Source organism: Streptomyces sp. NPDC006624 (assembly GCF_040611555.1).
Classification (GTDB): domain Bacteria; phylum Actinomycetota; class Actinomycetes; order Streptomycetales; family Streptomycetaceae; genus Streptomyces.
The window spans coordinates 113728-169908 of the sequence record NZ_JBEXOM010000017.1 but is presented as its reverse complement, the minus strand read 5'-3'; the positions used below and the strand labels follow the sequence as shown (position 1 = coordinate 169908).

Sequence of the window (56181 nt, the reverse complement as noted above, 5' to 3'; positions counted from 1 at the left end):
GGTGACGAACACGAGGATGCGCCGGAAGGCGTGCTTGTGGTCGAGGTTGACGGTGAGGTTCTCACCGCTCGCCACGGCCCCGGTGCGGTCGTCGCCGTCGAGGAGGATGAACGGCGGCTGGTGCAGCGAGCCGAAGGCGTTGCCGAGGGCCTGGACGACGCCTTTGCTGCCGTCGGTGAGTTCGTACAGCGCGCACAGGTCGAGGTCGAGGTCGGAGTGCATCGCGGCCGGGCGGCCGAACTTGCTGCTCCAGCCCGAGAACTGCTTGTGCACCTGCCAGTTGAGGTTCACGTGCAGGGCGCCGGAGGCGCCCCCCTGCTTGGTCAGGGAGACGGAGGGCGCCGCCTTGGTGAGCGTGACCTTGGTCAGGCGGACCGGCGCGGGCGCGGCGGGCGGGGGCGGCGGGGCCGCGGGTTGTGCCGCCGGCGGGGGCGGGTACGCCGCGGGTGCGACCGGAGACGGCGGGTACGCCGCGGGTGCGGCCGTGGGCGGTGCGGGCGCGGCGGGTGCGGGCGCCGGGGCGGCCGGGGTCGGCGCCGCCTGCTGCGGTTCGTCCACCGTGATGCCGTAGTCCGTGGCGAGTCCTTCGAGACCGCTGCTGTAGCCCTGCCCGACGGCGCGGAACTTCCAAGCCCCCTGGCGGCGGTAGAACTCGCCGAGGACGAAAGCGGTTTCGGTGGTGGCGCCCGGGTTGTCGAAGCGGGCGACGGGGGTGTCGCGGGCGGTGTCCCGGACCTCGATGTAGAGGTCGGGCACCCGTCCGAACGGGCCGCCGTCGGCGGAGGCGGCGAGGACGATCGTGTCGATCGCGGGCTCCACGCGCGCGAGGTCGGCCAGGAGGGTGTCGGTCACCCGGTCCCCGGCGGTGCGCTTGCCCTCGTGCCGCAGGGCGCCGGAGGAGTGCGCGGGCTGGTTGTAGAAGACGAAGTCCGCGTCGGAACGCACCTTGCCGCTCACCAGCAGCAGGGCGGAGGCGTCGGCGTCGGGCACGCCGGGTCCGGTGCGCCAGCCGACCTCCACCCGCAGCGCCGTGGTGGGCACCGGAGTGTTCGAACCCTTCAGCATCTGCATGTCGCCCCCATCGCCTGTCGCCGTCCGGGAAGGTCCCGGCCGTGCGCCGAGTCCGTCCGCACAACCTACTTCCGTCCACGGCGGACTCCCACGCAGCGTGCACGGCCGCGCCGAAGACCGGTGGCCAACCGCCGGTAACCCGCTCGGAACTCGGCCTTTACACGATCAGAACCCTGTCTAGTGCCCCTTTTTGCCGAGTTCGCTCGCATTGGGGATACCGGGTCACTGCGGACACGGAAAACAACCCTCTTATCGGTCTCCCCAACCAGCACATCGTGGGCTTAACTTATGTGCCATGACCTCCCCCCGCTCCACCTATGGCGGCGGCTACTACTCCGCCTCCTTCCCGGACACCCCGATCTACGACAGGCTCGTCGCCGAGCGGGGCACCCCGCAGATCGCCCCGATCCGGGTCCCCGCGCAGTACGACATGCCGGGCGGCAATCTGCCCGCCCTCCCGTCCGCGCTGCCCGCGCTTCCGGCGGCCCCCTCCCAGCCCGCCTACGGCTACCCGCAGGCGCAGCATCCCGCGCCGCTGCAGCAGGCGCCCGCGGCGTACATCCCGCAGCAGGCGAGCGCGCCGCGCGGCTACCCCGGCCCGCAGCCGCAGCAGCCGCGCCCGGTGGCGCCCGCGGGTTACGAGGCGATGCGCCCGGCGGCCCCCCGCCCGGCCCCGGCCCCGTACCAGGACCCGTACAACAACCAGCAGTACCGCGGATACTGAGCCGCCCTCCAGGGCTGTCGGCGCCGGCTGGCACGATGGCCCCATGGGGAACGCTCACCTGCACTCGATCCACGTCCACCCGGTCAAGGCGGTCAAGGGCCTCGCGCCCCGGGAGGCCGCCGTGGAGCCCTGGGGGCTGGCCGGGGACCGGCGCTGGGCGCTGATCGACGACGGGGGAAGGGTCCTCACTCAGCGACAGCGGCCACGCCTCGCCCTCGCCGCCGCCGAGCCTCTGCCCGGCGGCGGCGTCCGGCTGTCCGCGCCCGGCATGGAGCCGCTGGCCGTGCCCGTGCCCCGGCCGGAGGTCCGGGTGCCGGTGCGGATCTTCGGCGACGACGTGACGGCGGTCCCGGCCGGTGAGGACGCGGCGCACGCCTGGTGCAGCGCCTACCTGGGCATCGGCGCCCGTCTCGTGCACCTGGACGATCCGGCCACGCGCCGTCCCGTCGACCCCGAGTACGCGCGGCCCGGCGAGACCGTCTCCCTCGCCGACGGCTTCCCCCTGCTGCTCACCACGACGGCCTCGCTCGACGCCCTCAACGCCCTGATAGCAGAGGGCGAGCACGCGGCCGAGGGGCCGCTGCCCATGAACCGCTTCCGGCCGAACGTCGTCGTGGCCGGCACCCCCGCCTGGGCCGAGGACGGCTGGTCGCGCCTGACCATCGGAGAGGTCGGCTTCCGGGTCGCCAAGACCTGCGGACGCTGCGTGGTGACCACCACCGACCAGGACACCGCCGAGCGCGGCCGTGAGCCCTTGCACAGCCTGGGCAGGCACCGCCGGCTCGACGGGAAGCTGGTCTTCGGGCAGAACCTGGTGCCGCTGTCCCGGGGGACGATCCGGGTCGGCGACCCGGTCACGATCCTGCGCTGAGGCGGGCGTGGAGTTTCCCCGCCGGGGCGGGAACCGCGCCGCGCGGCCGCGCGTTGGCGTGGATGAGAAGTCCATGAGAGGACCACGGAGAGGTGATGTCGCTCCCTCTTCGGCGGGTCCCCGCGTGGACGGCTCGGCCGTGGGCCGTCACGGAGCGGGAAGGGGGGTGCGGGCGGTGCGAGCGATCGGCGGACTCTGGCGCTGGCGGCGCAATCCGCTCTGCCGCGCGACCGATCTGGCCGAGGCCTGGGTGGCCCTCGCGGCCCTGGTCCTGATCCTCCTGGCCGCCCCGGTCACCGGATTCCTCGTCGGCGCCACCGCCGAGGAGGCCCTGCAGCGCTCCGTCCGCGCGCAGCACGAGACCCGGCACCCGGTCACGGCGAGGGTGGTCCGCCCCCTGGCCGGCTCGCCGCTGGACACCGACCCGGAGACGTCCACGGGCAGGGAGCTGCGCACCCGGGTCCTCGCCGACTGGACCGCGCCGGACGGCACTTCACACCGAGGCTCGGTCCTGGCGGCTCTGAGGGACCCGCGGCAGGGCGACGAGTTCCGGATATGGACCGACCGGCACGGCCGGATGGTCGCCCGCCCCCTCGACTCCGCGACCGCGTCGACACACGCGGTCCTGGCCGGCTTCGGCGCGGCCCTGGCGGCGGGCGGACTGATAGAGGGCGGCAGACGGCTGATCGTCTGGCGCATGGTGCGCCGCCGGTACGCCCGTTGGGACCGGGCATGGGACAAGGCGGGGCCGGACTGGGGCAGGACGGGCACCGGCAGCTGACAGCCTCACGGCTCTGGTCAACCCACCACCCGTGCGCACGCTACGGTGGTCCGGCCGAACCCGTTCGGCACAACCCGCGCGCGAGCGAGCAGGAGGGGCGCGCCGGTGTCGACGCCGCGTGCGCGCCCAGGCCTCCGGGCCGGGCACGGCCGCGGTCCCGGCAGCGGCAGCGTCCCGAGGGCGAACGAGCCATCAGTACGACCGAGGTGGGGGCACAGCTACACCATGGCACAGGGCACGGTCCAGGTGATGCACACCGGCACGTCGCGGTGGCGGCGCCGCACGGGTGAGTACACATCGCTCGCCGCCGCCCTGGAGGCCGCGGCCGACGGCGACGTCCTCACCGTCGCGCCCGGCACCTACCGGGAGAACCTCGTCGTGCAGCGGGCCGTGACCCTGCGGGGTCCGGAGAACTCCCCCGGCTCGGTGCGGATCGCGCCCGTGGACGGGGTGCCGCTGACGGTGCGCGCCTCGGCCGTGGTGCAGGACCTGCTCGTCGAGGGCCAGGACGCGGCCGCCCCGGCGGTGCTCGTGGAGGAGGGCACGCCCGAGCTGCGGGACGTGCGGGTGGTGACGCGGTCGGCGGCCGGGATCGAGGTGCGCGGCAGCGCCCGGCCCACCGTCCGGCGCTGCGCGGTCGACAACCCCGCGGGCATCGGCATCGCCGTCCTCGACGGCGCGGGCGGGGTGTTCGAGGAGTGCGAGGTCGTCGCGGCCGGCCAGGCGGGCGTGGCCGTGCGCGGGGGCGCCCACCCCCGCCTGGAGCGCTGCCGCATCCACCACACCTCGGGCTCCGGCCTGTCGGCGACCGGGGAGAACTCCGCGCTGGAGGCGGTGGGCTGCGAGGTCTACGAAGTGCGGGGCAGCGGGGTGCAGGTCACCGGCCGGGCCACCGCGCACCTCACGGACTGCGACGTGCACCGCACGACGGCCGACGGGGTCACGCTCGACACGGACGCGGTGCTGACGCTCGCCGACTGCCGTATCCACGACATCCCGGAGAACGCGGTCGACCTGCGCTCCCGCTCCGTGCTCACGCTGACCCGCACGACGGTGCGGCAGTTCGGGCGCAACGGCCTGTCGGTGTGGGACCCGGGCACCCGCGTGGACGCCAACCAGTGCGAGATCTTCGACAGCACCGGCGACTACCCGGCGGTGTGGGTCAGCGACGGCGCCACGGCCGTGCTGGACTCCTGCCGGGTGCACGACGTGCCGGACGCGCTGTTCGTGCTCGACCGCGGTTCGCGCGCGGACGTCGTCGACAGCGACCTGTCGCAGGTGCGCAACACGGCCGTGTCGGTGAGCGACGGCGCGACCGCGCAACTCGACGACTGCCGGATCCGGGACGCGGCGACGGGCGCCTGGTTCCGCGACCACGGCAGCGGCGGCACGCTCAGCAACTGCACGCTGGACGGCACCCAGACCGGCGTGATCGTCACCAAGGGCGCCGACCCCACGGTGGAGCGCTGCACGGTCGACTCCCCGGCGGAGGCGGGCGTCTACGTCTCGGCCGGCGGCCGCGGCAGCTTCCTCAACTGCCGGGTGACGGGCAGCGGCGGCTACGGCTTCCACGTCATCGACGGCAGCCGGACGACGCTCAGGAAGTGCCGCACGGAGCGCTGTGCGCGCGGCGGTTACGAGTTCGCGGACAGCGGTGCCGACGGGGCGTCCACGGCGGGTCCCGTCGTCGAGGACTGCACGAGCGACGAGAGCGGGGGCCCGCGGACGCCCGCCGCACGCGAGACGGCCGTGCAGACGGCGGCCCGCACCCCGGGCCTGCTGGGCCCGGTCCCGGCGCAGCGCACCGAGCCCGAGCCCTCGGCGCCGGCCCCGGTCGCGGAACCCGTGCAGCAGGCCCGCAGCTCCAAGGACGTCCTCGGTGAACTCGACGCGCTGGTGGGCCTGGAGAGCGTCAAGCGCGAGGTGCGCGCCCTCACCGACATGATCGAGGTCGGGCGGCGCCGGCAGCAGGCGGGCCTGAAGGCGGCCTCGGTCAAGCGGCACCTGGTCTTCACCGGCTCCCCCGGCACGGGCAAGACGACGGTGGCGCGGCTGTACGGCGAGATCCTCGCCTCCCTCGGGGTGCTGGAGAAGGGCCACCTGGTCGAGGTGTCCCGGGTCGACCTGGTCGGCGAGCACATCGGCTCGACGGCGATCCGCACCCAGGAGGCCTTCGACAAGGCCCGCGGCGGCGTGCTGTTCATCGACGAGGCGTATGCGTTGTCCCCCGAGGACGCGGGCCGCGACTTCGGCAAGGAGGCCATCGACACGCTCGTGAAGCTGATGGAGGACCACCGGGACGCGGTCGTGGTGATCGTGGCGGGCTACACGGCCGAGATGGAGCGCTTCCTGTCGGTCAACCCCGGGGTGGCGTCCCGTTTCTCACGGACCATCACCTTCAGCGACTACGGCCCCGAGGACCTGCTGCGGATCGTGGAGCAGCAGGCGGAGGAGCACGAGTACCGGCTGGCGCCGGGCGCGAAGGAGGCCCTGGAGAAGTACTTCACGGAGCTTCCGAAGGGCCCGGCGTTCGGCAACGGCCGTACCGCGCGGCAGACGTTCGAGGCGATGGTGGAGCGGCACGCGAGCCGGGTCGCCCAGCTCGAGGAGCCGAGCACGGACGACCTGACGCTGCTGTACGCGGAGGACCTGCCCGAGCTGGTCTGAGGAGCCGCCCGGACCGCGGGCGGCTCCCGTCCGGGCCTGGTGTGCCTCAGGCCGCGGGGGGTTCCGGCTCGTCGCGCGGTGCCGGCAGGCCGGGCCGCAGTCGGGCCAGGAGCATGCGGCGTTCCTCGGCGAACACCGGGTCCGCCTGGTAGTCGGAGTGGCCGAGGATCGGCGCGGGCAGCGGCAGCAGGTCGGTGCGCCCGTGGGCGAGGGGGTCCTTCAGGGGCGGGTGGTCGACCTGCGGGCCCCGGTCGCCGGGCAGGCCCACCGGGCCGCCGATGGGGTCGGTGAGCCGGTACAGGTTGCGCCAGCAGTCGACCTCCCGGTGCAGGGAGCTGAGCGCGGCGGGCCCGAAGTGCGCCGGGAACCAGCGGCCGTAGAGGCGCTCCAGGGGCGAGCCGTAGGTGAGCAGGGCGACGCGTTTGCGGGCGGACGGGGCGAGTTGCCAGGCCGCGGCGGCGGCGAGGACGCTGCCCTGGGAGTGCCCGGAGATGACCAGCCGGCCGCCGGTGACCCGGGTCCAGGTCGCCATCCGCCAGGTCAGGTCGGGTACCGCGCGCTCGGCGTAGCAGGGCGGGGCGAAGGGGTGGGCGGCGCGCGGCCAGAAGGTGCCGACGTCCCAGAGGATACCGATGGTGCGGCGGGCGGCGGCGTCCTTGTAGGCGCGGCGGCCCCAGGTGACGAACAGTATGAAACCGAGTCCGATCAGCCAGGAGCCGAGGGCCTGGGAGGTCTCCGCGGCGCCGTGCACGATCGGGTAGGTGCCCTGTGCGGCCTCCCCGGGGGTCCGGTCGGTGGTCAGGGCGCCGACGAGGGCAGCGGCGCCGAGCAGCAGGGTGACGCCGGAGGTGACGGCGACGATGCGGGGGCCCCGGTCGGTGAGCGAGGCCATGGCGCGGGTGTAGACGATACGGCGGGTGCGGGCCCGGTCCCGGGCCTCGTCCGGGTAGTCGCGGGCCACGGCCTCGCGTTCGGCGCGGGCGAGCCGCCAGGCGCGGTGGGCCAGCCAGGCGACCAGCCCCAGCACCACCACGAGCAGCGGCGGGATCACGGACGCCTGCCAGGTCAGCAGGACCGGCGGGCCCTCGATCGAGGTGCCGGTGCCGTCAAGCCAGTCGGACACGCGCTGGGAGACGCCGCCGGACATCACCCCGCCGAGGGCGCAGGCCAGCATGGCGACGGCGGGTCCGCCGAGGCCCCGCAGCACGGCACGGCGGCCGGGGTCGGTGCGGTGCAGCACGTGGGCGACGACGGCGAGGACGATCACGAGCAGTCCCTGGACCAGGGCGATGGCGCCGAAGGTCGCGTCCCCCGGCAGCCGGCCGGCCGACTCCCATCCGGGGCGGTCCCAGCCGGCGTACACCAGGGTGAGGGCGAGCAGGAGGAGGGCGGCGAGCGGCAGGCGATGTACAAAACGCTCGTCGAGTTCCCGGTCGACGCGCCGCTCGCTGCGGCCCCGGCGGCACACCACCCACACCACGGCCACCGCGCAGGCCGCCAGGGCCGCTTCGAGGAGCAGGCCGAGGGTGTGCAGGACGGCGGGGCCGCCCGGCGCGCGGTCGTGGCGGGCGGCGGCGCTGCCGACGGCGGCGGCGACCGTGATCAGTCCGGCGGCGGTGTGCGCGGCGCGCAGCCGGGCCACCAGCCGCCGTCCGTACCAGAAGCCGGGCCGTCCGAGCGCGGTCGGGCCGGGGTCCTCGTCGGGCTGCGGGTCGCGGGCGAGGGGCTGCTGGGACTCGTAGTCGCTCCAGGTGCGCCGGGACAGGTACCACAGCAGGCCGGTCAGGGCGGCCGGGACGAAGGAGGCGAGGGCGAGCCGGCGTCCGGGGCTGCTCCACCAGCCGCCGTCCGAGACGGTGGGCGACAGGAAGCCCAGCCAGGAGTGGCGGTCGGCGCACGTGCGCGTGCCCGCGCACTGCCAGGCCGCCAGGTCGAGGGCCACCTCGCAGGCGGCCGCGACGAGCAGGACCGTCAGGGTGAGCCCGGCGAGGCGCACCAGGAGGCCGTACAGGCGCACGGTGCGGCGGCGGCCGGGGGCGCTGGGGCGCATCCAGTGGGCGAGGTTGACGACCATGAACGGCAGCAGCAGCAGCCACAGGGCGCGGGTGCCGCTGCCGGAGGTGAGGTTGCACCACACATAGGCCTCGGGCACCGGTCCGTCGCGGCGCCGGTCGTCGGGTCTGTGTTCGGCGTCTACGTCGTCGGCGCGGCGGAAGATCGCCGCCGTGCCGTCGCCGGTGATCCGCTCGACCCGCGGGTCGTTGAGCATCTCCTGCGGCGTGGTGCCCCCCACGCCGTGCACCAGGAGTTCCAGGGCGGCCCCGGTCTCGCCGGGCCGCCGGGCGGGACCGGCCGGTCCGCCGGTCGTGGCTTGTTCCCGCGCACGTTCCACTGATTCGCACTTCCCCCGTGACACGCCGTCGGCTCCGTCCGTGCGGGCACAAGGATCTCCACTTCCGCGGTCGCCCACACCTGATGTCACGGAATCTCCCCGATCCGTGATATGAGGAGGGCGGCGGTTCGGCCGTCGGCGGCCTGCGCGCGACGCGCGGTCGGTGGCGCCGCCGGCCGCCCGACGTGCAAGGATGGGACGTCCGCGCACCGGAGACGGGGATTATGTCCTAGTCGGGGAGGGTGTGCGGGGCGTGTCGGACGGCATTGAGGCGAAAGGACCGGAGCGTACGTGAGCGAGAATCAGAACCTCCTCGCGGAGCAGCGGCGATCCCTGATCCTCGACGAGGTCCGCCGCCGGGGCGGTGTCCGGGTCAACGAGCTGACCCGCAAGCTCGGCGTGTCGGACATGACGGTCCGCCGCGACCTCGACGCGCTCGCACGCCAGGGCGTGCTGGAGAAGGTGCACGGCGGCGCGGTCCCGGTGGTCGAGGCGAGTACGCACGAGCCGGGTTTTGAAGCCAAGTCCGGTCTGGAGCTGTCCGCCAAGGAGGACATCGCCCGGGCCGCGGCCAAGCTGGTCGCGCCGGGCGCGGCCATCGCGCTGTCGGGCGGTACGACGACGTTCGCGCTCGCGCAGCAGCTGCTGGACGTACCGGACCTCACGGTGGTCACCAACTCGGTGCGGGTCGCGGACGTCTTCCACGCCGCGCAGCGCACCTCCGGTCCCCGTCAGGGCGCGGCCACGGTGGTGCTGACCGGCGGGGTGCGCACGCCCTCCGACTCGCTGGTGGGGCCGGTGGCCGATCAGGCGATCGCGGCGCTCCACTTCGACCTGCTGTTCCTCGGCGTGCACGGCATATCGGTGGAGGCCGGTCTGTCGACGCCGAACCTCGCGGAGGCCGAGACGAACCGGCGGCTGGTGCAGTCGGCGCGGCGGGTGGTGGTCGTCGCCGACCACACCAAGTGGGGCAAGGTGGGGCTGAGTTCGTTCGCCTCGCTGGAGCGCATCGACACGCTCGTGACGGACGCCGGCCTGCCGGACGAGGCGCGCGGGGTGGTGGCGGAGCATCTGCGACGGCTGGTGGTGGCCGGGGAGCCGGAGCCCGAGGACGAGGCGGACATCTGACGGTGCGCCGGCCGAGGTGACGCTTCCGGTCGTCGCCCGCTGCCGCCGAGGAGGGCTCCGTCCATGCCCCACCGTCCGCGCCCGGCAGTACTCGACCATCTCGCCGCCGCTCCGCTCCGGCTCGTCGCCGCGCGGGGCGTCTCCGCCCCGGCGGACGCGGTCCACCGCGCCCCGGAGGACGTGTCGGGCCGAACCGACTGGTTTCCCCGGATGACGTCGGCCCGGCCGGTCGACGGGGGTGCGGGGCGCGACGTCACACTCGCCGGGGCGCACGGTTCCGGGAGCCGGTCCTCGCGGCGAAGGAACCCGAGGTGTACGCCTACCGGGCCGACGTCACGAAGGTGCCGGGGTGCGGGCGATCGTCGAGGAGTGGCGGCTCACGCCGGCCGACGGCGGCACCGGGTGCGGTGGACCTTCGCCACGGACGGCGCGGCGGCGTACCGGTGCGCCCCGCGGGTGTTCCGGGCGGGGCGGGAGCGGGCGTTCCGGGACGCCGTGACCGCGCCGGACCGCCGCCTCACCGCGCGGTGTCCCCGTTGCCCGGCCAGACGCCCGTCGCGAGCAGCGAGTCGATCGCGTCGGTGTACGGCTCGATGTCCAGCCCCTGGGACGCGAGCCAGGTGTCCGAGTAGTACTTGTCGAGATACCGGTCCCCCGGGTCGCACAGCAGGGTCACGACGCTGCCCTGTCGCCCCTCGGACACCATCTCCGCGACGATCTTCAGCGCGCTCCACAGGCCGGTGCCGGTGGAGCCGCCCGCCTTGCGGCCGATGGCGCGCTCCAGTGCCCGGACGGCGGCGACACTGGCCGCGTCCGGCACCTTCATCATCCGGTCGATCGCGCCGGGCACGAAGCTGGGTTCCATCCGGGGGCGCCCGATGCCCTCGATGCGGGAGCCGCAGTCACAGGTGACGTCCGGATCGCCGGTGGTCCAGCCGTCGAAGAAGCACGAGTTCTCCGGGTCGGCCACGCAGACGCGGGTGTCGTACTGCATGTAGTGCACGTAGCGCGCGAGGGTCGCGGAGGTGCCGCCGGTGCCCGCCGTCGCGACGATCCACGCCGGCTCGGGGAACCGCTCCCTGCGCAGCTGGCGGAAGATGGATTCGGCGATGTTGTTGTTCCCGCGCCAGTCCGTGGCCCGTTCGGCGTAGGTGAACTGGTCCATGTAGTGGCCGCCGGTCTCGGCCGCGAGCCGGGCGGACTCCTCGTACATCGTGCGGGGGTCGTCCACGAAGTGGCACCGGCCGTCGTGGAACTCGATGAGGCGGATCTTCTCCGGGCTCGTCGTACGGGGCATGACGGCGACGAAGGGCACGCCGATCAGCTTCGCGAAGTACGCCTCGGAGACGGCCGTCGAGCCGCTGGAGGCCTCGATGACGGGCCGATCCGGACGGATCCAGCCATTGCACAGGCCGTAGAGGAAGAGGGAACGGGCGAGGCGGTGCTTGAGGCTGCCGGTGGGGTGGGTCGACTCGTCCTTCAGATAGAGGTCGATGCCCCAGTGGCCGGGCAGGGGGAACTGGAGCAGGTGGGTGTCGGCCGAGCGGTTGGCGTCCGCCTGGACCCTGCGGACGGCTTCTTTGAGCCACGCGCGGTACGCGGCGTCACTGTGGTCGACGTCGAGGGTCACGCCGGTCCGGGTCTGCTGAGGGGTGCTCACGAGAGGGCTCCTAACGCTGCGCGCCGACGACGGGTCGCGCGGCCGGCACACCGCATCATAGGCACCTTCAGTACGCTTCTCACCTGCATAAACGCATCTTTGAGCCCCCCAAAGCGCCCCCAGGGGCAGAGGCCGGTGCAAGGGGGCGCGCGGTCCCGGGGGCGCATTCGGGAGCGTGCTGCGGGCGCCCCCCGCGGAGGGGGTCGCGGGCACTGGTGCTCGACGCCGGGCGGGGGCAGACTGCATCGCGGGACCAGGCCCCCAGGGGCGTCCGCAGGTACGACGCGCCGCCCGGGCGGGCTGTCCGGGAGCGGGGCGGACACCGGTGGAGCAACGCTCCGGCCGGGGCGGGGACAGTGCCGGACGAGGATCCGGCGGGGACACGTACGCGCCTTCGACCGAGGCCGGCGCACGGCCCGGAGCCCCGCCCGCGGACGGGGCACACTGGACCAGGGACACGAACCCGTACCGAGCCGGGTACGGGCGGGGACACCGACGCGCAAAGGGGGCGGGTGACATGGGAGAGCCGGAGTTCCGGGCCGCGGGCGTACGGATCGGGAAACGGCTGCGCTCGCTCACCCGGGCCGGACAGGTCCGGATCAGCGACGGCCGGCTCGAGCTGCTGACCAGCTACGGCAGCGAGATCGACAGCGCGCCGGTGCAGGCGGTGCGCGCCTCCAAGCCCTGGTTCGGGCCCGAGGACCGCGCCACGGCGGACCTCAACGGCAAGCGGTACCTGCTCACCCTGGGCGATCACGACCCCGCCCCGGGCGAGCCGGGCCCGCCGGCCGCGCGGCGCTTCATCGAGGCCGTGCGCCGGGCGTCGGGACGTGACGACTGAGATGTCCGCGACTTGCGGTACCTCACCCCCTGCGTCACTCTGGTCTCACGTCACTCTGGGTTTACCGGCGATAACGCTGCGAACCAGCCCGCCGGCCACGACAGCGGGCGGCAGTGTCACGAAGGCGCCCTGCTGGATCCGAACTCCGTGTTCTTCCGGACCTCACGTCGGGGAGTCGCAGCCGTGATCAGCTACCCAAGCAGGCACTGCACGGTGGAGCTCCAAGCCCTGCCGTCGCGGATCGGCCAGGTCCGCAGAATCGTATCTGCGCAATTGCGCTACTGGCATCTCGATGCTCTGATCGACCGGGCCTCGCTCGGCGTGACGGAGCTGCTGTCCAACGTCCACCGGCACGCCCAGCCCGACAAGACGTGCACCGTCGAGATGGAGCTGCTGCTCGACCGGCTCACCGTCTCGGTGCGCGACGCCGATCCGCGGATGCCCGTGGTCGACGACGCCGAACCGCTGGCGACCTGCGGGCGAGGGCTCGCGATGGTGGCCGCCATGAGCGAGAGCTGGGGCGTCCGGCCGGACGGCGAGTCCGGCAAGGTCGTGTGGTTCACCCTGCCGACGACCGCCCCCGCGGTGGCCGCGCCGGCGCGCCGCGCGCGGCGTGCCGTGCCGGAGAAGGCCGCGCACCGGTTCGCCGAACTCGGGCCCGCCACCGAAGGGCTGCGGCCCGACCATGCTCCCGCCCGGTCCGCCGTTGCCGGTTGACCGGGCGGTGACCACCGTCCCCTCGGGCATCCCGGCGACGTACGCCGCCGGGTGCCCTCCCGGGGCGCACGTCGATCCCTGGCGCCGGTGCGCGGAACATCCGGGCGTGCCGCGCGCCGGGCCCAACGCGCATCCCTGAGCACACCGGCCGTGAGCCCCGACGAGGGCTCGGCCGGGAGTCGCGCGGCCGGTATCGCGCAGGCGAAGCGCTGGACGCGCCCTCGATCAACCGGGCCTGCACAGCGGCCGTGTTCGGACCCGCCGGAAGGGTGCTCACGAGCGCGCACCGGCCGCGAGCCCCGCCAGGGCACGGGAGCGAGCCGCGCGGCCGGTATCGCGCACTCGGCCTCGAGCAACAGCGCCCGACCTTGGGCGTGTTCGGGCCCGCCGGGGGAACTCACCACCGGGAGCCGCCCGGGCGAAGCGCTCCACGCGCCCTCGATCAACACGGCCTGCCCTTACGGCCGTTCCGACCTGCCGGGGAAGGTCGCGGTCGCGCGCACCGGCGCCTTCCTCTTCCCGGCCGCCCGGATCCGGATACCGCACCGGCAAGCGCGAGCGTCCGGTCGGCGCGGCGCGTGGCGGTCGTCGGGGTCACACCGCTCCTCCCCCGCGCCCGAACTCCTCGTTCAGCACGGACAGGCGGCGCCAGTACTCGTCCTCGTCGATCTCGCCGGAGGCGAAGCGGCGGCCCAGCACCGCGATGGGCGAGTCGCTCCCGGCCGGGGGCTGCCGCCAGGGCCCGCCGCGGCGGTCTCGCCACACCGTGCGGCGCAGCAGCACGATGCCGCCGCCGATCACCAGGGCCCAGAGCAGTGGGAAGAACAGGATCCACGGGCCGGGCCCGCCGTCGCCGAAGTGCGCCAGAGTCTGCATGTCGTCCAACTCCTCGGTCGCCGTGCCGGTGTCTCCGGCTCGCTTCCGAGCCTCGCCCCGGCCGGGGGTCCCGGTCGTCGTACGGACGGCGGCACCTCGTCTACCGCGCGGGGAGTATCCGCCGGGCGGACACCGGCGGTGACGTTCGTCCGGCCTCAGTGTCTGTAACTACTGGTATGTACAGTGGAGGCATGAACACCTCGGAACGACTGATCGAGTCCACCCGCGAGCTGCTGTGGGAGCGCGGCTACGTGGGCACCAGCCCCAAGGCGATCCTGGAGCGCTCGGGCGCCGGGCAGGGCAGCATGTACCACCACTTCAAGGGCAAGCCCGATCTCGCGCTGGCGGCGATCCGGCGGACCGCCCAGGAGATGCGCGCCACCGCCGCGGGGGTGCTGGACGGCCCGGGGACGCCGTACGAGCGCGTCGAGGCGTATCTGCGGCGTGAGCGGGACGTGCTGCGGGGCTGCCCGGTGGGCCGGCTGACCATGGACCCGGACGTGGTGGCCGATCCCGAACTGCGCGCGCCCGTCGACGAGACGCTCGACTGGCTCCGCGGGCGGATCGCCGCGATCGTCGACGAGGGCAAGGAGCAGGGGCAGTTCGCGCCCGGGCTGGACGGCGGGGAGATCGCCGCGGCGGTCGTCGCGACCGTCCAGGGCGGGTACGTGCTGGCCCGCGCCTCCGGATCCCCCGCCGCGTTCGACGCGGGCGTACGCGGACTGCTCTCCCTGCTGGCGCCCCGGACCCCCTGAGGAGACCTCGATGCACGCCATGCAGTACGAGATCACCCTGCCCGCCGACTACGACATGGGGATCATCCGCAGCCGGGTGGCCCGCGTCGGGCATCTGCTGGACGACTGGGAGGGTCTCGGCGTCAAGGCCTACCTGGCGCGCGAGCGCGGCCTGCGCGGCTCGCCGGTCAACCAGTACGCGCCCTTCTACCTCTGGAACACCGTCCCCGGCATGAACTCCTTCCTGTGGAGCGACGGCTTCCAGCGCCTGAGCGACGACTTCGGACGGCCGTCGGTGCGGCAGTGGACGGGGCTCGCGTACGAGGAAGGGGACGGCTCACGGCCGCGGTTCGCCGTACGGCGGCGGCAGCCTCTGCCCGACGGGGACCCGTTGACGGACGCGGTGGCGGACGCGGTGCGCGAGGCCGGGCGGCTGGCGGCACAGGACGGCGCGCTGCTCGCCACGGCCGCCGTCGACACGAGCCGGTGGGAGCAGGTGCACTTCTCGCTCTGGGAGCACGACTCGCCCAAGGCCGAGGGCGACGTCTTCGAGGTGCTGCACCTGTCGGCGCCGGGCCGGGACGGGCTGCCCCGGGGGCGTCTGTGGTGAGTGCGGCGGACCGGCGTCCACCCCGGGGGGGGGGATGGCTGCCCGCCGGTCCGCCGCGGGCTCAGCCGCCGGCCTGGTCGCTGTCCTTCATCGCGCCCCAGCCGTGCCAGCGGTCGACCTCGATCCAGGCGCTGACGCGGGGGCGCTCGCGGTCCGGGTAGGGCTGGCCGGTGTAGCGCCGGGCGAGGAGGTCGATGTCGGCCAGGTCCTCGTCGTCGTGGATCTCGGTGACCCTGCCGATGAGGGTGACGTGGGTGTACCAGTCGTCGGCGGCGAGGACGGTCAGGGTCACGCGCGGATCGCGGCGCAGGTGCTTGAGGCGGACGCGGCCCGCGTCCAGGTTGATCAGGACACGGCCGTCCTTCCAGGCGTACCAGGTGGCGGTGGAGACCGGTGCGCCGTCGGAGCGCAACGTGGCCATCACGCACGGGTTGGGCCGGCCGAGCAGGGCGTCGGCCTCGGGGGGCAGCGGCGGCTTGGACATACGGGGATACCTCCGGATCGGGGTCAGGCGGACGGCTCGTCGTCGAAGCTGGCGAAGTAGGCGGCGACCATGTCCTCGCCGGCGTGGCCCCGCCCGGCGGCCCGTTCCATGCGGGCGGCGGCCGCTTCGGCCACGTCCAGGCGCACGCCGTGGGCCCGGCCGGCCTCCACGATCAGCCGGGCGTCCTTGGCCGCGGTGCCCACCGCGAACTGGGGCGGCGTGAGCCGGCCGTCGAGGACCAGGCCCGTCTTGGCGCGCAGATAACCCATGTCGAGCGGACCGCCCGCCACGAGGTCGAGGAAGGCCCGCGGGTCGACGCCGAGGGCCTCGGACAGGGCGAGGGCCTCACCGGCGGCGGCCGTGACGGCGAGGACCCAGCTGTTGGCGACCAGTTTCAGCCGGGTGGCGCCGGCCTCGGCCCCGTCCTCGCCGGCCCACACGGTGCGGGCGCCCACGGCGTCGAAGACCGGGGTGACCTTCGCCCGGCCCTCGGTGGGACCGGCGGCCAGGACGGTCAGCTTCCCCTCCTCGGCGGGCTGCCGGGTGCCCAGCACAGGGGCGTCGTAGAAGACCAGGCCGTGCTCGCGGGCGAAGGCGGCCAGTTGGGCGACGCCCTCGACGCCGGCGGTGGTGGACTGCACCCAGGCCGTGCCGGGGCGCAGCGCCGGGGCGGCCTCGCGCATGGTGTCGAGGGTGGCGGGGCCGTCGTGGAGCATGGTCAGGACGACGTCGCTGTCCTGGACGGCCTCGGCGGGCGTGCCGGCGAGGTGCGCGCCCTCGGCGGCGAGCGGCTCGGCCTTGGCGCGGGTGCGGTTCCAGGCGCGGACCGTGTGTCCGGCGCGGGCGAGGTTGCGGGCCATCGCGGCGCCCATGATGCCGGTGCCCAGGACGCTCACGGTGAGCTGGTCGGTCATTGCGTCATCTTCCTCGTCGGTGCGGTGCGGGTGTGCTGCCTCCGCCCAGCCTGCCCGCCGGCAGGTCGCCTTCCCGGAAGCGGCGCGGGCACGCATCGCACCACCGCTCCGTCTCCCGGTCACCCCCCTGCCCGCCGGGGGGCGCGGTCGCGCCTCGGCGGTGGTCTAGGTGAGTGCCCCGAGCGGGTCGTCGAGTACCGGCTGCCAGGCCAGTTCCGCCGCGCCCACCAGGCTGTTGTGGTCGAGCGTGCACGCCAGGATCGGGACGCCGCCGCTCTGCCCCCACAGGCTGCGGTCGGCGACGACCGCGCGCAGCCGCTCGGGGTCGGCGTCCAGGAGGGTGCGGTGCAGGCCGCCGAGGATGATGCGGTCCGGGTTGAGGATGTTGACCAGTCCGGCGAGTCCGAGGCCGAGCCGGTCGATGAGGGCTTCGGCCGCGGAGCGGACGGCCGGGTCGTCGTAGTGGTGGCGGAGCAGGTCGATGGACTGCTGGAGCAGGGACACCTCGGGGCCCGGCTCGCGTCCCGCCTCCGTGAGGAAGGCCAGCGGGTCGGTCTCCACGTCGAGGCAGCCGCGGCTGCCGCAGTGGCAGGGACGGCCCTCGGGGTGCACGGTGAGGTGCCCGACCTCCAGCGCGAGACCCGAACTGCCGCGGTGCAGGCGGCCGTCGAGGACGAGCGCCCCGCCGACGCCGCGGTGGCCGGTGGCCACGCACAGCAGGTCTCGGGCGCCGCGTCCGGCACCGTGCCGGTGCTCGGCGAGGGCGGCGAGGTTGACGTCGTTCGCGGCGAACGCGGGTCCGTCGAGGCCGGCCGCGCGCACCTGCTCGGCGAAGATGTCGCGCACGGGCGCGCCCGCGGGCCAGGCCAGGTGCAGCGGGTTGAGCGCGAGACCCTCGGGTTCGGCCACGGCGGACGGTACGGCGAGCCCCGCGCCCACGCACCGCCGCCCGGTCTCGCGCAGCAGTTCGGCACCGGCCGTGACCACGGAGGCGAGGACCTTCGCCGGGTCGGCGTCGACGACCTCGCAGCCCGGCGCCGTGGCCACGATCCGGCCGCCCAGCCCGACCAGGGCCGCCCGGAAGCCGTCGGCGTGCACCTGTGCGGCGAGTGCGACGGGGCCGTCCTCGGCGACGGACAGCCTGTGCGAGGGCCTGCCCTGCGAGCCCGCGGCCGCGCCGGGGCGGGCGTCGACGCGGATCAGCCCGAGCGCCTCCAGCTCGGCGGCGACCGCACCGGCCGTCGCCCGGGTCACCCCCAGCTCGGCGGTGAGGACGGCCCGGGTCGGCGCGCGTCCGGTGTGCACGAGCTCCAGCGCGGGTCCCAGCGCCGAGCGCCCCCGGTCCAGCCGCGTCCTCGAGGTGCTCCCATCCCCCGGCTGCCGGGGGTCCGCCTTCCCGCTCATGAGGGCGAGTCTCCCATGATCCGCCGGACGGACGGGCCGGGCCCTCCGGGCCGTTGCGTCATGATCCGCAGAGCACTCGTCATCGGCGTCCGGGCGCATGGCGGGGCTTGTGCGCTCTTGGCGTCGTGGGGCTGCGGGCCTACGGGCCTGTGGGGCTGCGGGCCTACGGGCCTGTGGGGCTGCGGGCCTGTGGGCTTCGGGCCTGTGGGCTTCGGGCCCGCGGGTCTAAAGGTCTGCGGGTCTGCGGGTCTGCGGGCCTGGCGCCTGGACGCCCACGGGCATGCGGGCCGCAGGCCGCGCGGGGCCGCGCTCCCGTCCGTACTTCGGCCCTCCCCCTCACAGGCCGCTGACCCGCAAGGTGACGTTGAGCCGTCCCGTCAGGCCCAGGCCGGGCGGGGACGTGCCCGGGAGGACGCGGGGGACGCCGTGGTAGGCGAGCCGGGAAGGGCCGCCGAAGACGAACAGGTCGCCGCTGCGCAGCTCGACGTCCGTGTACGGGCGGGTGCGGGTCTCGGTGTTGCCGAAGCGGAAGACGCAGGTGTCGCCGAGGCTCAGCGACACCACCGGCGCGCGGGACTTCTCGTCGCTGTCGCGGTGCATGCCCATGCGGGCGTCGGCGTCGTAGAAGTTGATCAGCGCGATGTCGTAGGCCGGTGCCGGGCCGCCGAGGGTGTCGGCGACCGCCCTGCGGCCCAGCTCGCCGAGCCAGTGGGGGAACGGCTTCACCGGGGCGTCGTCGCCGTCGACGACCGTGCGGGCGTAGGCGTACGGGTACCAGTGCCAGCCCAGGCACACCTGCCGGGCGGTCATGGTGCCGCCGCCGGGGGTGCGGACCGTGCGCAGTCCGGCGGGCGGCCGGGCCCAGTCGCGGCAGGCGTCGAGCAGCGCGCGCTGGGCCGGCGCGTCCAGCCAGTCCGGGACGTGCACGGCGCCGGGTGCCACCTCCGCGCGGTCCCTGGGGAACAGCTCGGCGTCCATGCCCTCCATCCTGCCCGACCGGGGGTGAACTGCGGCTCGGCTAGCCTGGTCGCACGATGGACGACCGTATGACGACACCGTGGGGCGAGCCCGCGCTCACCCGTTTCCCCGAGGACCCGCGCGACCGGCTGCGTGCCTGGGACGCCTCCGACGAGTACCTGCTGCGGCATCTGGCCGAGGAGCGGGTCCTGCCGGGGGGCACGGTCGTGGTGGTCGGTGACCGCTGGGGCGCGCTGGTCACGGCGCTGGCGCAGCACCGGCCGACGCAGATCACCGACTCCTTCCTGACGCAGGAGGCGACGCGCGCCAATCTCGCCCGGGCCGGTGTCGAGCCCGGGGCGGTGCGGCTGCTGACCACGCGGGATCCGGCGCCGGAGCGGATCGACGTGCTGCTGGTGCGGGTGCCGAAGAGCCTGGCGCTGCTGGAGGACCAGCTGCTGCGGCTGGCCCCGGCCGTGCACGCGGGGACGGTGGTCGTCGGGACGGGCATGGTCAAGGAGATCCACACCTCCACGCTCCGGCTGTTCGAGCGGATCCTCGGGCCGACCCGTACCTCGCTCGCCGAGAAGAAGGCCCGCCTGATCTTCTGCACCCCGGATCCCGGGCTCGAGCGGCCCGCCAGTCCGTGGCCGTACGCGTACACCCTGCCGGACGGCATCGGGGCCGTCTCGGGGCGGACCGTCGTCAACCACGCCGGGGTCTTCTGCGCGGACCGGCTGGACATCGGCACCCGGTTCTTCCTGGGTCATCTGCCGCAGGGCCGGGGCGGGCGGGTCGTCGACCTCGGGTGCGGCAACGGCGTGGTCGGGACGGCGGTGGCGCTGGCCGACCCGGGCGCCGACGTGCTGTTCGTGGACGAGTCGTTCCAGGCGGTGGCCTCGGCGCAGGCGACGTACGAGGCGAACGGTGCGCCGGGGCGCGCCGAGTTCCGGGTCGGGGACGGGCTGGAGGGTGTGCCGTCCGGGAGTGTCGACCTGGTCCTCAGCAACCCGCCGTTCCACTCCCACCAGGCCACGACGGACAGCACGGCCCGGCGGATGTTCACCGGGGCGCGGCGCGCGCTGCGGCCGGGCGGCGAGCTGTGGGTGATCGGCAACCGGCATCTGGGCTACCACGTCAAGGTGCGGCAGGTGTTCGGCAACAGCCGGCTCGTGGCGAGCGACCCGAAGTTCGTGGTGCTGAAGGCCGTCAAGCGGTAGGTCCGGCGAGGGTGCCGAGGGTCTTCGCCACCACCTGCGCCATCGCCTCCCGGGCGATGGCCAGGTAGCCGCGCGGGTCCACGGCCTCGGGCCGGCCGGCGAGGAAGTCCCGGATCGCGCCGGTCAGCGCGACGTTGAGGGCCGTGCCGATGTTGACCTTGGCGATGCCGCCCGCGACCGCCGCCGTCAGTTCGCCGTCCGGGACGCCGGAGGAGCCGTGCAGGACGAGCGGGACGTCCAGTGCGGCCGACAGGCGGGTGAGCAGGGCGTGGTCGAGGACGGCCGTGCGGGTGGTCATGGCGTGGGAGCTGCCGACGGCGACGGCCAGGGCGTCCACGCCCGAGTCGGCGACGAAGGCCCGGGCCTCGTCGGGGTCGGTGCGGGCGCCGGGGGCATGCGCGTCCAGCGGGGGGCTGCCGTTCTTGCCGCCGATCTGGCCCAGCTCGGCCTCGATCCACAGGCCCTGCGCGTGCGCGAGGCCGGCCGCAGCGCGGGTCGCGGCGAGGTTCTGCTCGTAGGGCAGCCGGGCGGCGTCGTACATCACGGAGCTGAAGCCGGCCTCGGCCGCCTGGTGGAGCAGGGTGTCGCTCTGCACGTGGTCGAGGTGCAGCGCGACCGGCACGGACGCCTGTTCGGCGGCGGCGACGGCGGCGCGGGCGAGCGGGAGCAGCCCGCCGCGGAACCGGACCGCGTTCTCGCTGACCTGGAGGACGACGGGGGCGCGTGCCGACTCGGCGCCGGCGATGACGGCCTCGACGTGCTCCAGGGTGATGACGTTGAACGAGACGGCGGCGCGACGGTCCGCTGCCGCGCGGGTGACGAGCTCGCCGGTGGTGGTGAGGGGCACGGTGTCTCCGATGCGTCGGGGGGCGGGCTTACGGGAGGATCACCGAGCGCGTCAGGTGGCGCGGGCTGTCGGGGTCGAGTCCCCGGGAGGCGGCGACGGCGACGGCGAGGCGCTGGGCGCGGACGAGTTCGGCGAGCGGGTCCAGCCGTCCCTCGATCCACAACGCGCCCGTGCCGCGCACCTGTTCGGCGAGTCCGTCCGGCGCGTCCCCGAGCATCCAGGTCGCCGTGCCGCGGGTGGTGACGCTGATGGGGCCGTGCCGGTACTCCATCGCCGGGTAGGACTCCGCCCAGGACAGCGACGCCTCGCGCATCTTCAGCCCGGCCTCGTTCGCCAGGCCGACGGTCCAGCCGCGTCCGAGGAAGGTGAACTGGCCGCACTCCACGAGCCCTTCGGGCAGCGGCTCGGTCAGGGCGGTGCGCGCGTCGGCGGCGGCGGTGGCGGGGTGCAGTCCGGTGTGGGCGCGCAGCAGGGTGAGGGCCGTGGTGGCGAACCGGGTCTGCACCACGGAGCGTTCGTCCGCGTAGCCGAGGACGGCGAGGGCGTCGGCGGCCTCCCGCACGGGTGTGTCCGGGTCGGCGGTGACGGCCGTGGTGCGGGTCAGGCCCTTCAGCCGGGCGAGCAGGTCGAGGACTTCGGTGGTGGTGCCGGAGCGGGTGAGGGCGACGACCCGGTCGTAGGCGCGGCCGTGGGGGAACTCCGAGGCGGCGAACGCGTCGGTCTCGCCCTGTCCCGCGCCCTCGCGCAGGGCGGCGGCGGCCTGCGCCATGAAGTACGAGGTGCCGCAGCCGACGATCGCGACCCGCTCCCCCGGCTCCGGCAGCACCGCCGCGTGCTCCGCCGCCTCCGCCGCGGCTCGCTCCCAGCACGCGGGCTGACTGGTCAGCTCGTCCTCGACATGCGTCATGGCACATCCTCCGCTCTGATTGTTCCTGCAAGATAGCGCCGACTTTCAAGCAACATCAAGCATTCGGCTTCGGGCGGTGCGTTAGGGTCGCCCACGGAGATCGAGACGTGGAGGTGCGGATGTCGCGCGACGCCCGCTGGAAGGCGCTGCTGGAACTGCTCGTCGAGCGCGGCCGGCTGGACGTCGAGGACGCGGCCGGGGAGCTGGGGGTGTCGGCGGCGACCATCCGCCGGGACTTCGACCAGCTCGCCGAGCAGCAGATGCTGGTGCGCACCCGGGGCGGCGCGGTCGTGCACGGCGTGTCCTACGAGCTGCCGCTGCGCTACAAGACGGCCCGGCACGCCTCCGAGAAGCAGCGCATCGCCAAGGCGGTGGCGGACCTCGTGGCGCCCGGGGAGGCGGTCGGGCTCACCGGCGGCACGACCACCACCGAGGTGGCGCGGGCCCTGGCCGTGCGCGGGGACCTGGCGTCCGGCTCGCCCGCCCTGACCGTCGTGACGAACGCGCTGAACATCGCCAACGAGCTGGCCGTACGGCCGCAGTTCAAGATCGTGCTCACCGGCGGTGTCGCGCGCGCCCAGTCGTACGAACTGGTGGGGCCGCTCGCGGACGCGGTGCTCGCGCAGATCACCGTCGACGTGGCGGTGCTCGGCGTGGTCGCCTTCGACGTCACGCACGGGGCGGCGGCCAACGACGAGGCGGAGGCCGCGATCAACCGGCTGCTGTGCGAGCGGGCGGAGCGGGTGGTGGTGGCCGCCGACTCCAGCAAGCTGGGGCAGCGGGCGTTCGCCCGGATCTGCGCGGCCGGGGCGGTGGACACGCTGGTCACGGACACCGCGGCCGACGCGGAGACGGTGCGGCGCTTCGAGGAGGCCGGTCTGCGGGTCGTCACGGTGTGACGGCGGGCCGGCGCCGGCCACTCTAGGCTGGGTCTGAGGCGCCTACCGGGCGGAGGCTGTCATGGGCGCAACGGCTGCGGACCGGGACGTGCCCGGCCACCGGCGGTACCTGCCGATCGCGGAGCACGGGCTGATCGGCGACCTGCGCAGTGTGGCCCTGGTGGGCACCGACGGCACCATCGACTGGTACTGCTGTCCGGCCTTCGACGCGCCGAGCGTCTTCGCCTCGATCCTGGACGCGGACCGCGGGGGCCGTTTCGAACTGGCGGCGGCCGTGCCGGCGCGGACCAAGCAGTTCTACTTCCCGGACACGAACGTCCTGATCACCCGCTTCTTCACCGAGGACGGGGTCGGCGAGGTGCAGGACTTCATGCCGGTCGACGGCGACCCGGCCGAGGCCGAGCGTCACCGGCTGATCCGCCGGGTGGTGTGCGTGCGCGGCTCGCTCCCGTTCCGCACGCGGGTGGCGCCCCGCTTCGACTACGGCGCCCTGCCGCACACCGTGCGCTGGGCGGACGACACCGCGGTGTTCGACGCCGGCACCACCGCGCTCGCCCTGACCGCGACCGTGCCGCTGGACGCCGACGGGATGGACGTGTACGGGGACTTCAAGCTGGCCGAGGGCGAGACGGCGGTGTTCGCGCTGGACAAGGTCGGCGGCGTGGTGACGCCCCGCCGGTGCGCGCACCGGGAGGCGGACGCGCAGTTCACGGCCACCGTGGCGTACTGGCGGCGCTGGCTGTCGTCCTCCCGCTACCGGGGCCGCTGGCGGGAGATGGTGCACCGCTCGGCCCTGACCCTGAAGCTGCTCACCTACGCGCCGACCGGGGCGATCGTGGCCGCCCCCACGACGAGCCTGCCGGAGCGGCTCGGCGGCGAACGCAACTGGGACTACCGCTATGTGTGGGTGCGCGACGCGGCGTTCTGCGTCTACGCCCTGCTGCGGCTGGGCTTCACCGGTGAGGCCGAGGCGTTCATGGGGTTCGTCACCCGGCACATCACCCCGGGCGACGGCAAGCCCTCCGGGCCGCTGCAGATCATGTACGGCATCGACGGGCGCACCGAGCTGCCGGAGCGGACCCTTCCCCATCTGGAGGGCCACCAGGGCTCGGCCCCCGTCCGGGTCGGCAACGCGGCCGCCGAACAGCTCCAGCTCGACATCTACGGCGCGCTGATCGACTCCGTCTACCTCTACGACAAGTGGGCCCGGCCCATATCCAGCGACCAGTGGGACGACGTGTGCGCCCTGGTGGACTGGGTGTGCGCGCACTGGGACCAGCCCGACGAGGGCGTCTGGGAGACCCGGGGCGGCCGCAGGAACTTCCTGTACTCGCGGCTGATGTGCTGGGTGGCGATCGAGCGTGCCATCCGGATGGCCAACAGGCGCGGCCTGCCCGCCGACCTGCCCCGCTGGCGGCAGAGCCGCGACACGATCTACCGCCGGATCATGAGCAGGGGCTGGAGCGAGGAGCGCCGGGCCTTCGTCCAGCACGAGGACGGTGACGTGCTGGACGCGGCCGTGCTGATGATGCCGCTGACGAAGTTCATCGCGCCGACCGACCCGAAGTGGCTGTCCACCCTGGACGCCCTGACCGAGGAGCTGGTGTCGGACTCGCTGGTCTACCGCTACGACCCGCGCTCCAGCCCCGACGGGCTGCGCGGCGACGAGGGCACGTTCTCCATCTGCTCGTTCTGGTACGTCGAGGCCCTGGTGCACGCGGGCCGGGTCGACGAGGCGCGCCTGGCCTTCGAGAAGATGCTGACGTACGCCAACCACCTCGGCCTGTACGCCGAGGAGATCAGCCGCACCGGGGAGCAGCAGGGCAACTTCCCGCAGGCGTTCACGCACCTCGCGCTGATCAGCGCGGCGTTCAACCTGGACCGTGCGCTGGGCTGAGGCTCAGTGCCCGTGGCCGTCCTCCGCATGCCCCTCGGGGGTGTCCTGGCCGGTTGCCGCTTCCCCGGCCCGGACGGTGAAGGCCGCCGTGTGGACCTCGCCGTCGTGCTTGAAGTCGAGGAACAGGCGGTAGGAGCCGGCGCTGGGTGCCGTGGCCGTGAAGGAGATGCCGGGGCCGGGGCGGGTGGTGCCGTCGCCGGGTGCGCCGTTGGGGTGGACGTGCAGGTAGGCCAGGTCGCCGGAGCGCAGGGCGACCAGGTGGCCGTAGGCGCCGAGGTAGGGCTGGAGGTCGGTGACGGGCTTGCCGTCGCGGGAGACCTTCAGCTTCAGTTCGCCCGCCCTGCCCGGGCGCAGGGCGCCGTCCAGCCGCACCTCGTAGCCGTTGACCTCGGCCGTGGTGTCCGGCGCGGGCAGTTCCTTCGGCCGGTACGGGCCGGAGACGGCGAGGTCCGTGCCGAGGGTGAGGTTGCGGGCGTCCTCGCGCTCCGGGGTGAAGTCGGCGAAGACGCGGTACCCGCCGGCCCGGGGCAGGTCGACCGGGGTGCTCCAGGTGCCGTCGGCGGCGCGGGTGGGGTGCAGGTGGCGGTAGGTGTCCAGGTCGCGTGAGGCGACGATGAGGTGGAGTTCCTTGTCGTGCTCGCGCTGGTAGGCGGTGACCGCGCGGCCGTCGGCGTCCCGGACGGTGAAGCGCAGTTCGGCGCGCTGCCCCGCGGTGACGCGGGGCGTCCGCAGGTCGAGCGTGTAGCCGCCCTCGGAGATCTGCAGGCCGCCGGCCGGGGGTGTGTCGTGCCCTGCGTGCCCGTCGCCCTCCTGCTGCTTCGCGGCGGGACTCGCGTGGGCGTCCCGGTGTTCGGGCGGGTTGTCGGCGACGACGGGGTCGACGCCCCGGCCCACGCCGTAGGCCGTGCCGAACGTCGCGGCCAGGGCGACGGCGAAGGTGGTGATCTTCAGTCCGGTGTTCATGGCCGTCGGCTCCTTCATGGTCCGGGCCCCTCGCTTCGGGTTGCGGAGGCCTCCATGCAGCTCACCATACCCCTGGGGGGTACCAAGTCAAGCGGTGGCCGCCCTTGCATCATATACCCCGTGGGGGTATACATGGAGGCCGGTGGGGGCGTACCCCCACCCCGTATCTCCGGATGCGGTCGGACCACACAGAGGAGGCACCCGATGCCCGCGACCACCTACGCCGTCTCCGGAATGTCCTGCGGCCACTGCAAGGCCACGCTGACCAGGGTCATCGGCGAGCTGGACGGGGTCAGCGGTGTCGAGGTCGACCTCGGCGGCGGCCGGGTCACCGTCACCAGCGCCGCGGAGCCCGACGACGCCCTGATCGCCGAGGTCGTCGACGAGGCCGGGTACGAGCTGACGGGGAGGGCCTGAGCCATGAGCACCGGTACGGCCGCCGGCACCGCCGCCGAGGTGGAACTCGCCATCGGCGGCATGACCTGCGCCTCCTGCGCGGCGCGCATCGAGAAGAAGCTCAACCGCATGGACGGGGTCACCGCCACCGTCAACTACGCCACCGAGAAGGCCAAGGTCAGCTACTCCGGCGAGGTCTCCGTGGGCGATCTGATCGCCACCGTCGAGGCGACCGGCTACACCGCCCAGGAGCCCGCTCCCCCCGCCGAGCAGGACGGCTCCCCCGCCGAGAGCGACGAACTGCGGCCGCTGCGCGAGCGGTTGGTCACGGCCGTGGTGCTGGCGGTCCCCGTCGTGGCCATGGCCATGGTCCCGGCGCTGCAGTTCGAGTACTGGCAGTGGCTGTCGCTGACGCTGGCCGCGCCCGTGGTGACCTACGCGGCGTGGCCCTTCCACAAGGCCGCCTTCACCAACGCCCGGCACGGCGCGGCCACCATGGACACGCTGATCTCGGTGGGCGTCTCGGCCGCGTTCCTGTGGTCGCTGTGGGCGCTGTTCTTCGGCACCGCGGGCACCCCGGGCATGACGCACCCCTTCGAGCTGACCATCGAGCGCACCGACGGCGCCGGGAACATCTACCTGGAGGCCGCGGCGGGCGTGACCGCCTTCATCCTGGCCGGGCGGTACTTCGAGGCCCGGGCCAAGCGCAAGGCCGGGGCGGCGCTGCGGGCGCTGCTGGAGCTCGGCGCGAAGGACGTCACGGTGCTGCGCCCCGACGGCGGCGAACAGACCGTCCCGGTCGCGGAGCTGACGGTCGGTGACCGCTTCCTGGTGCGGCCCGGCGAGAAGATCGCCACCGACGGGACGGTCGTCGAGGGGTCCTCGGCCGTGGACGCCTCGATGCTCACCGGCGAGTCCGTGCCGGTGGAGGTGGGCGCGGGCGACCCGGTCACCGGCGCCACCCTCAACGTCGGCGGACGGCTGGTCGTCCGTGCCACGCGGGTCGGGGCCGACACCCAGCTGGCCCGGATGGCCCGGCTGGTGGAGGACGCGCAGAACGGCAAGGCCGCCGCGCAGCGCCTCGCGGACCGGATCTCCGCCGTGTTCGTGCCGGTCGTGATCGCGCTGGCGCTGGGCACGCTGGGCTTCTGGCTCGGCAACGGCGTCGGGCTCACGGCCGCCTTCACCGCCGCGGTCGCCGTCCTCGTCATCGCCTGCCCGTGCGCCCTGGGCCTGGCCACGCCGACCGCGCTGATGGTCGGCACGGGCCGCGGCGCCCAGCTCGGCATCCTCATCAAGGGCCCCGAGGTGCTGGAGTCCACGCGCCGCGTCGACACCGTCGTCCTCGACAAGACCGGCACGGTCACCACCGGCCGCATGACCCTGCTGGCCGTGCACACCGCCGACGGCACCGACGAGACCGAGGTGCTGCGGCTGGCCGGGGCGCTGGAGCACTCCTCCGAGCACCCCATCGCCCGGGCCGTCGCCGACGGCGCCCTGGAGAAGCTGGGCACGCTGCCCACGCCCGAGGACTTCGCCAACGTGCCCGGGCTCGGCGTCCAGGGCATCGTCGACGGCCACGCCGTGCTCGTCGGACGGGAACGGCTGCTGGCGGACTGGGCGATGGAGCTGCCGCAGGACCTGGCCCGGGCCAGGACGGCGGCCGAGGACGCCGGGCGCACCGCCATCGCGGTCGCCTGGGACGGCGAGGCCCGCGCGGTGCTGGAGGTCGCCGACGCGGTGAAGGAGACCAGCGCGGAGGCGGTCGCCCGGCTGCGCGCCCTGGGTCTCACCCCGATCCTGCTGACCGGCGACAACGAGGCGGTGGCCCGTTCCGTCGCCCGCGAGGTGGGCATCGAGGAGGTCATCGCCGAGGTGCTGCCGCAGGACAAGGTGGACGTCGTCAAGCGGCTGCAGGCCGAGGGCCGCTCGGTGGCGATGGTCGGCGACGGCGTCAACGACGCGGCGGCCCTGGCCCAGGCCGACCTCGGCCTGGCCATGGGCACCGGCACGGACGCCGCGATCGAGGCCGGCGACCTGACCCTCGTCCGCGGCGATCTGCGGGCCGCGGCCGACGCCATCCGGCTCGCCCGCCGCACCCTCGGCACGATCCGCTCCAACCTGTTCTGGGCCTTCGCCTACAACGTGGCGGCCCTGCCGCTGGCCGCGGCCGGTCTGCTCACGCCGATGATCGCCGGGGCGGCCATGGCCTTCTCGTCGGTCTTCGTCGTCGGCAACTCCCTGCGGCTGCGCACCTTCCGGGCCCTGGACTGACCCGGCGCCCGGTCAGGGCCGCCGCCACACCAGGCTGTAGCGCCAGAACAGCCGGCGCCGCAGCCGGGCTCCGGGCAGCAGGACCCGGGCCTCGCGGGCGATCCGGGGGAACGTCATCCGGGGCTGCCGGGTGGGCGCCGTCATCGAGACGGGACGGCCCACCCGGCGGCCCCGGTTCCGCAGCAGCGCCATGGCGAGGTGGAGCGGCACGGACACGGCACCGAGCAGGTGGTCGGCGGGTGTCTCCCCCCGGGCGACACCGACCACGACCAGGGTGCCGCCGGGCCGCAGACGGTCGCGGAATGCCTCCAGCGCCTCGGTGAACGGCAGATGGTGCAGCACGGCGACACAGGTGATGGCGTCGTACGTCTCATCCGGGAGCCCGTCCGGCGCGACGGCCACGCCGTACGTCACCGGGGCCGCCGCCGGGGTCAGCCGGCGGGCCAGGGCCGTCATCGCGGGGTCGGCGTCCACCCCGTGCACCCGCCCGGCCCGGGCGGCCAGCAACCGGGCGAGGTCACCGGTCCCGCAGCCCACGTCCAGGGCGCTCCCCACCCGCGCGGGGAGCCGGCGCAGGATCCAGGGGTGGAACCATGCGTTGTGGTCCCACGGGCGGGCGGCGTGGAAACGGTCGAGGGCGTGCGGGATCCGCCGGGGCAGGGGCGTCATGCGGGCCATTGCAGCAGACGCCGCCGCGCGCACACCGGGCCCGGCCCCGGTTCGCCGGGGTGGCCGGGCGCGGGATGGGCACTCGGGGAGGTACCGGCCCGCGGGGGCACCGAGCGTGCGCCCGGCGTGAGCCGGTACCGTGCTGAGGAAGGCCACTGCGGGGAGAACCACATGACCGATCCGACGACCACCCACGCCGACGCCCTCCGTCCGCTCCCGGAGGACGAGAAGTCCGACGGCGGGCGCGGCGGGCTCCTGTCCGCCGTGATGGGCGATCTCCGGGCCGTGGACGGCGCGCTGTACGCGGCGGTGGCCGCCACCCCGACCCCCACCCTCGACCGGACGCTGCGCCACCTCTCCCACGCGGCCGACCACTCGAAGATCTCCTTCGCCATCGCCGCCGCGCTGGCCTTCGGCGGGAAGCGTCCCCGCAGGGCCGCGCTCGCAGGGGTCGGGGCGATCGCCGTGGCGTCCGCCTCGGCCAACCTCCTCGGCAAGCGCCTGGTGCGCCGGGCCCGGCCGGACCGCGAGGCGGCCCGGGTCACGGTCGACCGGCACGTCCCGATGCCGACGTCGGCCTCGTTCCCGTCCGGGCACACGGCCTCGGCGGTCGCGTTCGCCACGGCCGTCGGGGTGGTCCTGCCCCCGGCGGCGGTGCCGCTCGGCGCGCTGGCCAGTGCCGTCGGCTACTCCCGCATCCACACGGGCGTGCACTACCCGGGCGACGTGGCCGCGGGCGCGGTCCTCGGCATCGCGAGCGCCGCGGCGGCCCTGGCGGCGGCAGCGGCCACCCCCTCGGCCCGCGCGCAGGCCCTCCTGGCCTCGGCCCGGTCGTGGCCGCGCGTCACGATCGGCACCCGGCGCCGGTAGCGCGGCCGGACCCGCCTCTTCGGCGGGCCCGCCTTGCGGTAGTCCACGGCGAGGTCGCAGCAGACGACGTCCCGGAACTCCACCGGGGTCTGCCCGTCGGCGAGGGCCAGCTGGCAGCCGCTCGGCAACGAGTCGCCCGGCACTCTCCGGCCCCGCCCGGCGGTCGTCTCACCGACGGGACACCGTGGTGCCCGGCAGCGCGTACTCGTCGCGGCGTCCGCACATGCCGAACCCGCCGCGCCGGGTGGGTCCGGTCTCGTGGGCGGTGGCCTCGCGGAGGTGGGCGAGGTCGCCGGCGGCCAGGGCGTCGAGCTGGACACCGGTGCGTTCGGCGGTGGCCAGCGCGCCGGTGCGCCACAGCTCCCGCCAGACGGGCACCTTGTCACGCACCAGGCGCGCGGCGGCCCGCTGGAACTCCCGGAACGGGCCGGTGTCGCCGGCGACGAGGGTCTCGCGCAGGGCGAGGTACCCCTCGACGGCGAGATCCCGGCGGCGGCGGGCGGCCGCGGCCGTCTCCGGTCCCGTGCCGGGCGGCAGGGCCGCGGCTGCGGCGTACCTCTCCGGGTCGGCGAGCACCTCGGGCGGGAAGGTGAAGACGGCGTCCCCGGCCTCGGGCAGGCCGCTGTTCTGCATGAGCACGGTGACGCGCAGGTCGCCGCCCTGCACCATGCGGTGCACCGTGCCCGGGGTGAACCAGGCGAGGGAGCCCGGCTCCAGGGGGATGTCCCGGTAGCCGTCGGGGCTCAGGGTCTGCACCGCGCCGCGCCCGGCGGTGACGACGTAGGCCTCGGTGCACACCAGGTGCAGATGCGGGCTGCCGCCGCAGACTCCGTCGGTGGCCTGCCAGTCGTAGGCGCTCAGGTGGGACAGGCCGATCGCGCCGGGCAGTGGGCTCGGCGGGCCGGGTTCGCTCACCACCGCAGGCCCTCCAGGTGGGTGCCGGCCCGGTCGCGGTCCCAGGCGCCGTCGGCGACCACGAGGCGGTAGCGGTAGGAGAAGGACTGGCCCGGCGGCAGCTCGAACTCCTCGAAGAACGCCCAGGAGAAGGCGACCGTCGGGAAGGGCTCGGAGCGGACGAACCAGTGCGACTCGTGGATCGCGCTGCCGTCGAGGTTCTCGGGCGCGTGCGCGAAGACGAGCGTGGAGTGGCCGTCGACGTCGTCGTGCTCGGTGGTGAAGGCGAGCCACGGGGCCTGGGTGCCCATCAGTTTGCCGGCTCCGGCGTCGGTGTCCGGGGCGAGGACCGTACCGCCGGTGAAGTCGCGCGGGCCGCGCCACTGCAGTCCGGTGTAGCCGGCCATCTCCCGGCCGGCGGTGGTCGGCGAGCCGAACACCAGGGGCGCGGAGCGGATGTTGGTGAGGCGGATCGACCAGTCCAGCACCCAGGCGCCGGCCTCCTCGTCCACCGAGTGGACGCTCAGGCCGCGCTCCTCGCGCGCCCACTCCTCGCCGCCGTTCTCGATCCAGGTGAGGTGCTCGGTGAGGGAGAGCCGGTCGTCCTCGACGGTGAAGCCGGGGAAGCCGTCGTGCCGCATGGAGCCGACGCGCTCCGGCAGCCGCAGATAGCCCTCGCCGTGGACGTAGCTGTTGCCGCCCCAGAAGTTCTGCCCCGACAGGTGACTCGCGGTCATCTGCAGGCCCTTGTGCCAGCGGTGGTCGTTCGGCCGGTAGCCGGTGACCGTGCGGCCGGCCAGGGTGCGCACGGGGTGGGCGTACGGCTTGCGGGCCTCGAAGGGGTCCGGGTCGGGGCGGTAGACGTAGCGGAGGATCTCCGTACCGTTCGCCGCCGTGACGGCGACGTCCTCGCCGTGCGTGTGGGTGACGCGGATGGTCATGCGCGCTCCTTGGGGGCCCAGTCGGGGTACTCGCCGTGCATGGCCTCGTAGAAGGGGTCGCCGGGGCCGATCTCCCCCGCGTGCACGGATCGGCCGGTGAACGCCGCCTTGTACAGGGCGGCGGCGAACTCGAGGGTGGCGCGGGCGTCGTGGCCGCTGCCCGGTGGGCGGGTGCCGGCGTCGTAGGCGTCGAGGAGCGCGCCGAGCTGGGCGGTGTGCGAGCTGGGCACGTCGTGGCGCGGGGTGCGCCAGGCGGCGGCGCGCTCCGGGGTGACGTGCGGGGCGGGGGTGTAGACCCAGTCGTCGTTGGTGTGGCCGTACAGGTGGGTCAGCTCGACCGTGGCGTCCGCGCAGTCGACGCGGATGCGGCTCACCTCGTCCGGGGACAGCACGCTGTTGACGACGGTGGCGAGGGCGCCGCCGCGGAAGCGGACCAGGGCGGTGGAGACGTCCTCGCTCTCGGTGTCGTGGACCAGGCGCGCGGCCATGGCCCGGATCTCCTCCCACTCGCCGAGCAGGTGCAGCAGCAGGTCGTACTGGTGGATCCCGTGGCCCATGGTCGGGCCGCCGCCCTCGCCGGCCCACGTGCCGCGCCACGGCACCGCGTAGTACGCGGCGTCGCGGTGCCAGGTGGTCTGGCAGTGCGCGACCAGCGGGGCGCCCAGCTCGCCGGCGTCGATCAGCTCGCGGGCGTGCACGGCCCCGGAGCCGTAGCGGTGCTGGAAGACGACCGCCGCGTAGGCACCCGAGGCCTCCTCGGCAGCGGCGATCTCGTCGTACTCGGCGAGGGACAGGGTGAGCGGCTTCTCGCACAGCACCCAGGCGCCCGCCTTCAGCGCGGCGACCGTCTGGTCCCGGTGCAGGGAGGGCGGTGTCCCGATCAGCACCAGGTCGGGGCGTTCGGCGTCCAGCATCGCCTCCACCGAGGCGTACCCGGCGACCCGGTCGCCGGCCAGGGCGCGGAAGGAGCCGAGCCGCTCGCGGTCCACGTCGACGGCGGCCACCAGTTCCACCCGGTCGGAGTGGGCCCGCAGCGCGGACAGATGGCTGCCGCTGACGATGGCTCCGGTGCCGACGACGGCCACGCGGCGGCGGGCGGGGGACAAGGACATGCGGCGCTCCTCGGACGGCCGGCGGACAGACGCTTGGAAAGCGCTTGCACTCGGAGAGCGACCCTAGGCGCGAGGGAATGTCTGGACAACCCCCCTGCAGCGACCGGCACCGGGTCCGCCCGCGCATTCTCCCAGCTTGGGGCGGGATTTCCGGTTGTTGCCGCGGCCACGGAAAGGGGCGTTCCCCCGGATCCGGGCGGGGGCTGCCCCCATCGGGAAGCGGGCGCCGGCCGGAGTGATCGGGCGCAGGCCCGTCCCTAGCGTTGGCCTGGCCGGTGATCTTCCCGGCCCGCCCCCTGAGGCGATCGCAGGAACGCACGCAGCAGAAGGGACATACCGCGTGATCCACCTGGCCCGCTCAGCGAGACGAGCAGCCCTCGCGCTGGCAGCCGGCGTCCTCGCCGCCGGCGCCCTGCCCGCCCCGGCCGGGGCGGCCCCCGGCCCCGGCCCCCTCGCCCGCTACCACCAGCAGCGCCTCATCTGGAAGAGCTGCGTGCTCGGACCGGACGACACCACCGGCAGGAAGCTGGAGCAGGCGGGTGCCCGCTGCGCCGACGTGACCGTGCCGCTGGACTACGCGCGACCCGGCGGCCGGACCCTCACCGTCGCGATCTCCCGCATCCGCGCCACCGACCCCGGCCGCCGCGCAGGCCCGCTGCTGCTGAACGGCGGCGGGCCCGGCGGGCCGTCGCTCGGCGACGGGCCAGGGGTGCGCGAGACGATGGGGGACGTCGCCGCGCGGTATGACCTGGTGGGCGTGGACCCCCGCTTCACGGGCCGCAGCACACCGCTCGACTGCCACTGGCCGACCGGCTCGGCGTGGCGCGGGGCCGGCGGGGACCGGGCCGGATTCGACCGCGTGGCGGCGTTCTCGCGGGACCTCGCCGAGCGCTGCCGCACCCACGCGGGCGATGTCCTCCCGCACGCCACCACCCTCAACACCGCGCGCGACATGGACGTCGTCAGGGCCGCGCTCGGCGCCCGGCGGATCTCCTACCTGGGCTACTCGTACGGCAGTTATCTGGGCCAGGTGTACGCCTCGCTGTTCCCGGTCCGGACCGGCCGGATGGTCCTGGACGGTGTGCTCGACCCGGACCGCTACGGCGCCCGGCTGTGGCGGCACACCCTGCCGGCCAACCGCCGGGCACTCGAGGGCTGGGCCTCCTGGACCGCCGCCCGGGACGCGGCGTACGGACTCGGCCGTACCCGGGGCGAGGTGCTGGCCGCGCTGGAGCGGATCCGGGTCGCCGCCGGCCGCTCCCCGCTGCGGCTGGGCGCCCACCGGCTGGACGAGCACGTGCTGCCGGTGGTCGTCCTCAACGGCCTGTCGCAGCACAACGACACCGCCTACGGCGACTTCGCCCAGGGGGTGCGGGACATGCTGCGGACGGCCGAAGGGCGGCGGGTGACGCCGTCGCCGGGGCTCGCGGAGGTGCTCGCGTTCCTGCTCACGGGCGCCGACTCCGCCTACGGCAGCGCGCAGACGGCGATCGTCTGCGGGGACAGCGCGGCGCCGCGCGACCCGGAGGTGTACTGGCGGGACGTTCAGCGCGCCCGCTCCGGGGACCCGCTCCTGGGGCCGGTCGCGCAGAACCTCAACCCGTGCGCGTACTGGGACGGGCCACGCGAGCGTCCGGCCCGGATCCGGGGCGACCTGGCGGCCCTGCTGGTGAACGCCACCGGCGACCCGCGCACCCCCTACGACGGCGCCGAGGCCGTCCGCGCCCGGTGGCCCTCCTCGCGTCTGGTCACCCTGGACGGCGCCGACCAGCACGGGGTCTACGGCGTCCACGACTCGGCGTGCGTGCGCGACGCGGTCAACGCGTACCTGGCCACGGGCCGTCTGCCGGGGCGTGACGTGACCTGCCCGGCGTGACGCCCGCCGGGCAGGGGAAACCGCGCGCCGTCCGCACCGGACGACGCGGCGGAGCCCGGACCCCTTCAGGTCCGGGCTCCGCCCGCCGCGCCCGGCCGTCAGGGCCGGCGCGCCCGCATCAGGACTCGACGATCTTGCGGACGTTCTCCACGGAACCGCAGCCCGTCTTCAGCCGGCGCTCACGCTCCTGGACGAACTCCAGGCCGAGTTCCTCGCGCCGCTCCATCGCGACGTTCTCCCGCGCGCCGTTGAGGATCGTGCGCTCCTCCTCGTCGGCGTGGTGGGTGACGGCCTGCACGAGCTCCTCGAGCTTTTCGTCCCACTCGTCGGAGCCGACCTCCTCGACCTCGAGGAGCTCGAGGAGGGCCTTGTTGCCCTCGTCGTGCTCGTGCTCGCCGTGCTCGACCTCTTCGTCGTCGATGCCCTTGTACCGCTTGAGCGCCGGGTAGACCTTGGACTCCTCGGCCAGCGCGTGAGCGATCAGCAGGTCCGCGAACTCCCGCAGCGCGGTCGCCCGGTCGGCCTCCACGCTCCGCATCTGGCGGAAGAGGTCCTCCATGCGCCGGTGGTCCTTCAGGATGAGCTCTACGACGTCTCGGGTTTCGGCCATGGGTCGGGAACGCCTTTCGTGCGGGAGAACCGGGTCACTGTCGTTTACCCCATTTCTGGCGCTTGGTGCGCCCTTGCCTGATGCGGTGGGGTGTCGCCGGGCCCGCCTACCAGCGGTACCAGCGGCCCCTGCGGCCACCGCTGTCCGCGCTGCGCAGCACGAAGCCCAGCAGCCACAGGACCAGCACGACCACCGCGATCCACCACAGGGCCTTGAGGGCGAAGCCGGCGCCGAACAGGATCAGGGCCAGCAGCAGGACGAGAAGCAAAGGAACCATCGTTATCAACCTCCGCTGTCCCTGATGCCCGCCCCTTTGGCGAACACACAGTCGAATTTCCGGGTTTCTCCGCCGGAACAGCGGGCATCCGGATCGATTCCGCCGCGCGAGGGCCTCCAGGACTCGGCCGGGCGCGTGAGGCGCCGGCTCCGCGACCGCAAAGACCAGAACCTCCGTTGGTTCCGCAAGGAAGACAGCCCGTCGGCGTCCGGGCAGCATGTGGCCCACCTCACCCCCCACAGGGCCCTTACCTACCCGCAACGACGTACCGACAGGTGGTGGCACTCGTGCGCCTGCGCACTCCCCTCGCCCTGCTCGGGGCCGCCGTGCTCGTGCTCGTCGGACCGCCGCTGCTGACCACCGGCAGCGGCACCGAGACCGGCACACAGATCCCGGGCCTGCGTTTCATGGTCCCCAACACGCCCGGCGGCGGCTACGACATCACGGCCAGGACGGCCGCGAGGAACGCCGAGGACGCCGGACTGACCCACAGCATCGAGGTGTTCAACCTGCCCGGAGCCGGCGGCACCGTGGGCCTGAGCCGGCTGGTGAGCGAACACGGCAACGGCAAGCTCGCCATGTCCATGGGGCTCGGGGTGGTGGGCGCCGTCCGCTCCAACGACGCGCCGAAGACACTCGGCGACACCACGCCCATCGCCCGGCTCACCGAGGAGCAGGACGTGGTCGTGGTCGCGAAGGACTCCCCCTACAAGACGATCGACGACCTGATCGGCGCCTGGAAGGAGGACCCGGGCAAGCTGCCGGTGGGCGGCGGCTCCTCGCCCGGCGGGCCGGACCACCTCGCCCCGATGCTGATGGCACGGGCCGCCGGGATCTCCCCGAAGCAGGTCAACTACATCCCCTTCGACGGCGGCGGCGAGCTGCTCGCCTCCATCCTCGGCAACAAGGTCGCCTTCGGCGTGTCCGGCGTCGGCGAGTACCTCGACCAGATCAAGGCGGGCGAACTGCGCCTTCTCGCGGTCACCGGACCCGAGCGCGTCGACGGACTGGACGCGCCCACGCTGCAGGAGGCGGGGTACGACGTGAACTTCACCAACTGGCGCGGCATCGTCGCCCCGCCCGGCCTGACCGACGGGGAGCGGGACAAGCTCGTGCGGCTGCTGCAGGAGCTGCACGACTCGGACGAGTGGCGCACGTCCCTGCGGAAGAACGGCTGGGACGACGCCTTCCTCACCGGTGAGGAGTTCGGCGCGTTCCTCGAAGCCGAGGACAAGCGCGTGGTTTCGGTGCTGAAGGAGCTGGGACTGTGACGACGCAGACCACCGACACTCCCCCCGCGCAGCGCGGCGAACGGCGTTCGTGGCTGCGGGAGCACTCCGAACTCGGGGTGTGCGCGCTGCTGCTGGTGCTGGGCGTGCTCGTCCTGACCGACGCGCTCACCATGGACGTCGACATCGCCCAGCGCGGCCCGGTCGGCCCTAAGACCGTGCCCGTCGTCGTCGGCGCCGGCCTGCTGGTGATCGCCGCCCTGCTCGCCGTGGACGTACTGCGCGGCGGCCGGGGCCAGGCCGAGGGCGGTGAGGACATCGACCTGTCCGAGCCGGCCGACTGGCGCACGGTGCTGCTGCTCTCCGGGGTGTTCCTCGGCGCGGCCGTGCTGATCGAGCCGCTCGGTTTCCCGGTGGCGGGCGCCCTGCTGTTCTGGGGCGCGGCGTACGCGCTCGGCAGCCGCAGGACCGACCGTGACCCGCTCATCGCGGCCGGGCTGTCCCTGGTGACCTACACCGTCTTCAACAACCTGCTCGGAGTGCCCCTGCCCGGCGGTCCGCTGATGGGAGTGCTGTGACATGAACGCCCTCAACTCCCTGATGGACGGCTTCGGTACGGCCCTGTCCCCGGGCAATCTGCTGTGGGCCGCGATCGGGGTGCTGCTCGGCACGGCGATCGGCGTGCTGCCCGGCATCGGCCCGGCCATGGCGGTCGCGCTGCTGCTGCCGGTGACGTACGGGCTGGACCCGATCGGCGCGTTCATCATGTTCGCCGGCATCTACTACGGGGCGATGTTCGGCGGCTCGACCACCTCGATCCTGCTCAACACGCCCGGCGAGAGCGCGGCGGTGGTGGCGGCCATGGAGGGCAACCCCATGGCCAAGTCCGGGCGCGGCGCGCAGGCCCTCGCGGCGGCCGCGATCGGTCACTTCGCGGGCGGCCTGGTCGGCACGGTCCTGCTGGTCGCGCTCGCCCCGACGGTCGCCGAACTGGCCGTGGACATCGGCGCGCCGGACTACTTCGCCATCATGGTGCTGGCCTTCATCGCGGTGACGTCGGTGCTGGGTTCGTCCCGGGTCCGGGGCATGGCCTCCCTGCTCATCGGTCTCACGCTGGGGCTGGTGGGCCTGGACCAGATGACCGGCCAGCAGCGGCTGACGTTCGGTTCGCTCCAGCTGGCCGACGGCATCGACGTCGTCATCGTCGCGGTCGGTCTCTTCGCGATCGGTGAGGCCCTGTGGGTGGCGGCGCACCTGCGGCGCAGGCCGCCCGAGCCGATCCCGGTGGGGCGCCCGTGGCTGGGGCGCGCGGACGTGCGCCGGACGTGGAAGTCGTGGCTGCGCGGCCCGTTCATCGGTTTCCCGTTCGGCGCGATCCCGGCGGGCGGCGCGGAGATCCCGACCTTCCTGTCGTACGTGACGGAGAAGCGCCTGTCGAAGCACAAGGACGAGTGGGGCAAGGGCGCCATCGAGGGCGTGGCGGGTCCGGAGTCGGCGGCGTCGGCCTCGGCGGCGGGCACCCTGGTGTCGATGCTGACCCTGGGCCTGCCGACCACGGCGGTCGCGGCCGTGATGCTGGCGGCCTTCCAGCAGTACGGCATCCAGCCCGGTCCGCTGCTCTTCGAACGCGAACCGGACCTGGTGTGGGGCCTGATCGCCTCGCTGTTCGTCGGCATGGTGCTGCTGCTGGCGCTCAACCTGCCGCTGGCGCCGGTGTGGGCGAAGCTGCTGCGCGTGCCGCGGCCGTATCTGTACGCCGGGATCATGTTCTTCGCGGCGGTCGGCGCGTACGCGGTCGGCGGCGAGGTGATCGACCTGGTGATCCTGCTGGTCATCGGCCTGATCGGCTTCGGCATGCGCCGCTACGGCCTTCCCGTGCTGCCCGCCGTCATCGGCGTGATCCTCGGCCCGAACGCCGAGCAGCAGCTGCGGCGCGCGCTGCAGATCAGCGACGGCAGCGTCACGGGCCTGGTCAACACGCCGTTCGCGGTGACCGTGTACGCGGTGACCGTGGCGGTGCTGGCCTGGCCGCTGCTGAGGAAGGCGGTGACCCGGAGCCGCGCCGCGGCCTGACCGGCCGTGACGGCACCCGCTCCGGGTGCCGTCACGGCCGACGGATCTCCGGTGCACCGCCGACGGCGGCCCGTACGCGCGTTCCTGAACACCGCGCGTGCGGGTCGCCGTTCGGTGTCCGCTCACCGTTCGCGGTTCACGGGGCACCGGGTGGCTGCGGCGTCCCGCCCCACCGCCCGTGCCGCCCCCCGGGACGTTCGACCCCACCACGCCGGTCCCCAAGCCGTCAGGAGCGCGGTCGCGTACGGCCCGGCCAGGACTCGGAAGAAGGGTGCGATCCGCAGCCCTGCCAGGGCGCCGCGCCCGAGGTCCACGCCCGCCTCCGAGTGATCGCACGGCTCCGTCCGCCGGGCCCGCCCCGGCAGGATCAGCCTCCGCCCCGGGCAGCCGGCCGACGATCCGCCCGAGCCGCACCCTCACACCCCTTGACGCGTCAATGACAACGATGGCTTGATGTCATGGGAGCGCTCCCACCTCCATCAGGGAAGGGACCACCATGCACAGACCCCTTCGCACGGCCCCGCATCTGAGGATCCTCCCGCTCCTCGGCCTGCTGGCCGCCCTGCTCCTCCCCCTCGGCCTGATGTCCGCCCCGCCCGCGGCGGCGGCGCGGGCGGCGGAGCCGGTCCGCATCATGCCGCTCGGCGACTCGATCACCGGCTCGCCGGGCTGCTGGCGGGCGGTGCTGTGGAACCGGCTGGCCGACAGCGGGTACACCGCCATCGACTTCGTCGGCACCCTCCCGCCGCAGGGCTGCGGCCAGGCCCACGACGGTGACAACGAGGGCCACGGCGGCGAACTGGTGACCAGCGTGGCCGACCAGGACCTGCTGCCCGCACGCCTGGCCGCCACGGACCCGGACATCGTTGTCATGCACTTCGGCACGAACGACGTGTGGAGCAGTCGCGCCCGACCGCATCCTCGCCGCGTACACCAAGCTCGTCGGGCAGATGCGGGCGTCCAACCCGGACATGCGGGTCCTCGTCGCGCAGCTCATCCCGATGAACCCGGGCAGCTGCTCGGGCTGTGCGCAGCGCGTCGTCGACTTCAACGCGCGGATCCCCGAGTGGGCCCGGGCGACCGGCACCGCACGCTCCCCGATCACCGTCGTCGACCAGTGGACGGGGTTCAGCACGGCCACGGACACCTATGACGGCGTGCATCCCAACGCCGCCGGCGACGACAAGATCGCCGCGCGCTGGTATCCGGCCCTGACGGCGGTGCTGGACGCGGGCGTTCCGCAGGACCCCGGCGGTCCGGGGGACCCCGGTGATCCCGGTGATCCCGGTGATCCCGGTGATCCCGCCGCCTGCAGCGCCCGCTTCCGGGCCGTCTCCACCTGGCAGGGCGGCTATCAGGGCGAGGTGACGGTGACGAACACCTCCGCCTCGGCCGTCGCGGGCTGGACCGCGACCGTCGCCCCGGCGGGCGGGGCGCGTGTCGGCCAGGTCTGGAACGGCGTCCTCACCCCGGGCGCCGACGGCACGGCCACGGTCACCCATGCGGCATGGAACGGCAGCCTCGCCCCCGGCGCGAGCGCCACGTTCGGTTTCGTCGCCACCGCCCCGGCAACGGCGGGCGCCCCGGCGGCGACCGTCACGTGCGAGGCCAAGGCCGCGGCCGGCTGAGCCCGGCGGGCGCGGCGACCGGCCCGCCCCGGCACCTCGCCACCCGCAGACCGGACCCGACCCTGAGCACCGCCACCGACCGAAGGGACCCTGACCCCGGACAACCGAGCGGACGGAACGGACCCGAGCCCCGGACACCCCGGCCACGGCCACGGTCCCGCACCCGCACCCGCACCCGCACCCGCACCCGCACCCGCACCCACCCTGCGATCTCACCCGCCCCCACCCAACACCCGCGGAGCCGCCATGAGACCCCACGCGCACCTCACCCCACGCCTGGCGACCGTCGCCGGCACCCTGCTCGCCCTGCTCCTCTCCCTGCTCGTGTTCACCCCACCCGCCCACGCCGCTCCCACCGGCTTCCGCATCCAGAACGGCCGGCTCCTGGAGGCCTCCGGGAACGACTTCGTGATGCGGGGCGTCAACCACGCGCACACCTGGTACCCGGACCGCATCAGCTCCCTGGCCCACATCAAGGCCAAGGGCGCCAACACCGTCCGCGTGGTGCTCTCCAGCGGTGACCGCTGGACCCGCAACGACACGGCGGACGTGGCGAACGTGGTCGCGCAGTGCAAGCAGAACCGGCTGATCTGCGTGCTGGAGGTGCACGACACCACCGGGTACGGCGAGCAGAGCGGTGCCGTCACGCTCTCCCGCGCCGCCGACTACTGGATCAGCGTGCAGAGCGCGCTGACCGGTCAGGAGGACTACGTCATCGTCAACATCGGCAACGAGCCGTACGGGAACACGAATTACTCGGCGTGGACGGCCGACACCAAGGCGGCGGTCCAGAAGCTCCGCACCGCCGGATTCGACCACACGATCATGGTCGACGCGCCCAACTGGGGCCAGGACTGGGCGTTCACCATGCGGGACAACGCCGCGTCCGTCTTCGCCGCCGACCCGGACGCCAACACCGTCTTCTCCATCCACATGTACGGCGTCTTCGACACCGCCGCCGAGGTCACCGACTACCTGAACCGCTTCGTCACCGCCAAACTGCCCATCGTCGTGGGCGAGTTCGGTCACGACCACTCGGACGGCAACCCCGACGAGAACACCATCCTGGCCGTCGCCCAGCAGCTCCGCCTCGGCTACCTCGGCTGGTCGTGGAGCGGCAACGGCGGCGGGGTCGAGTACCTGGACATGGTCACGAACTTCGACCCGAACCAGCTCACCTCCTGGGGCCAGCGGCTCTTCAACGGCGCGAACGGCATCGCCGCCACCGCCAAGGAGGCCGCGATCTACTCCTCCGGCGGGGGTGACAGCACTCCCCCGACGGCGCCCGGCACCCCGACCGCCTCCGCCGTCACGTCCTCGTCCGTCACGCTGACCTGGCCGGCTGCCACCGACGCGACCGGCGTCACCGGTTACGACGTCGTCCGGGTCAGCGGCGGCACCGAGACGGCCGTCACCAGCACGACCCGGACGACCGCCACTCTCACCGGCCTGTCCCCCGCCACCTCGCACACCTTCGCCGTCTACGCCCGCGACGCGGCCGGCAACCGCTCGCCGCGCTCGGCGACGGTGACCGTCACCACCTCGTCCGGCGGCTCCCCGTCGGCCTGCGGTGTCGGTTACAAAGTGACGGGCAGCTGGCCCGGCGGCTTCCAGGGCGAGATCACCGTGCGCAACACGGGCACGTCGGCGATCAACGGCTGGACGCTGCGCTGGACCTTCTCCGACAGTCAGCGGATCACGAACCTGTGGGGCGGTACGGCGACGCAGAGCGGCACCGAGGTGAGCGTCGCGGCCGCCCCGTACACCGCGGCGATCCCCGCCTCCGGTTCGGTCACGCTCGGCTTCACGGCCACCCGCGCGAGCGAGAACCCCAGCCCGACGGCCTTCACCCTGAACGGGGCCGACTGCTCCGTGAGCTGACCCCGGCGCGGCGGTGCCGACGGGCCTTCCACCCCCCGGCCCGGCGGCACCGCCACCCTGCCCGTGTGATCCGCGTTACATCCGACCGGGAGCCGGTTTGGGTCGCGCCGCAGTGGTGAGGCGGCGGAAATGTCCCACCGGCGCCCCTCGGCCCCATCCCTGTCAAGACGCGCACACGCCCGTCCGGGTTGCCTCGTTCCCGCGTGGAGGGGCCGGTGAGCGAGCACACCCTGCGCCTGCGCGCGGTCACGACGGCCGGGACGGGAACGGAGGAGCGGCCGGCGGCTCAGCCCGCGGCACGGCGTGACTCCTTCTTCGACAACGCGAAGTACCTGGCCGTCGTGCTGGTGGCGATCGGGCACGCCTGGGAGCCGCTGCGGGACGGCAGCCGGACGGTCAGCGCGCTCTACATGGTGGTGTACGCCTTCCACATGCCGGCGTTCATCATCGTCTCCGGGTATTTCTCCCGCTCCTTCGACGCGAGTCCGGGGCGGCTGAGGCGGCTCCTGACGGGGCTCGCCCTTCCGTACGTCGTCTTCGAGACGGCGTACACGCTGTTCACCCGGTGGACCGACCAGGAGCCGGACCGCCCGATCAGCCTGCTGGACCCGCTGTACCTGACCTGGTTCCTCGCCGCCCTGTTCATCTGGCGGCTGACCACGCCCCTGTGGCAGCGCGTGCGGTGGCCGCTGCCGGTCGCCCTCGTCGTCGCGATGCTGGCGACGCTCTCGCCGTCCATCGGCAACGACCTCGACCTGCAGCGCACCCTGCAGTTCCTGCCGTACTTCGTGCTGGGTCTGCTGCTGCGGCCCGAGCACTTCCGGCTGGTGCGCCGCCGGGCCGTGCGGGTCGTCGCCGTCCCGGTCCTCGCCGCCGCGCTCGCCGTGGCCTACTGGGCGGTGCCGCGGATGACCGGCGCCTGGTTCTACCACCGCGACAGCGCCGCGGAACTCGACGCCCCCGCCTGGTACGGCCCGCTCATGACGCTGGCCACGTTCGGCTGCTCGCTGGTCCTGGTGGCCTGCTTCCTCGCCTGGGCGCCCGGCCGCCGCGCCTGGTTCACCGCGCTGGGCGCGGGCACGCTGTACGGCTACCTGCTGCACGGCTTCGTCGCCCAGGGCTCCAAGTTCTGGGGCTGGTACGACCCGGCGTGGGTCCACCGGCCCGTGGGCGCGCTGGTGGTGACGGCCGCGGCCGCGCTGCTGGTGACCGCGCTGTGCACCTCGCCCGTGCGGCGGCTGTTCCGCTCGGTCGTCGAGCCCGAGATGGCGTGGGCGTTCCGCCGGGACGGACACGAGCAGCGGGTGGTGCGCGGCTGACCGGGTCCGCCGTCCGGCACGGTGACGTGCGGCGACGCGGGCGGATGAGCGCCGGACATCGACCGGAACCGCTCCGGGCCGCGGCAACCGTGCGGCCCCCGGCACGCCCCTGCGCCGCCCCGGATCACGCCAGGGGCCTCGGCGCCGGGGACCTCCTCGTCACAGGGGCGTCGCCGCGTGCAGGATGAGCACCATCGTCACGGCCGAGTTGGCCGAGGACATCGCCGACACCGCGGTTCCCGCGGCAGCGCCCCACGCCGCCAGGCCCACCGACGTGGACACCGGGGGCCAGGTGCGCACGGCGGGCGCGGGGCCGAGCAGCGCCGCCACCCGGCGCGGCACCGGCCCGGGTGCGGCGAGTCCCGCGAACGTGGGCGCCGGGGTGCCGCGGGAGACGAGCGCGGCCGTGCCGATGGCGCGCGCCACCGTGCGGCGGCTGCCGACGGCCCGGGCCGCCTCCTCGTCCGCCCACCGCTCGGTCGTGTACGCCACGGCGGTGCCCAGCGGCCGCAGGAACGGATTGGCGCGGGCGGCGAGTTGCACGGCGAGCAGGAAGCGGTCGTGCCGGGCGGCGAGATGCGCCCGCTCGTGGGCGAACAGGGCCCGGCGCTCGGCCGGTCCGAGCCGGTCCAGCAAGGCCGTGGTCACCACGACACGGCCCGTCCGGCCGCCGCCCCTGCGCCACCCGGGCAGGGCGTACGCGTACGGGACGGCGTCCGGCAGCACCGCCACCTCGGTGTCCGGCAGCCCCGTCAGCGCGCGGTGGGCCCGGCGGCGCACCCGGGCGTGCCGCCACAGGGTGCGGGAGCAGGCCGCCAGCACCGCGCACAGGGCGGGAATCGCCGCCTTGCCGACGACCTCGTCGTACGGGACGGCCGCCCGCACCTCGGGGTCCGACCAGCCGTCGGGCAGCGGGTTGCCGGGCAGTTGCGCCGTGCCGACCACCATGACGAGCCCGAGGCACACCGTGCTGCACAGCGCCAGCACCACGGCCAGCCCGGTCAGCAGCCGGGTGGCGGTGCGCGGGTGCAGATGCTGTTCGGCGAGGCGCGCGACCGGCCAGGCCGTGAGCGGCAGGACCAGCGGCAGGAAGACGAAGACGCCCATGGGGCCTCAGTCTTCCCCGTCGCGGCGGTCCTGCTCCAGCAGGTCGCGCAGCAGCCGCTCGTCGTCCGGACCGAGGCCCGTGACGAAGCTGGCCAGCACGGCCGAGCGGTCGCTCTCGGCGTCGAGCACCTTGCGCATCTTGCGGGCGGCCAGGCCCGCCTGGTCGGCGGCGGGTGTCCAGGCGAAGGACCGGCCGACCCGCTCCCGGGTGACCGCCCCCTTGCCCAGCAGCCGGGTCAGGATCGTGATCACCGTGGTGTACGCGAGGTCACCGCCGAGGCGTTCCTGCACCCAGCCGGCCGTGGCCGGGCCCTCCGCCTCCCGCAGCGCCGACAGCACCAGCGCCTCCAGCTCGCCCTGCCCCCGCCGGGGACGCTGCCGGGGATCCGTCACCGTCCTGTCTCCCTTCCGCCGCCCTGCGTTGCCCGTGCGGACATCGTATAGACCCGGCCGGACCGGCCCCTCACCTTCTACAGTGCTGTAGATTCGATGTGCGAGCCAAGAACGCACGACACCGCACACGTCAACAAGGAGTGTCCCGTGGGAGTTTCCCTGTCCAAGGGCGGCAACGTCTCGCTCAGCAAGGAGGCGCCGGGCCTCACCGCCGTCCTGGTCGGTCTGGGCTGGGACGTCCGCACGACCACCGGCACCGACTACGACCTCGACGCCTCCGCCCTGCTCCTGGACGCCTCCGGCAAGGTGCCCTCGGACCGCCACTTCGTCTTCTACAACAACCTCAAGAGCCCCGACGGCTCGGTCGAGCACACCGGCGACAACCTCACCGGCGAGGGCGAGGGCGACGACGAGACCGTCAAGGTCGACCTCGCCGCCGTACCCGCCGAGGTCGACCGGATCGTGTTCCCGGTCTCCATCCACGACGCCGAGAACCGCGGCCAGAGCTTCGGCCAGGTCCGCAACGCCTTCATCCGGGTCGTCAACCAGGCCGGCGGCGCGGAGATCGCCCGCTACGACCTGTCGGAGGACGCCTCCACCGAGACCGCGATGGTCTTCGGGGAGCTCTACCGCCACGGCGCCGAGTGGAAGTTCCGCGCCGTCGGCCAGGGATACGCCTCCGGACTGGCCGGCATCGCCACCGACTTCGGCGTGAACGTCTGACCCGCACCGTTCGCGCCGCCGGACCCGCCGGCGCCACGGCGGGTCCGGCGGCGCCCCGTGACGACCGACCGGGAGATCATGTGACCCGAGCGCTCCGCCTCCGGCCGGAGGACCGCGCCGACTTCGAGGCGGTACTGCACCAGGCGCTGCGCGCCGCGGACATCCGTGACGCCCTGCGCCCCGACCCCGCCGGCCGGGGCGCCACGCACCTGCGCGCCCACGCGCTCGCCCACGCCGACGCCGTCAACGCGGCGGCCGGCGAGACGTACCGCGACTACCTGGCCGTACGGCGGGCGGCCCGGCAGGGCGACGGGCAGCCGAACGGCGCGGGCGGTGTGCCGGCCGCCCTGGCGGTGCTCACGCCGCTCGTGGCCGCCACGGCAGCGGCGGCCCTGCTCCTGCTCGGCGGTGTGCTCCGCCTCGCGGGGGCGGCGGGCCCGCTGCCCGGGTCGCTCACGACCGCCGGCTGGACCCTCGCTCTCGTCGCGGCCGTGACCGGCCTGGTCGCCCTGGCCGCACTGCTGCACACCGCCGTGCGCCGCCGCGCCGTCTCCCCGGCGCCCGACCAGGTGGAGCACGCCCGCCTGCTGTGGCGGCGGGCGCTGCTGGACCACGGCATGCTGCCGCACCTGCGCCGGCACCTGCTCCGCCGTCCCGGCGCGGCGATCACGCCGTGCTCCACGCCCGGTACGCTCACGCCGTGCCCGGCCCGGGCCGGAAAGGACAGGACACCATGTTCGGACTGAGCGAACTCGCGATCATCCTCATCGTCGTCATAGCGGTCATCGGGGTGAAGAAGCTCCCCGAGCTGACGCGTTCGGCCGGCAAGGCGGCCCGCATCCTCAAGGCCGAGGCGCGCGCCGCCAAGGACGAGGAGGCGGGCACGGGCCCCGCGCCGCGGGTGGTCCGGGGCGAGGTCGTCCCGCCCGGCACCGGCACCACACCGCCCGGCGCGCGGGCGGCGGACGCCCCGGACCGCCCCTGATCCGGACCCCCGTTACAGCGTGCGCTCGAGGCGGTCGGCCACCAGCCTGACGAACGTGGCGGGGTCCTTCGGCTGACCGCCCTCGGCGAGCACCGCCAGCGCGTGCAGCAGTTCGGCCGACTCGGCCAGCTCCGTGCGGTCCTCGCGCTCCCGGTAGGCCTGGTTCAGGCCCTTGACCAGCGGGTGGCCGGGGTTGAGCTCCAGGATGCGCTTGGTGCGCGGCACCTCCTGGCCCATCGCCCGGTACATGTTCTCCAGGGCCGGGGTCAGATCGTGCGCGTCGGAGACGACGCAGGCCGGGGAGACGGTGAGCCGGTTCGACAGGCGCACCTCCTTGATGTCGTCGTCCAGCCGCTCGCGCATCCAGCCGAGCAGGCCGGCGTACTCCTCGGCCTGCTTCTCCCGCTCCTCGCCGGCCTTCTCCTCGCCCTCGGCGCCCAGGTCGATCTCGCCCTTGGTGACGGACCGCAGCTTCCTGCCCTCGTACTCGCCGACGGCGTCGACCCACACCTCGTCGACGGGGTCGGTGAGCAGCAGGACCTCGATGCCCTTGTCGCGGAACGCCTCCATGTGCGGGGAGTTCTCGATGCCCTGCCGGGACTCGCCGGTGATGTAGTAGATGTCGTCCTGGCCGTCCTTCATCCGCTCCACGTACTGCGCGAGGGTGGCGGGCTCGTCCCCGTGCGTCGTGGCGAACGAGGAGACGGCGAGGATGGCGTCGCGGTTCTCGGAGTCGGTGACCAGGCCCTCCTTCAGGACCGTGCCGAACTCCCGCCAGAACGCGGCGTAGCGGTCGGTGTCCTTGGTCATGAAGTCCTTGACCGTGGACAGCACCTTCTTGGTCAGCCGGCGCTGCATCATCCGGATGTGCCGGTCCTGCTGGAGGATCTCGCGGGAGACGTTCAGCGAGAGGTCCTGCGCGTCCACCACGCCCTTGACGAAGCGCAGGTAGGGCGGCAGCAGTTCCTCGCAGTCGTCCATGATGAAGACGCGCTTGACGTACAGCTGGAGACCGCGCCGGAAGTCCCGCGTGAACAGGTCGTGCGGGGCGTGCGAGGGCACGAACAGCAGGGCCTGGTACTCGAAGGTGCCCTCCGCCTGGAGCCGGATCGTCTCCAGCGGTTCGCGCCAGTCGTGGCTGATGTGCTTGTACAGCTCGTGGTACTCCTCGTCGGACACCTCCTCGCGCGAGCGGGCCCACAGGGCCTTCATCGAGTTCAGCGTCTCGGGCTCGGGCGTGCTCTCGCCGTCGCCCGCCTCCGGGACCATCCGGATCGGCCAGGTGATGAAGTCGGAGTACCGCTTGACGATGTCCCGGACGGTCCACGGGGAGGTGTAGTCGTGGAGCTGGTTCTCGGGGTCGGCGGGCTTGAGGTGGAGCGTGACGGAGGTGCCCTGGGGGGCGTCGTCCACGGTCTCCAGGGTGTACGTGGCCTCGCCGCGCGAGGACCAGCGGGTGCCCTTGCTCTCGCCGGCGCGCCGCGTCACCAGCGTCATCTCGTCGGCCACCATGAAGCCGGAGTAGAAGCCGACGCCGAACTGCCCGATGAGCCCCTCGGCCCCGGCGGCGTCCTGGGCCTCCCGCAGTTCCTTCAGCAGGGTGGCCGTGCCCGACTTGGCGATGGTCCCGATGAGCTGCCCGACCTCGTCGTACGACATGCCGATGCCGTTGTCCCGCACCGTGAGGGTGCGGGCCTCCTTGTCGATGTCGATCCCGATGTGCAGATCGGACACGTCGGCGTCCAGCGCGTCGTCCCGCAGCTTCTCCAGACGCAGCTTGTCGAGCGCGTCGGAGGCGTTGGAGACGAGCTCGCGCAGGAAGACATCCTTGTTCGAGTAGACCGAGTGGATCATCAGCTGGAGCAGCTGACGGGCCTCTACCTGGAACTCAAACGTTTCGGTCGTCATGGTTCGCGAATCCCTCACAGGTCCCACAGTCGCCTGAACTGGTGGCAGTCACTCTAAAACACCAAGTCAGGCCGGAGGCCCGGGACGTCAGACGAGGTGGGCGAAGACGACGAGGTTCTCGGTGTAGTCCCGGGCCTGCCGGTCGTAGTCGCCCGCGCAGGTGATGAGGCGGACCTGCGCGTCGGGGGTGTCGCCGTAGACGCGCTCGCTGGGGAAGTCGTCCTTCTCGAAGGACTCCGTGTCGTCGACCACGAACGTGGCCCGGCTGCCGTCGGCCCGCGCCACGTGGAAGCGGTCGCCCTTCCTCAGTTCGCTCAGCCGGGCGAACACGGCCGGCGACGTGGCGGTGTCCACGTGCCCGGCGATGATCGCCGTCCCGGCCTCGCCGGGCGTGTGGCCCTTGGCGTACCAGCCGACCAGGTTGATGTCGTCGGCGGGCGGCGGATCCAGCTGGCCCGAGCTGCCGATGGCGAGGTCGGTGAAGGGCGCGTCGACCGCGATCTTGGGGATGAGCAGGCGGACCGGCCGGGACCGTGGCAGACGCGGGCCGGTTTCGGCAGCGGCGGACCGCCGCGGCGTCGGCGACGCGGTGGGCACGTCGGGCGCGGACGGGGCGGCCGGCGCAACGGCCGGCGGGGCGTGCGGCGGGCCTCCGGCGTCGGACGGGTCACCACGGCCGGAGACCAGGCTGACGACCAGGGCCAGGGCGGCCGCGACCCACAGCACGGTCACGGCCCTGCGCAGCCGCCGCCGGGACGGGGCGGGGCCGGGGTCGAGCGGGGAGGGGGGACTGGCTGCCATCAAGGACCACCTCATTCGGGCACGGCAGCGGATCGGGCGGGGCAGTGGTCATGGCACGGGGGCGGACGGGCCGGGCCGCCGCAACGTGGGGGGCACGTGCGGCGGCCGCGGCGGGTAGGGCGTCAGGCATCGGTCATGCCGCGCCGTTCGAGGCCCTCCGACGGCGCAGCGCGTACAGGCCGGTGCCGGCGACCGCCAGGACCGCCAGTCCGCCGGTGGTCACGCCCGACGACGTGGCCAGACCGCCACCGCCGGTGTGCATGCCGCCGCGCGGCTTGTCGTGCTTGCCGTGCCAGGAGCCCTTGTCGTGGTCGTCGTGCTTGCCGTGCTCCTCGTGCTTGCCCTGCTCCTCGTGCTTTCCGTGCTCGTAGTCGCCGTTCTCCTCGTGCTTTCCGTGCTCGTAGTCGCCGTTCTCCTCGTGCTTGCCGTTCTCCTCGTGCTTGCCGTTCTCCTCGTGCTTGCCGTTCTCCTCGTGCTTGCCGTTCTCCTCGTGCTTGCCGCCGTACTCGTCCTTGTCGCGCTTGTCGCCGTAGGGGTCCTCGTCCTGCTTGCCGCCCCACGGGTCGTCGCCGTGCTCGTCCTTGTAGCCGTCCTTGTCCTGCTTGGGGTTGTCCCAGTCGTCGTCGGCGTTCACCGCGGCCAGCGCGCCGCCGCCGGTGTGCACGCCGCCGTGCGGCTTGTGGTGCTTGCCGTCCTTGTGGTGCTTGCCGTACTCGTCGTGCTTGTCGCCGTAGCCGTCCTTGCCGTGGCCGTCCTTGCCACCGTCCTTGTCGTGCCGGGCGTCTTCCCACTCGTCGTCGGCGTTCACCGCGGCCAGCGCACCGCCGCCGGTGTGCATACCGCCGTGCGGCTTGTGGTGCTTGCCGTCCTTGTGGTGCTTGCCGTCCTTGTGGTGCTTGCCGTACCCGTCGTGCTTGTCGCCGTAGCCGTCCTTGCCGTGGTCCTCGCGCTTGTCGCCGTACCCCTCCTTGCCACCGTCCGAGTCGCCCCAGCCGCCGTCCGCGCCCACCGCGGCCAGCGCACCGCCGCCGGTGTGCACGCCGCCGTGCGGCTTGTGGTGCTTGCCGTCCTTGTGGTGCTTGCCGTCCTTGTGGTGCTTGCCGTACTCGTCGTGCTTGTCGCCGTAGCCGTCCTTGCCGTAGCCGTCCTTGCCGTAGCCGTCCTTGCCGTAGCCGTCCTTGTCGTGCCGGGCGTCTTCCCACTCGTCGCCGGCGTCGGCGGCGGTCAGGGCTCCGCCGCCGGTGTGCATACCGCCGTGCGGCTTGTGGTGCTTGCCGTCCTTGTGGTGCTCCTTGCTGTAGGAAGAGGTGTCGTGGTCCCAGTCGCCCATCGCCTCGGCGTAGGCAGCGGGCGCGGCGATCGCGAGGGCGGCGGTGGCCGTGGCCGTCGCGAGCAGCGTGCGGGCAGAACGCATCGGTGAGTCCTTCCGTCGCGGACCGGGCAGCTGACGCCTCGCCAGCTCACGAGACCCGGTCTCGACGTGAACCACCGTCAGTCACTCCGGGCCGTCTCACCATCCGGGTCGTTCACACGGGTTACGACCCCACCCGGACGGCGGCAGAGCGCACCGCACCAGGCACCCGGCCGGCTCGCCGCTGCCGCGCTCCCGGGCCGGTGAAACCGCCGCTGACCTGGGCCGTCGCTCAGCCGTCCCGACGTCCGCCCGGCTCACCGGGGCCCGGGCCCCGCAGTGCCGGGCGGGCCGGGTCCGGGTCGACCAGCTGGCCCGCCATCCCGACGAGGACCAGCCCGCCGGCGATGAGCAGCCCCTGGGCCAGGGCGATACCGCAGGCCAGCACGGCCACCCCGAACGCCAGGGCCCACCAGGCGCCGGTGCGGCGGTACTCCCGGGGTCGGACGGGGCGACCGGATCTCAGGGCGTGGGCGAAACGGGGGTCCTCCCGTTCGAGTCGTGCGGCGAGGGCCACCAGACGTTCCTCTTCGGACGGGGGCACGGCTACTCCTTCCCGGACCCGGCCGCGTCCGGGCAGGGCAAGGCCGAGGCCATGGCGAGTCCGGGGTGCCGGGCGGTGTCGCGCTGCGGAGGGAGGCGGCCTGCCGCGGCCGTCTCACCGGGGCTCCAGCGTCTCCCCCCTGCGGAGGCGTCCGCCATCGGGCCCACCCCTCATCCTTCCCGGTGCCCGCACCCCACGAACGCCCAACGGGGACACGGGTGTTCGCTCCGGAGATGGGTGGCGTCACCGATGGCGCCGGGCCGCGCCGCGCGCAGGCCGCGAGGACGGTCACCGAGCGTGAAGGGACGGGCTGGGCCCGGAGGCGGCCGCGCCGCCCGGGCGGCGGCGCGCTAGCGCTCGGCCTCGGCGGGCTGGGGGGCGGTGGCTTCGCCGTCGTCGTCCTCAGGGCGGCGCCCGGGGGCGTCCCCCGCTCCCCCGGCCGGGCCGGCGTTCGAGGAGGCCCTGCGGCCGGGCAGGAGCCCCTGGCCGACCGTGAGCGCGCGGGCGAGCAGGTGGGCGCGTCCGGCGGCGATGGGGCCGAGGACGGCGAGCACGAGGACGTATCCGGCGATGAAGGGAGCGAGGCGGTCGTCGAGTCCCGCCGAGGCGGCCATGGCGGCCAGGATCAGCGCGAACTCGCCGCGGGCGACGAGCGTGGTGGCGATCTCGGCGGCGGGCTCGGTGCCGTAGCGGTACACGCGGGCGACGAGCAGTCCCGCGGCGACGTTCATGACGACGGTGAGGGCGGCCGCCGCGGTGACCGGGCCGGCGACGGACAGGATGTCGCCGGGGTCGATGGACAGGCCGAAGGCGAAGAAGAAGATGGCCGCGAAGGCGTCGCGCAGCGGATGCACCAGGTCGCGGACGCGTGGTCCGGAGGGGGTGCCGGCCAGGATCAGGCCGACCATGAACGCGCCGATGGCGTCGGCGACGCCGAGGGTCTCCGAGATCCCGGCGACGAGGACGGCCGCGCCGAGGAAGCTGATGACGAGCAGTTCGTTGTCGCGGGTGGCGATCAGGCGCCCGACCAGGCGGGTGCCGTAGCGGGCCGCGGCGGCCAGCAGGAGGAGGAAGCCGAAGGCCTTGGCACCCTGCAGGGCCATGTCGCCCGCGCTCCGGGCGCCGCCGATGACCGGCTGGAGCGCGGCGAGGTACAGCGCGAGGAAGATGTCCTCCACGACGATGACGCCCAGGATGAGGCGCGTCTCGGGGCGGCCGATGCGGCCCAGGTCGATGAGGATCTTGGTGACGATGGCGGACGAGGAGATCCCCAGGACGCCGGCGAGCACGAGCGCCTCCCGGACGCCCCAGCCCAGGGCGAATCCGAAGCCCAGTCCCGCGCCGACGTTGAGCAGCAGGTAGATGCCGCCCGCGGTCAGCAGGCGCCGGCCGCCGCTCCTGAGGTCGTCGAGGTGGAACTCCAGGCCCAGGTAGAACAGCAGCAGCACGAGTCCGAGCGCGGAGAGCATCTCGAAGTCGTGGGCGTCCTCGACGATGACCAGGCCGGGGGTGTGCGGGCCGAGCAGGATGCCCGCGAGCATGAACAGGGGGATCGTCGGGAGTCCGATCCTGCCGCCGAGGCGGGCCAGGAACGCGGCGGCGAGGAAGGCGCCGCCCATGGCGAGCAGGCTGTCAGCGTGTCCCACGGGTCACCGCCTTCGTGGACGCGCGGGAGGTGGATCGTTTCACCTTGCGGGGACGGATAGGGGCTCCTCCTTCGAGGGGGGTGCGACGGGGAGGTGTCGGGCGCCGTGCGGCGCGTCCGGGACCGCGGCCATGGCGGCCGGCGCGAGTACCTCGGCGACGCTGCCAGCCTCACACGGGCACCGGGACGGTGACCATCGGTGCCGTCACCCATCTCCGGGCGGGCGTGACACCCATGGGCCCGCCTGCCCGGGCGCCGGTGGCACGCCCCTCCCCGATCAGCCACTCCCAGGGGCGGCGGCCCGCGCGGCCGTCACACGTGCCGGTGGTCGATGCCCAGCAGACTCGCCGCCGCCGCGAAGTCCGCGGCGTGGTGGCCCACCGCGAGGGACCAGTGGTGGCCCACTCCCGTGGCGCTCCACGCGTCGACCCACTCGCCGGGGTCGCGGCCGAAGTCGACGCGGCTGGTGGTGTTGCCGATCTCCAGGTGCGGTCCGGGGACGACGGTGCCCTCGGAGGTGACGAAGGCCAGGGTGCCGTCGGCGTCCTGGCCGAGTCCGAGCAGGGTCACGGGCCCGTGCCGGACGTCGAACTCGACGCTCACGCCCCAGCCGCGTTTGCCGTGGTAGACGCCGAGCCCGCGCAGCAGGGGGTCGCGGGCGCTCACCGCGAGGTGGGCGGGCCCGTCGTGGCCCATCTCGACCACGCCGTCCTGGAAGTCGAGGGCCTGGATCTCGGTGAAGGACCCTCCGGCCCCGACGCTCTGGGAGGCGAGCTGGGCGACCGAGGTGCGCAGTTCGTACTCGCCGGCCGCGGGCACGCCGCGGGCCGTGAGCAGGGAGGCGCCCAGGATCATGCCGGCGCCGAGCCGCTCGTGCTGTTCGCCGTCGAGGCCGCGGTGGTAGTAGGCGAGGCTGTCGAGCGCGAAGTCCTCGGCGAGCCGGTCGAGGGCGACGGACACGGTGGCGCCCCAGGCGAAGTCCTCCTCCACCACGCTGTCGTCGAGGGTGAAGACCTGCCGGGCGAGCGCCATGCGTTCCCGCGTCTCGGCCTCGGTCACCCGCTCCACACGGTGCCGCAGGTCGTCGAACTCCAGCACCTCCACGTGCGAGCCGAACGTGGTGCACAGCAGGGTCGGATCGGTCTGCACGTCGAGCATGCCGGGGTACACGTGCCCCATGAGGCCGTGCCGGGCGTGCCGGAGCGCGGCACGGATGTGCGCGGCCCGGATCCACCGCTCGACGCGCCGCCAGGCGGACTCCTGCCGCAGCCAGCCGGAGACCGACCGGAAGGGGATGCCGGCCCGCCGGAAGACGTTGCCGACCTCGGGCACCGGACACTGCCCGCAGTAGGCCAGCCACGCGCCGGTGTCGAAGGTGGCGTGGTCCATCCGTTCGGTGGGCTGGAGGTCGACGACCAGGACCGGGGTGTGCGCACGCCGGGCGATCGGCAGCACCATCGACGAGGTGAGGTACGTCGTCAGGAACAGCACGATGAGATCGCAGTCGGCGCGCCGCAACTGCTCGGCGGCGCGGGCCCCTTCCTGCGCGTCGGAGACGAACCCGGCGTCCGTCACCTCCGTGTCCATGGCGCGCAGCCGCTCGGCGACGTAGGCGGCCGACTCCTTGAGCTGCGGCAGGAGTCCGGGGAACTGCGGCCAGTAGGTGCCGAGTCCGCCGGCGACCAGTCCGACGCGGGTGCGGCGGCGGGTGACGGGTGGCAGCAGCTCGTGCAGGGCGGCGGTGCGAACGGCCTGGCGGTCCGCGGTCGTTGCCATGGTCGGGGCTCCTTGTGGTGTCGGCCGGCGGCGGCTCAGGGGCTGGGGACGCGCAGGTCCGCGCTGTCCGGCACCGCGCCGGGGGAACGCGGGACCAGGACCCGGGTGATGAACACGCCCGCGAACGCCGCCGCGGTCATGCAGGCGGTGATCGACCAGAGCAGCACGGCCGGGCTGTGGTCGGCGAGGGCCGGGGTGAAGAACGCGGCGACCGCGAAGACCCCGCGTGAGAGGGCGTAGGTGAGGCCCTGGGTGGTGCCGCGGGTGTCCGCGGGGAGGGTGAGCTGGGACCAGACCTTGTAGTTGGCCTCGCCCGCGAAGGGGTTGGAGAGCTGGTAGAGCACGAAGAACACGAGCATCCCGGCGAGGGCGCCGGCGGTCAGCGAGGCGATGGCGAAGGCGAGGATCTGCACCACGGCGGCCAGCAGGAACAGCCGGTCCCGCCAGGGGCTGTCGGCGACGCGGACGAAGGCGAAGGTCAGCAGCACGCCGATCGGGATGAAGGCCAGGTTGATGCCGGTGGCCAGGCTCTGGGAGGCGTCGCTGACGGTGACGAGCAGATAGGTGCCGAACTGGCCGAAGGTGTTGGCGCCGAGGCCCCAGGTGACGTAGAAGACGAACGTCGCGGTCATCGGCAGCAGGGCGGCCCGGGTCCACACGTTCCGCAGGGAGATGCCCTCGGGGGCGGCGGCTTCCCTGTCCGTCCCGGAGGCGTCGTGGTGCCCGGGCAGCTTCAGCCGGGACCTGAACGCCCAGGTGACGAGCGCGGCGACGGCCAGCTGCCCGGTGATGAGCCGGGCTCCGGTCATGCCGGTGGTGGACAGCACGAAGCCGAGCAGGATGGCGACGGCGATGCCCAGCATCCACATGACCTGCGTGAAGGCCACGAGGCGGCCCCGTGCCCAGGAGGGGGCGGCGTCCGAGACCACGGCCAGCGACGTCGGCAGGTCGGCACCGGCCGCGAGGCCCGCGACGAGGACGCCGGCCAGCAGGGTGATGTCGTCGGGCGCGAGGGTGATGACGATCGCGCCGAGGGCGAAGCAGAAGATGTCCCAGTTGTAGACGCGGCGGCGGCCGAAGAGGTCGGCGAGCCGTCCGCCGACGAGGCTTCCCACGGCGATGCAGCCGGTGACGATCGCGCTGATCGCCCCGGCCATCCACACGCCCATGTCGTAACTGTCGCGGTAGATGGCCAGGTTGACGGAGATGCTGACGATCAGCCCGGCGTCGAGATAGGAGGCCATGCCCGACAGCGCGGCGGCCTTCCAGAGCTGT

The 56181-nt window shown here is 73.9% G+C and carries 50 protein-coding genes and 1 pseudogene (2 of these 51 cut by a window edge); 25 read left to right on the top strand and 26 right to left on the bottom strand.

The window, feature by feature from the left end:
* Nucleotides 1-1065: the 5' portion of a TerD family protein gene (locus ABZY20_RS27830; protein WP_356444764.1), read on the bottom strand. 264 nt of this gene lie to the left of the window's left edge; the window shows 1065 of its 1329 coding nt (coding positions 1-1065); it begins with the start codon at nt 1063-1065; its stop codon lies off the left edge, out of view.
* A gap of 301 nt (nt 1066-1366) precedes the next feature.
* Here ABZY20_RS27830 and ABZY20_RS27825 point away from each other — a divergent pair, with 301 nt between their 5' ends.
* From ABZY20_RS27825 to ABZY20_RS27810, 4 genes are all read left to right on the top strand, one after another.
* The gene (locus ABZY20_RS27825) at nt 1367-1795 is read left to right on the top strand and encodes a DUF6643 family protein (RefSeq protein ID WP_356444724.1); all 429 of its coding nucleotides are present in this window, start codon (nt 1367-1369) and stop codon (nt 1793-1795) included.
* 43 nt (nt 1796-1838) lie between these two features.
* Nucleotides 1839-2666, top strand: a complete 828-nt coding sequence (locus tag ABZY20_RS27820; RefSeq protein WP_356444722.1) for an MOSC N-terminal beta barrel domain-containing protein — start codon at nt 1839-1841, stop codon at nt 2664-2666.
* A 175-nt stretch (nt 2667-2841) separates the two neighbouring features.
* Nucleotides 2842-3447 carry a hypothetical protein gene (locus ABZY20_RS27815; protein WP_356444720.1) on the top strand — a complete coding sequence of 202 codons (606 nt, stop codon included), beginning with the start codon at nt 2842-2844 and terminating at the stop codon, nt 3445-3447.
* A 225-nt stretch (nt 3448-3672) separates the two neighbouring features.
* Nucleotides 3673-6114 carry a right-handed parallel beta-helix repeat-containing protein gene (locus tag ABZY20_RS27810; RefSeq protein WP_356444718.1) on the top strand — a complete coding sequence of 814 codons (2442 nt, stop codon included), beginning with the start codon at nt 3673-3675 and terminating at the stop codon, nt 6112-6114.
* A 46-nt stretch (nt 6115-6160) separates the two neighbouring features.
* Here the strand turns inward: ABZY20_RS27810 and ABZY20_RS27805 are convergent, their stop codons facing one another.
* Complete coding sequence (locus ABZY20_RS27805; RefSeq protein WP_356444716.1) at nt 6161-8506, bottom strand: hypothetical protein; 2346 nt, start codon at nt 8504-8506, stop codon at nt 6161-6163.
* Nucleotides 8507-8797: 291 nt separating this feature from the next.
* Between ABZY20_RS27805 and ABZY20_RS27800 the strand changes: the two genes are divergently transcribed.
* Entirely contained in the window at nt 8798-9634 is an 837-nt protein-coding gene (locus ABZY20_RS27800; protein WP_356444714.1) for a DeoR/GlpR family DNA-binding transcription regulator, read from the top strand.
* A gap of 517 nt (nt 9635-10151) precedes the next feature.
* On the opposite strand, the gene ABZY20_RS27795 is transcribed toward ABZY20_RS27800, so the two are convergent.
* A complete protein-coding gene (locus tag ABZY20_RS27795; protein WP_356444712.1) occupies nt 10152-11294 on the bottom strand; it encodes a PLP-dependent cysteine synthase family protein in 1143 nt (380 codons plus the stop codon).
* Nucleotides 11295-11811: 517 nt separating this feature from the next.
* On the opposite strand from ABZY20_RS27795, the gene ABZY20_RS27790 reads away from it, so the two are divergent.
* Nucleotides 11812-12135: a hypothetical protein gene (locus ABZY20_RS27790; protein WP_356444710.1), complete on the top strand. Its 324-nt coding sequence runs from the start codon at nt 11812-11814 to the stop codon at nt 12133-12135.
* Nucleotides 12136-12318: 183 nt separating this feature from the next.
* Complete coding sequence (locus ABZY20_RS27785) at nt 12319-12852, top strand: ATP-binding protein (RefSeq protein WP_356444708.1); 534 nt, start codon at nt 12319-12321, stop codon at nt 12850-12852.
* 594 nt (nt 12853-13446) lie between these two features.
* Here ABZY20_RS27785 and ABZY20_RS27780 read toward each other — a convergent pair.
* The gene (locus ABZY20_RS27780) at nt 13447-13728 is read right to left on the bottom strand and encodes an SHOCT domain-containing protein (protein WP_356444706.1); all 282 of its coding nucleotides are present in this window, start codon (nt 13726-13728) and stop codon (nt 13447-13449) included.
* A 191-nt stretch (nt 13729-13919) separates the two neighbouring features.
* Here ABZY20_RS27780 and ABZY20_RS27775 point away from each other — a divergent pair, with 191 nt between their 5' ends.
* A complete protein-coding gene (locus ABZY20_RS27775) occupies nt 13920-14483 on the top strand; it encodes a TetR/AcrR family transcriptional regulator (RefSeq protein ID WP_356444704.1) in 564 nt (187 codons plus the stop codon).
* Between the two features lie 10 nt (nt 14484-14493).
* Nucleotides 14494-15072: a DUF4865 family protein gene (locus ABZY20_RS27770; RefSeq protein WP_356444702.1), complete on the top strand. Its 579-nt coding sequence runs from the start codon at nt 14494-14496 to the stop codon at nt 15070-15072.
* A gap of 61 nt (nt 15073-15133) precedes the next feature.
* Here the strand turns inward: ABZY20_RS27770 and ABZY20_RS27765 are convergent, their stop codons facing one another.
* The 4 genes from ABZY20_RS27765 to ABZY20_RS27750 form a co-directional block, all read right to left on the bottom strand.
* On the bottom strand, nt 15134-15556 hold the full coding sequence (locus ABZY20_RS27765) for a PPOX class F420-dependent oxidoreductase (protein WP_356444701.1): 423 nt from the start codon (nt 15554-15556) through the stop codon (nt 15134-15136).
* Nucleotides 15557-15579: 23 nt separating this feature from the next.
* Entirely contained in the window at nt 15580-16566 is a 987-nt protein-coding gene (locus ABZY20_RS27760) for an NAD(P)-dependent oxidoreductase (protein ID WP_356444699.1), read from the bottom strand.
* 69 nt (nt 16567-16635) lie between these two features.
* Entirely contained in the window at nt 16636-17874 is a 1239-nt protein-coding gene (locus ABZY20_RS27755) for an ROK family protein (protein WP_356444697.1), read from the bottom strand.
* 336 nt (nt 17875-18210) lie between these two features.
* Nucleotides 18211-18852: an alpha-ketoglutarate-dependent dioxygenase AlkB gene (locus ABZY20_RS27750; RefSeq protein WP_356444695.1), complete on the bottom strand. Its 642-nt coding sequence runs from the start codon at nt 18850-18852 to the stop codon at nt 18211-18213.
* Between the two features lie 68 nt (nt 18853-18920).
* Between ABZY20_RS27750 and ABZY20_RS27745 the strand changes: the two genes are divergently transcribed.
* Nucleotides 18921-20051 (top strand): methyltransferase, encoded by a 1131-nt coding sequence (locus tag ABZY20_RS27745; protein WP_356444693.1) that lies wholly within the window; start codon nt 18921-18923, stop codon nt 20049-20051.
* Here the strand turns inward: ABZY20_RS27745 and ABZY20_RS27740 are convergent.
* Both ABZY20_RS27740 and ABZY20_RS27735 read right to left on the bottom strand, forming a co-directional pair.
* Nucleotides 20041-20898, bottom strand: coding sequence for a class II fructose-bisphosphate aldolase (locus tag ABZY20_RS27740; RefSeq protein WP_356444692.1), 858 nt, complete (start codon nt 20896-20898; stop codon nt 20041-20043). The two genes, ABZY20_RS27745 and ABZY20_RS27740, sit on opposite strands and share 11 nt — an antisense overlap.
* Before the next feature lie 28 nt (nt 20899-20926).
* Nucleotides 20927-21805, bottom strand: a complete 879-nt coding sequence (locus tag ABZY20_RS27735; protein WP_356444691.1) for a sugar isomerase — start codon at nt 21803-21805, stop codon at nt 20927-20929.
* Nucleotides 21806-21924: 119 nt separating this feature from the next.
* On the opposite strand from ABZY20_RS27735, the gene ABZY20_RS27730 reads away from it, so the two are divergent.
* The gene (locus ABZY20_RS27730) at nt 21925-22704 is read left to right on the top strand and encodes a DeoR/GlpR family DNA-binding transcription regulator (protein ID WP_356444689.1); all 780 of its coding nucleotides are present in this window, start codon (nt 21925-21927) and stop codon (nt 22702-22704) included.
* A 61-nt stretch (nt 22705-22765) separates the two neighbouring features.
* Complete coding sequence (locus ABZY20_RS27725) at nt 22766-24601, top strand: glycoside hydrolase family 15 protein (RefSeq protein WP_356444687.1); 1836 nt, start codon at nt 22766-22768, stop codon at nt 24599-24601.
* Nucleotides 24602-24604: 3 nt separating this feature from the next.
* On the opposite strand, the gene ABZY20_RS27720 is transcribed toward ABZY20_RS27725, so the two are convergent.
* Nucleotides 24605-25564: a hypothetical protein gene (locus ABZY20_RS27720; RefSeq protein ID WP_356444686.1), complete on the bottom strand. Its 960-nt coding sequence runs from the start codon at nt 25562-25564 to the stop codon at nt 24605-24607.
* 204 nt (nt 25565-25768) lie between these two features.
* On the opposite strand from ABZY20_RS27720, the gene ABZY20_RS27715 reads away from it, so the two are divergent.
* The gene (locus ABZY20_RS27715) at nt 25769-25981 is read left to right on the top strand and encodes a cation transporter (protein WP_356444684.1); all 213 of its coding nucleotides are present in this window, start codon (nt 25769-25771) and stop codon (nt 25979-25981) included.
* Nucleotides 25982-25984: 3 nt separating this feature from the next.
* On the top strand, nt 25985-28234 hold the full coding sequence (locus ABZY20_RS27710; protein ID WP_356444682.1) for a heavy metal translocating P-type ATPase: 2250 nt from the start codon (nt 25985-25987) through the stop codon (nt 28232-28234).
* A 12-nt stretch (nt 28235-28246) separates the two neighbouring features.
* Here the strand turns inward: ABZY20_RS27710 and ABZY20_RS27705 are convergent, their stop codons facing one another.
* Nucleotides 28247-28903, bottom strand: coding sequence for a class I SAM-dependent methyltransferase (locus ABZY20_RS27705; protein WP_356444680.1), 657 nt, complete (start codon nt 28901-28903; stop codon nt 28247-28249).
* A 171-nt stretch (nt 28904-29074) separates the two neighbouring features.
* Between ABZY20_RS27705 and ABZY20_RS27700 the strand changes: the two genes are divergently transcribed.
* Nucleotides 29075-29773 carry a phosphatase PAP2 family protein gene (locus ABZY20_RS27700; RefSeq protein WP_356444679.1) on the top strand — a complete coding sequence of 233 codons (699 nt, stop codon included), beginning with the start codon at nt 29075-29077 and terminating at the stop codon, nt 29771-29773.
* Nucleotides 29774-29941: 168 nt separating this feature from the next.
* Here ABZY20_RS27700 and ABZY20_RS27695 read toward each other — a convergent pair whose 3' ends face one another.
* The 3 genes from ABZY20_RS27695 to ABZY20_RS27685 are packed head-to-tail and all read right to left on the bottom strand — an operon-like array spanning nt 29942 to nt 32720.
* Nucleotides 29942-30691: a cupin gene (locus ABZY20_RS27695; RefSeq protein WP_356444678.1), complete on the bottom strand. Its 750-nt coding sequence runs from the start codon at nt 30689-30691 to the stop codon at nt 29942-29944.
* Nucleotides 30685-31608: a PmoA family protein gene (locus tag ABZY20_RS27690; protein ID WP_356444676.1), complete on the bottom strand. Its 924-nt coding sequence runs from the start codon at nt 31606-31608 to the stop codon at nt 30685-30687. The genes ABZY20_RS27695 and ABZY20_RS27690 overlap by 7 nt, the downstream gene beginning before the upstream one ends.
* Complete coding sequence (locus ABZY20_RS27685; RefSeq protein WP_356444674.1) at nt 31605-32720, bottom strand: Gfo/Idh/MocA family oxidoreductase; 1116 nt, start codon at nt 32718-32720, stop codon at nt 31605-31607. The genes ABZY20_RS27690 and ABZY20_RS27685 overlap by 4 nt, the downstream gene beginning before the upstream one ends.
* A gap of 349 nt (nt 32721-33069) precedes the next feature.
* Here ABZY20_RS27685 and ABZY20_RS27680 point away from each other — a divergent pair, with 349 nt between their 5' ends.
* Nucleotides 33070-34596 carry an alpha/beta hydrolase gene (locus ABZY20_RS27680; protein ID WP_356444762.1) on the top strand — a complete coding sequence of 509 codons (1527 nt, stop codon included), beginning with the start codon at nt 33070-33072 and terminating at the stop codon, nt 34594-34596.
* 118 nt (nt 34597-34714) lie between these two features.
* Here the strand turns inward: ABZY20_RS27680 and ABZY20_RS27675 are convergent, their stop codons facing one another.
* Nucleotides 34715-35206: a hemerythrin domain-containing protein gene (locus ABZY20_RS27675; protein ID WP_356444672.1), complete on the bottom strand. Its 492-nt coding sequence runs from the start codon at nt 35204-35206 to the stop codon at nt 34715-34717.
* A gap of 106 nt (nt 35207-35312) precedes the next feature.
* Nucleotides 35313-35483, bottom strand: coding sequence for a hydrophobic protein (locus tag ABZY20_RS27670; protein WP_356444670.1), 171 nt, complete (start codon nt 35481-35483; stop codon nt 35313-35315).
* A 287-nt stretch (nt 35484-35770) separates the two neighbouring features.
* On the opposite strand from ABZY20_RS27670, the gene ABZY20_RS27665 reads away from it, so the two are divergent.
* The 6 genes and pseudogenes from ABZY20_RS27665 to ABZY20_RS27640 all read left to right on the top strand — a co-directional run bounded on the left by ABZY20_RS27665 (nt 35771) and on the right by ABZY20_RS27640 (nt 43613).
* Entirely contained in the window at nt 35771-36754 is a 984-nt protein-coding gene (locus ABZY20_RS27665) for a tripartite tricarboxylate transporter substrate binding protein (protein ID WP_356444760.1), read from the top strand.
* Entirely contained in the window at nt 36751-37290 is a 540-nt protein-coding gene (locus ABZY20_RS27660; RefSeq protein WP_356444668.1) for a tripartite tricarboxylate transporter TctB family protein, read from the top strand. Before ABZY20_RS27665 ends, ABZY20_RS27660 begins: the two co-directional genes overlap by 4 nt.
* A gap of 1 nt (nt 37291) precedes the next feature.
* Complete coding sequence (locus tag ABZY20_RS27655; protein WP_356444666.1) at nt 37292-38785, top strand: tripartite tricarboxylate transporter permease; 1494 nt, start codon at nt 37292-37294, stop codon at nt 38783-38785.
* Between the two features lie 496 nt (nt 38786-39281).
* Nucleotides 39282-40413: pseudogene (locus tag ABZY20_RS27650) on the top strand (GDSL-type esterase/lipase family protein).
* A gap of 246 nt (nt 40414-40659) precedes the next feature.
* Nucleotides 40660-42294: a cellulase family glycosylhydrolase gene (locus tag ABZY20_RS27645; protein WP_356444664.1), complete on the top strand. Its 1635-nt coding sequence runs from the start codon at nt 40660-40662 to the stop codon at nt 42292-42294.
* A gap of 236 nt (nt 42295-42530) precedes the next feature.
* Nucleotides 42531-43613, top strand: a complete 1083-nt coding sequence (locus ABZY20_RS27640; RefSeq protein WP_356444758.1) for an acyltransferase family protein — start codon at nt 42531-42533, stop codon at nt 43611-43613.
* Between the two features lie 159 nt (nt 43614-43772).
* On the opposite strand, the gene ABZY20_RS27635 is transcribed toward ABZY20_RS27640, so the two are convergent.
* Both ABZY20_RS27635 and ABZY20_RS27630 read right to left on the bottom strand, forming a co-directional pair.
* Complete coding sequence (locus ABZY20_RS27635) at nt 43773-44720, bottom strand: M56 family metallopeptidase (RefSeq protein ID WP_356444663.1); 948 nt, start codon at nt 44718-44720, stop codon at nt 43773-43775.
* Nucleotides 44721-44726: 6 nt separating this feature from the next.
* Nucleotides 44727-45113, bottom strand: coding sequence for a BlaI/MecI/CopY family transcriptional regulator (locus ABZY20_RS27630; protein WP_356444661.1), 387 nt, complete (start codon nt 45111-45113; stop codon nt 44727-44729).
* Between the two features lie 147 nt (nt 45114-45260).
* Between ABZY20_RS27630 and ABZY20_RS27625 the strand changes: the two genes are divergently transcribed.
* The 3 genes from ABZY20_RS27625 to ABZY20_RS27615 all read left to right on the top strand — a co-directional run bounded on the left by ABZY20_RS27625 (nt 45261) and on the right by ABZY20_RS27615 (nt 46821).
* Nucleotides 45261-45836, top strand: a complete 576-nt coding sequence (locus ABZY20_RS27625; RefSeq protein WP_356444659.1) for a TerD family protein — start codon at nt 45261-45263, stop codon at nt 45834-45836.
* Nucleotides 45837-45916: 80 nt separating this feature from the next.
* Nucleotides 45917-46582 (top strand): hypothetical protein, encoded by a 666-nt coding sequence (locus ABZY20_RS27620; protein ID WP_356444658.1) that lies wholly within the window; start codon nt 45917-45919, stop codon nt 46580-46582.
* Nucleotides 46570-46821, top strand: a complete 252-nt coding sequence (locus ABZY20_RS27615) for a twin-arginine translocase TatA/TatE family subunit (protein WP_356444656.1) — start codon at nt 46570-46572, stop codon at nt 46819-46821. Before ABZY20_RS27620 ends, ABZY20_RS27615 begins: the two co-directional genes overlap by 13 nt.
* Before the next feature lie 12 nt (nt 46822-46833).
* Here the strand turns inward: ABZY20_RS27615 and htpG are convergent, their stop codons facing one another.
* The 7 genes from htpG to ABZY20_RS27580 all read right to left on the bottom strand — a co-directional run.
* Entirely contained in the window at nt 46834-48729 is a 1896-nt protein-coding gene (gene htpG, locus ABZY20_RS27610) for a molecular chaperone HtpG (RefSeq protein ID WP_356444654.1), read from the bottom strand.
* 87 nt (nt 48730-48816) lie between these two features.
* Complete coding sequence (locus ABZY20_RS27605; RefSeq protein WP_356444653.1) at nt 48817-49530, bottom strand: class F sortase; 714 nt, start codon at nt 49528-49530, stop codon at nt 48817-48819.
* A gap of 133 nt (nt 49531-49663) precedes the next feature.
* On the bottom strand, nt 49664-50944 hold the full coding sequence (locus ABZY20_RS27600) for a hypothetical protein (RefSeq protein ID WP_356444651.1): 1281 nt from the start codon (nt 50942-50944) through the stop codon (nt 49664-49666).
* A 229-nt stretch (nt 50945-51173) separates the two neighbouring features.
* Nucleotides 51174-51485: a DUF3040 domain-containing protein gene (locus ABZY20_RS27595; RefSeq protein ID WP_356444649.1), complete on the bottom strand. Its 312-nt coding sequence runs from the start codon at nt 51483-51485 to the stop codon at nt 51174-51176.
* A 350-nt stretch (nt 51486-51835) separates the two neighbouring features.
* Nucleotides 51836-53131: a cation:proton antiporter gene (locus ABZY20_RS27590; protein WP_356444647.1), complete on the bottom strand. Its 1296-nt coding sequence runs from the start codon at nt 53129-53131 to the stop codon at nt 51836-51838.
* A 311-nt stretch (nt 53132-53442) separates the two neighbouring features.
* Complete coding sequence (locus ABZY20_RS27585) at nt 53443-54906, bottom strand: L-fucose/L-arabinose isomerase family protein (protein ID WP_356444646.1); 1464 nt, start codon at nt 54904-54906, stop codon at nt 53443-53445.
* A 35-nt stretch (nt 54907-54941) separates the two neighbouring features.
* A protein-coding gene (locus ABZY20_RS27580; protein WP_356444644.1) for an MFS transporter crosses the window boundary here: on the bottom strand, nt 54942-56181 show its 3' portion. It continues 26 nt past the right edge of the window; only the last 1240 of its 1266 coding nucleotides appear in the window; its start codon lies beyond the right edge, outside the window; it ends in the stop codon at nt 54942-54944.

Bases quoted from the DNA above. Each gene is read 5' to 3' on its own strand.
- ABZY20_RS27825 (WP_356444724.1), top strand. From the start codon at position 1,367: ATGACCTCCCCCCGCTCCACCTATGGCGGCGGCTACTACTCCGCCTCC.
- ABZY20_RS27820 (WP_356444722.1), top strand. From the start codon at position 1,839: ATGGGGAACGCTCACCTGCACTCGATCCACGTCCACCCGGTCAAGGCG.
- ABZY20_RS27810 (WP_356444718.1), top strand. From the start codon at position 3,673: ATGGCACAGGGCACGGTCCAGGTGATGCACACCGGCACGTCGCGGTGG.
- ABZY20_RS27790 (WP_356444710.1), top strand. From the start codon at position 11,812: ATGGGAGAGCCGGAGTTCCGGGCCGCGGGCGTACGGATCGGGAAACGG.
- ABZY20_RS27780 (WP_356444706.1), bottom strand. From the start codon at position 13,728: ATGCAGACTCTGGCGCACTTCGGCGACGGCGGGCCCGGCCCGTGGATC.
- ABZY20_RS27775 (WP_356444704.1), top strand. From the start codon at position 13,920: ATGAACACCTCGGAACGACTGATCGAGTCCACCCGCGAGCTGCTGTGG.
- ABZY20_RS27770 (WP_356444702.1), top strand. From the start codon at position 14,494: ATGCACGCCATGCAGTACGAGATCACCCTGCCCGCCGACTACGACATG.
- ABZY20_RS27765 (WP_356444701.1), bottom strand. From the start codon at position 15,556: ATGTCCAAGCCGCCGCTGCCCCCCGAGGCCGACGCCCTGCTCGGCCGG.
- ABZY20_RS27760 (WP_356444699.1), bottom strand. From the start codon at position 16,566: ATGCGTGCCCGCGCCGCTTCCGGGAAGGCGACCTGCCGGCGGGCAGGC.
- ABZY20_RS27755 (WP_356444697.1), bottom strand. From the start codon at position 17,874: ATGAGCGGGAAGGCGGACCCCCGGCAGCCGGGGGATGGGAGCACCTCG.
- ABZY20_RS27750 (WP_356444695.1), bottom strand. From the start codon at position 18,852: ATGGACGCCGAGCTGTTCCCCAGGGACCGCGCGGAGGTGGCACCCGGC.
- ABZY20_RS27745 (WP_356444693.1), top strand. From the start codon at position 18,921: ATGACGACACCGTGGGGCGAGCCCGCGCTCACCCGTTTCCCCGAGGAC.
- ABZY20_RS27735 (WP_356444691.1), bottom strand. From the start codon at position 21,805: ATGACGCATGTCGAGGACGAGCTGACCAGTCAGCCCGCGTGCTGGGAG.
- ABZY20_RS27730 (WP_356444689.1), top strand. From the start codon at position 21,925: ATGTCGCGCGACGCCCGCTGGAAGGCGCTGCTGGAACTGCTCGTCGAG.
- ABZY20_RS27725 (WP_356444687.1), top strand. From the start codon at position 22,766: ATGGGCGCAACGGCTGCGGACCGGGACGTGCCCGGCCACCGGCGGTAC.
- ABZY20_RS27720 (WP_356444686.1), bottom strand. From the start codon at position 25,564: ATGAACACCGGACTGAAGATCACCACCTTCGCCGTCGCCCTGGCCGCG.
- ABZY20_RS27715 (WP_356444684.1), top strand. From the start codon at position 25,769: ATGCCCGCGACCACCTACGCCGTCTCCGGAATGTCCTGCGGCCACTGC.
- ABZY20_RS27710 (WP_356444682.1), top strand. From the start codon at position 25,985: ATGAGCACCGGTACGGCCGCCGGCACCGCCGCCGAGGTGGAACTCGCC.
- ABZY20_RS27705 (WP_356444680.1), bottom strand. From the start codon at position 28,903: ATGACGCCCCTGCCCCGGCGGATCCCGCACGCCCTCGACCGTTTCCAC.
- ABZY20_RS27700 (WP_356444679.1), top strand. From the start codon at position 29,075: ATGACCGATCCGACGACCACCCACGCCGACGCCCTCCGTCCGCTCCCG.
- ABZY20_RS27690 (WP_356444676.1), bottom strand. From the start codon at position 31,608: ATGACCATCCGCGTCACCCACACGCACGGCGAGGACGTCGCCGTCACG.
- ABZY20_RS27685 (WP_356444674.1), bottom strand. From the start codon at position 32,720: ATGTCCTTGTCCCCCGCCCGCCGCCGCGTGGCCGTCGTCGGCACCGGA.
- ABZY20_RS27675 (WP_356444672.1), bottom strand. From the start codon at position 35,206: ATGGCCGAAACCCGAGACGTCGTAGAGCTCATCCTGAAGGACCACCGG.
- ABZY20_RS27670 (WP_356444670.1), bottom strand. From the start codon at position 35,483: ATGGTTCCTTTGCTTCTCGTCCTGCTGCTGGCCCTGATCCTGTTCGGC.
- ABZY20_RS27655 (WP_356444666.1), top strand. From the start codon at position 37,292: ATGAACGCCCTCAACTCCCTGATGGACGGCTTCGGTACGGCCCTGTCC.
- ABZY20_RS27645 (WP_356444664.1), top strand. From the start codon at position 40,660: ATGAGACCCCACGCGCACCTCACCCCACGCCTGGCGACCGTCGCCGGC.
- ABZY20_RS27635 (WP_356444663.1), bottom strand. From the start codon at position 44,720: ATGGGCGTCTTCGTCTTCCTGCCGCTGGTCCTGCCGCTCACGGCCTGG.
- ABZY20_RS27615 (WP_356444656.1), top strand. From the start codon at position 46,570: ATGTTCGGACTGAGCGAACTCGCGATCATCCTCATCGTCGTCATAGCG.
- htpG (WP_356444654.1), bottom strand. From the start codon at position 48,729: ATGACGACCGAAACGTTTGAGTTCCAGGTAGAGGCCCGTCAGCTGCTC.
- ABZY20_RS27605 (WP_356444653.1), bottom strand. From the start codon at position 49,530: ATGGCAGCCAGTCCCCCCTCCCCGCTCGACCCCGGCCCCGCCCCGTCC.
- ABZY20_RS27600 (WP_356444651.1), bottom strand. From the start codon at position 50,944: ATGCGTTCTGCCCGCACGCTGCTCGCGACGGCCACGGCCACCGCCGCC.
- ABZY20_RS27585 (WP_356444646.1), bottom strand. From the start codon at position 54,906: ATGGCAACGACCGCGGACCGCCAGGCCGTTCGCACCGCCGCCCTGCAC.